Origin of the sequence: Amycolatopsis sp. NPDC051903 (assembly GCF_044452505.1) — a bacterium.
Classification (GTDB): Bacteria; Actinomycetota; Actinomycetes; order Mycobacteriales; family Pseudonocardiaceae; genus Amycolatopsis.
This window is the reverse complement of the sequence record NZ_JBITBT010000053.1, coordinates 1-52825: the sequence shown is the minus strand read 5'-3', so window position 1 is coordinate 52825 and position 52825 is coordinate 1. Positions and strand designations below refer to the sequence as shown.

At 69.0% G+C, this 52825-nt stretch carries 69 protein-coding genes (1 of these 69 cut by a window edge); 28 read left to right on the top strand and 41 right to left on the bottom strand.

Translation table 11 applies throughout. The annotated features are described in order from the left end of the window. On the top strand, positions 1 to 1977 hold the 3' portion of the coding sequence (locus ACIA77_RS48235) for a toprim domain-containing protein (RefSeq protein WP_395892945.1). Its footprint begins 141 nt before the window's first position; the window shows 1977 of its 2118 coding nt (coding positions 142-2118); the start codon falls outside the window, past its left edge; the stop codon is at positions 1975 to 1977. Positions 1978 to 2057: 80 nt separating this feature from the next. Here the strand turns inward: ACIA77_RS48235 and ACIA77_RS48230 are convergent, their stop codons facing one another. The 16 genes from ACIA77_RS48230 to ACIA77_RS48155 form a co-directional block, all read right to left on the bottom strand. Next, entirely contained in the window at positions 2058 to 2528 is a 471-nt protein-coding gene (locus ACIA77_RS48230) for a hypothetical protein (RefSeq protein ID WP_395892944.1), read from the bottom strand. Between the two features lie 160 nt (positions 2529 to 2688). After that, positions 2689 to 3327: a hypothetical protein gene (locus ACIA77_RS48225; protein ID WP_395892943.1), complete on the bottom strand. Its 639-nt coding sequence runs from the start codon at positions 3325 to 3327 to the stop codon at positions 2689 to 2691. A 100-nt stretch (positions 3328 to 3427) separates the two neighbouring features. Continuing rightward, entirely contained in the window at positions 3428 to 3616 is a 189-nt protein-coding gene (locus ACIA77_RS48220; protein WP_395892942.1) for a hypothetical protein, read from the bottom strand. A gap of 229 nt (positions 3617 to 3845) precedes the next feature. Then, positions 3846 to 4298 carry a DUF6248 family natural product biosynthesis protein gene (locus tag ACIA77_RS48215; protein WP_395892941.1) on the bottom strand — a complete coding sequence of 151 codons (453 nt, stop codon included), beginning with the start codon at positions 4296 to 4298 and terminating at the stop codon, positions 3846 to 3848. 130 nt (positions 4299 to 4428) lie between these two features. Next, a complete protein-coding gene (locus ACIA77_RS48210) occupies positions 4429 to 4611 on the bottom strand; it encodes a hypothetical protein (protein ID WP_395892940.1) in 183 nt (60 codons plus the stop codon). Then, positions 4611 to 4805, bottom strand: a complete 195-nt coding sequence (locus tag ACIA77_RS48205) for a hypothetical protein (RefSeq protein ID WP_395892939.1) — start codon at positions 4803 to 4805, stop codon at positions 4611 to 4613. Before ACIA77_RS48205 ends, ACIA77_RS48210 begins: the two co-directional genes overlap by 1 nt. 160 nt (positions 4806 to 4965) lie before the next feature. Next, positions 4966 to 5439 (bottom strand): hypothetical protein, encoded by a 474-nt coding sequence (locus ACIA77_RS48200; protein WP_395892938.1) that lies wholly within the window; start codon positions 5437 to 5439, stop codon positions 4966 to 4968. 109 nt (positions 5440 to 5548) lie between these two features. Then, positions 5549 to 6037 (bottom strand): nucleoside 2-deoxyribosyltransferase domain-containing protein, encoded by a 489-nt coding sequence (locus tag ACIA77_RS48195; RefSeq protein ID WP_395892937.1) that lies wholly within the window; start codon positions 6035 to 6037, stop codon positions 5549 to 5551. After that, entirely contained in the window at positions 6034 to 6438 is a 405-nt protein-coding gene (locus tag ACIA77_RS48190; RefSeq protein WP_395892936.1) for an HIT family protein, read from the bottom strand. The genes ACIA77_RS48195 and ACIA77_RS48190 overlap by 4 nt, the downstream gene beginning before the upstream one ends. A gap of 97 nt (positions 6439 to 6535) precedes the next feature. After that, positions 6536 to 6883, bottom strand: a complete 348-nt coding sequence (locus tag ACIA77_RS48185) for a hypothetical protein (RefSeq protein WP_395892935.1) — start codon at positions 6881 to 6883, stop codon at positions 6536 to 6538. Positions 6884 to 7099: 216 nt separating this feature from the next. Further along, entirely contained in the window at positions 7100 to 7543 is a 444-nt protein-coding gene (locus ACIA77_RS48180) for a hypothetical protein (protein ID WP_395892934.1), read from the bottom strand. 10 nt (positions 7544 to 7553) lie between these two features. Next, on the bottom strand, positions 7554 to 7808 hold the full coding sequence (locus tag ACIA77_RS48175; protein ID WP_395892933.1) for a hypothetical protein: 255 nt from the start codon (positions 7806 to 7808) through the stop codon (positions 7554 to 7556). A 22-nt stretch (positions 7809 to 7830) separates the two neighbouring features. Next, a complete protein-coding gene (locus tag ACIA77_RS48170) occupies positions 7831 to 8232 on the bottom strand; it encodes a hypothetical protein (protein WP_395892932.1) in 402 nt (133 codons plus the stop codon). Positions 8233 to 8408: 176 nt separating this feature from the next. After that, a complete protein-coding gene (locus ACIA77_RS48165) occupies positions 8409 to 8651 on the bottom strand; it encodes a DUF397 domain-containing protein (RefSeq protein WP_395892931.1) in 243 nt (80 codons plus the stop codon). Between the two features lie 85 nt (positions 8652 to 8736). Then, complete coding sequence (locus tag ACIA77_RS48160; RefSeq protein WP_395892930.1) at positions 8737 to 8958, bottom strand: DUF397 domain-containing protein; 222 nt, start codon at positions 8956 to 8958, stop codon at positions 8737 to 8739. Then, positions 8955 to 9836: a DUF5753 domain-containing protein gene (locus tag ACIA77_RS48155; RefSeq protein ID WP_395892929.1), complete on the bottom strand. Its 882-nt coding sequence runs from the start codon at positions 9834 to 9836 to the stop codon at positions 8955 to 8957. Before ACIA77_RS48155 ends, ACIA77_RS48160 begins: the two co-directional genes overlap by 4 nt. A gap of 303 nt (positions 9837 to 10139) precedes the next feature. Here ACIA77_RS48155 and ACIA77_RS48150 point away from each other — a divergent pair, with 303 nt between their 5' ends. From ACIA77_RS48150 to ACIA77_RS48130, 5 genes are all read left to right on the top strand, one after another. Continuing rightward, positions 10140 to 10463, top strand: coding sequence for a hypothetical protein (locus ACIA77_RS48150; protein WP_395892928.1), 324 nt, complete (start codon positions 10140 to 10142; stop codon positions 10461 to 10463). 223 nt (positions 10464 to 10686) lie between these two features. Then, positions 10687 to 11049, top strand: a complete 363-nt coding sequence (locus tag ACIA77_RS48145; protein WP_395892927.1) for a hypothetical protein — start codon at positions 10687 to 10689, stop codon at positions 11047 to 11049. Beyond that, a complete protein-coding gene (locus tag ACIA77_RS48140) occupies positions 11046 to 11231 on the top strand; it encodes a hypothetical protein (protein ID WP_395892926.1) in 186 nt (61 codons plus the stop codon). Before ACIA77_RS48145 ends, ACIA77_RS48140 begins: the two co-directional genes overlap by 4 nt. A 214-nt stretch (positions 11232 to 11445) precedes the next feature. Further along, positions 11446 to 11766 (top strand): hypothetical protein, encoded by a 321-nt coding sequence (locus ACIA77_RS48135; RefSeq protein ID WP_395892925.1) that lies wholly within the window; start codon positions 11446 to 11448, stop codon positions 11764 to 11766. A gap of 14 nt (positions 11767 to 11780) precedes the next feature. After that, positions 11781 to 12461, top strand: coding sequence for a hypothetical protein (locus ACIA77_RS48130; RefSeq protein ID WP_395892924.1), 681 nt, complete (start codon positions 11781 to 11783; stop codon positions 12459 to 12461). 586 nt (positions 12462 to 13047) lie between these two features. Here ACIA77_RS48130 and ACIA77_RS48125 read toward each other — a convergent pair. The 3 genes from ACIA77_RS48125 to ACIA77_RS48115 are packed head-to-tail and all read right to left on the bottom strand — an operon-like array spanning position 13048 to position 14962. Beyond that, on the bottom strand, positions 13048 to 13761 hold the full coding sequence (locus ACIA77_RS48125) for a GNAT family N-acetyltransferase (protein WP_395892923.1): 714 nt from the start codon (positions 13759 to 13761) through the stop codon (positions 13048 to 13050). Positions 13762 to 13771: 10 nt separating this feature from the next. Further along, positions 13772 to 14425, bottom strand: a complete 654-nt coding sequence (locus ACIA77_RS48120; protein ID WP_395892922.1) for a PIN domain-containing protein — start codon at positions 14423 to 14425, stop codon at positions 13772 to 13774. Positions 14426 to 14485: 60 nt separating this feature from the next. After that, positions 14486 to 14962, bottom strand: a complete 477-nt coding sequence (locus ACIA77_RS48115; protein WP_395892921.1) for a helix-turn-helix domain-containing protein — start codon at positions 14960 to 14962, stop codon at positions 14486 to 14488. Between the two features lie 381 nt (positions 14963 to 15343). Between ACIA77_RS48115 and ACIA77_RS48110 the strand changes: the two genes are divergently transcribed. After that, on the top strand, positions 15344 to 16261 hold the full coding sequence (locus ACIA77_RS48110; protein WP_395892920.1) for a hypothetical protein: 918 nt from the start codon (positions 15344 to 15346) through the stop codon (positions 16259 to 16261). Then, the gene (locus tag ACIA77_RS48105) at positions 16258 to 17019 is read left to right on the top strand and encodes a hypothetical protein (RefSeq protein WP_395892919.1); all 762 of its coding nucleotides are present in this window, start codon (positions 16258 to 16260) and stop codon (positions 17017 to 17019) included. The genes ACIA77_RS48110 and ACIA77_RS48105 overlap by 4 nt, the downstream gene beginning before the upstream one ends. Positions 17020 to 17059: 40 nt before the next feature. On the opposite strand, the gene ACIA77_RS48100 is transcribed toward ACIA77_RS48105, so the two are convergent. From ACIA77_RS48100 to ACIA77_RS48090, 3 genes are all read right to left on the bottom strand, one after another. Next, positions 17060 to 17437: a hypothetical protein gene (locus tag ACIA77_RS48100; RefSeq protein ID WP_395892918.1), complete on the bottom strand. Its 378-nt coding sequence runs from the start codon at positions 17435 to 17437 to the stop codon at positions 17060 to 17062. A 406-nt stretch (positions 17438 to 17843) separates the two neighbouring features. After that, the gene (locus ACIA77_RS48095; RefSeq protein ID WP_395892917.1) at positions 17844 to 18242 is read right to left on the bottom strand and encodes a hypothetical protein; all 399 of its coding nucleotides are present in this window, start codon (positions 18240 to 18242) and stop codon (positions 17844 to 17846) included. A 281-nt stretch (positions 18243 to 18523) separates the two neighbouring features. Next, positions 18524 to 19780: a hypothetical protein gene (locus tag ACIA77_RS48090; protein ID WP_395892916.1), complete on the bottom strand. Its 1257-nt coding sequence runs from the start codon at positions 19778 to 19780 to the stop codon at positions 18524 to 18526. A 421-nt stretch (positions 19781 to 20201) separates the two neighbouring features. Between ACIA77_RS48090 and ACIA77_RS48085 the strand changes: the two genes are divergently transcribed. Together ACIA77_RS48085 and ACIA77_RS48080 are read left to right on the top strand one after the other, a co-directional pair. Next, positions 20202 to 21005, top strand: coding sequence for a hypothetical protein (locus ACIA77_RS48085; RefSeq protein WP_395892915.1), 804 nt, complete (start codon positions 20202 to 20204; stop codon positions 21003 to 21005). A gap of 168 nt (positions 21006 to 21173) precedes the next feature. Further along, positions 21174 to 21602: a hypothetical protein gene (locus tag ACIA77_RS48080; protein ID WP_395892914.1), complete on the top strand. Its 429-nt coding sequence runs from the start codon at positions 21174 to 21176 to the stop codon at positions 21600 to 21602. Positions 21603 to 21966: 364 nt separating this feature from the next. Here the strand turns inward: ACIA77_RS48080 and ACIA77_RS48075 are convergent, their stop codons facing one another. The 8 genes from ACIA77_RS48075 to ACIA77_RS48040 all read right to left on the bottom strand — a co-directional run bounded on the left by ACIA77_RS48075 (position 21967) and on the right by ACIA77_RS48040 (position 27876). Further along, positions 21967 to 22251: a hypothetical protein gene (locus ACIA77_RS48075; RefSeq protein ID WP_395892913.1), complete on the bottom strand. Its 285-nt coding sequence runs from the start codon at positions 22249 to 22251 to the stop codon at positions 21967 to 21969. Between the two features lie 60 nt (positions 22252 to 22311). After that, on the bottom strand, positions 22312 to 22482 hold the full coding sequence (locus ACIA77_RS48070) for a hypothetical protein (protein ID WP_395892912.1): 171 nt from the start codon (positions 22480 to 22482) through the stop codon (positions 22312 to 22314). A gap of 49 nt (positions 22483 to 22531) precedes the next feature. Next, the gene (locus ACIA77_RS48065) at positions 22532 to 23029 is read right to left on the bottom strand and encodes a hypothetical protein (protein ID WP_395892911.1); all 498 of its coding nucleotides are present in this window, start codon (positions 23027 to 23029) and stop codon (positions 22532 to 22534) included. 175 nt (positions 23030 to 23204) lie between these two features. After that, complete coding sequence (locus ACIA77_RS48060; RefSeq protein WP_395892910.1) at positions 23205 to 24065, bottom strand: hypothetical protein; 861 nt, start codon at positions 24063 to 24065, stop codon at positions 23205 to 23207. Between the two features lie 127 nt (positions 24066 to 24192). Next, positions 24193 to 26169, bottom strand: coding sequence for a DUF2786 domain-containing protein (locus tag ACIA77_RS48055; protein ID WP_395892909.1), 1977 nt, complete (start codon positions 26167 to 26169; stop codon positions 24193 to 24195). A 303-nt stretch (positions 26170 to 26472) separates the two neighbouring features. Next, the gene (locus ACIA77_RS48050; RefSeq protein WP_395892908.1) at positions 26473 to 26670 is read right to left on the bottom strand and encodes a RepB family protein; all 198 of its coding nucleotides are present in this window, start codon (positions 26668 to 26670) and stop codon (positions 26473 to 26475) included. Between the two features lie 138 nt (positions 26671 to 26808). Further along, positions 26809 to 27093 (bottom strand): hypothetical protein, encoded by a 285-nt coding sequence (locus ACIA77_RS48045; RefSeq protein ID WP_395892907.1) that lies wholly within the window; start codon positions 27091 to 27093, stop codon positions 26809 to 26811. 21 nt (positions 27094 to 27114) lie between these two features. Next, positions 27115 to 27876, bottom strand: a complete 762-nt coding sequence (locus tag ACIA77_RS48040) for a hypothetical protein (protein WP_395892906.1) — start codon at positions 27874 to 27876, stop codon at positions 27115 to 27117. Positions 27877 to 28192: 316 nt separating this feature from the next. Here ACIA77_RS48040 and ACIA77_RS48035 point away from each other — a divergent pair, with 316 nt between their 5' ends. The 6 genes from ACIA77_RS48035 (at position 28193) to ACIA77_RS48010 (ending at position 33117) form a co-directional block, all read left to right on the top strand. Further along, positions 28193 to 29107: a recombinase family protein gene (locus tag ACIA77_RS48035; RefSeq protein WP_395892905.1), complete on the top strand. Its 915-nt coding sequence runs from the start codon at positions 28193 to 28195 to the stop codon at positions 29105 to 29107. Positions 29108 to 29275: 168 nt separating this feature from the next. Next, a complete protein-coding gene (locus ACIA77_RS48030; protein WP_395892904.1) occupies positions 29276 to 29632 on the top strand; it encodes a hypothetical protein in 357 nt (118 codons plus the stop codon). 465 nt (positions 29633 to 30097) lie between these two features. Continuing rightward, a complete protein-coding gene (locus ACIA77_RS48025) occupies positions 30098 to 30958 on the top strand; it encodes a ParA family protein (protein ID WP_395892903.1) in 861 nt (286 codons plus the stop codon). Next, positions 30958 to 31332: a hypothetical protein gene (locus ACIA77_RS48020; protein ID WP_395892902.1), complete on the top strand. Its 375-nt coding sequence runs from the start codon at positions 30958 to 30960 to the stop codon at positions 31330 to 31332. The genes ACIA77_RS48025 and ACIA77_RS48020 overlap by 1 nt, the downstream gene beginning before the upstream one ends. Before the next feature lie 81 nt (positions 31333 to 31413). Next, the gene (locus tag ACIA77_RS48015) at positions 31414 to 31695 is read left to right on the top strand and encodes a hypothetical protein (RefSeq protein ID WP_395892901.1); all 282 of its coding nucleotides are present in this window, start codon (positions 31414 to 31416) and stop codon (positions 31693 to 31695) included. Positions 31696 to 31869: 174 nt separating this feature from the next. After that, positions 31870 to 33117: a hypothetical protein gene (locus ACIA77_RS48010; RefSeq protein WP_395892900.1), complete on the top strand. Its 1248-nt coding sequence runs from the start codon at positions 31870 to 31872 to the stop codon at positions 33115 to 33117. Between the two features lie 88 nt (positions 33118 to 33205). On the opposite strand, the gene ACIA77_RS48005 is transcribed toward ACIA77_RS48010, so the two are convergent. The 4 genes from ACIA77_RS48005 to ACIA77_RS47990 form a co-directional block, all read right to left on the bottom strand. Continuing rightward, positions 33206 to 33394: a hypothetical protein gene (locus ACIA77_RS48005; protein WP_395892899.1), complete on the bottom strand. Its 189-nt coding sequence runs from the start codon at positions 33392 to 33394 to the stop codon at positions 33206 to 33208. 262 nt (positions 33395 to 33656) lie between these two features. Next, the gene (locus ACIA77_RS48000) at positions 33657 to 33890 is read right to left on the bottom strand and encodes a hypothetical protein (protein ID WP_395892898.1); all 234 of its coding nucleotides are present in this window, start codon (positions 33888 to 33890) and stop codon (positions 33657 to 33659) included. Beyond that, positions 33890 to 34393 (bottom strand): hypothetical protein, encoded by a 504-nt coding sequence (locus tag ACIA77_RS47995; RefSeq protein ID WP_395892897.1) that lies wholly within the window; start codon positions 34391 to 34393, stop codon positions 33890 to 33892. The genes ACIA77_RS48000 and ACIA77_RS47995 overlap by 1 nt, the downstream gene beginning before the upstream one ends. A 260-nt stretch (positions 34394 to 34653) precedes the next feature. After that, entirely contained in the window at positions 34654 to 35394 is a 741-nt protein-coding gene (locus tag ACIA77_RS47990; protein WP_395892896.1) for a hypothetical protein, read from the bottom strand. Positions 35395 to 35755: 361 nt separating this feature from the next. On the opposite strand from ACIA77_RS47990, the gene ACIA77_RS47985 reads away from it, so the two are divergent. After that, a complete protein-coding gene (locus tag ACIA77_RS47985) occupies positions 35756 to 36403 on the top strand; it encodes a hypothetical protein (protein WP_395892895.1) in 648 nt (215 codons plus the stop codon). Positions 36404 to 36499: 96 nt separating this feature from the next. After that, complete coding sequence (locus ACIA77_RS47980; RefSeq protein ID WP_395892894.1) at positions 36500 to 37000, top strand: hypothetical protein; 501 nt, start codon at positions 36500 to 36502, stop codon at positions 36998 to 37000. A gap of 53 nt (positions 37001 to 37053) precedes the next feature. Here ACIA77_RS47980 and ACIA77_RS47975 read toward each other — a convergent pair whose 3' ends face one another. Beyond that, complete coding sequence (locus ACIA77_RS47975) at positions 37054 to 38565, bottom strand: peptide deformylase (protein WP_395892893.1); 1512 nt, start codon at positions 38563 to 38565, stop codon at positions 37054 to 37056. 213 nt (positions 38566 to 38778) lie between these two features. Between ACIA77_RS47975 and ACIA77_RS47970 the strand changes: the two genes are divergently transcribed. Both ACIA77_RS47970 and ACIA77_RS47965 read left to right on the top strand, forming a co-directional pair. Beyond that, the gene (locus ACIA77_RS47970; protein WP_395892892.1) at positions 38779 to 40425 is read left to right on the top strand and encodes a hypothetical protein; all 1647 of its coding nucleotides are present in this window, start codon (positions 38779 to 38781) and stop codon (positions 40423 to 40425) included. A gap of 8 nt (positions 40426 to 40433) precedes the next feature. Further along, the gene (locus tag ACIA77_RS47965; RefSeq protein ID WP_395892891.1) at positions 40434 to 40931 is read left to right on the top strand and encodes an NUDIX domain-containing protein; all 498 of its coding nucleotides are present in this window, start codon (positions 40434 to 40436) and stop codon (positions 40929 to 40931) included. Positions 40932 to 41023: 92 nt separating this feature from the next. Here the strand turns inward: ACIA77_RS47965 and ACIA77_RS47960 are convergent, their stop codons facing one another. From ACIA77_RS47960 to ACIA77_RS47940, 5 genes are all read right to left on the bottom strand, one after another. Beyond that, a complete protein-coding gene (locus ACIA77_RS47960) occupies positions 41024 to 41221 on the bottom strand; it encodes a hypothetical protein (protein ID WP_395892890.1) in 198 nt (65 codons plus the stop codon). A gap of 125 nt (positions 41222 to 41346) precedes the next feature. Then, positions 41347 to 41544 (bottom strand): hypothetical protein, encoded by a 198-nt coding sequence (locus tag ACIA77_RS47955; protein WP_395892889.1) that lies wholly within the window; start codon positions 41542 to 41544, stop codon positions 41347 to 41349. Positions 41545 to 41581: 37 nt separating this feature from the next. Then, complete coding sequence (locus ACIA77_RS47950) at positions 41582 to 42592, bottom strand: NlpC/P60 family protein (RefSeq protein WP_395892888.1); 1011 nt, start codon at positions 42590 to 42592, stop codon at positions 41582 to 41584. Positions 42593 to 42603: 11 nt separating this feature from the next. Then, positions 42604 to 43116: a hypothetical protein gene (locus ACIA77_RS47945; RefSeq protein WP_395892887.1), complete on the bottom strand. Its 513-nt coding sequence runs from the start codon at positions 43114 to 43116 to the stop codon at positions 42604 to 42606. Positions 43117 to 43127: 11 nt separating this feature from the next. Further along, complete coding sequence (locus ACIA77_RS47940; RefSeq protein WP_395892886.1) at positions 43128 to 43334, bottom strand: helix-turn-helix domain-containing protein; 207 nt, start codon at positions 43332 to 43334, stop codon at positions 43128 to 43130. 240 nt (positions 43335 to 43574) lie between these two features. Here ACIA77_RS47940 and ACIA77_RS47935 point away from each other — a divergent pair, with 240 nt between their 5' ends. Genes ACIA77_RS47935 through ACIA77_RS47900 form a run of 8 tightly spaced genes read left to right on the top strand, consistent with a single transcriptional unit; the run spans position 43575 to position 52009 of the window. Beyond that, positions 43575 to 44081: a hypothetical protein gene (locus tag ACIA77_RS47935; protein ID WP_395892885.1), complete on the top strand. Its 507-nt coding sequence runs from the start codon at positions 43575 to 43577 to the stop codon at positions 44079 to 44081. Then, the gene (locus ACIA77_RS47930; RefSeq protein WP_395892884.1) at positions 44078 to 44374 is read left to right on the top strand and encodes a hypothetical protein; all 297 of its coding nucleotides are present in this window, start codon (positions 44078 to 44080) and stop codon (positions 44372 to 44374) included. Before ACIA77_RS47935 ends, ACIA77_RS47930 begins: the two co-directional genes overlap by 4 nt. Before the next feature lie 16 nt (positions 44375 to 44390). Continuing rightward, positions 44391 to 45050 (top strand): hypothetical protein, encoded by a 660-nt coding sequence (locus tag ACIA77_RS47925; protein WP_395892883.1) that lies wholly within the window; start codon positions 44391 to 44393, stop codon positions 45048 to 45050. A gap of 14 nt (positions 45051 to 45064) precedes the next feature. After that, positions 45065 to 46363, top strand: a complete 1299-nt coding sequence (locus ACIA77_RS47920; RefSeq protein ID WP_395892882.1) for a hypothetical protein — start codon at positions 45065 to 45067, stop codon at positions 46361 to 46363. 3 nt (positions 46364 to 46366) lie between these two features. Continuing rightward, the gene (locus ACIA77_RS47915; RefSeq protein ID WP_395892881.1) at positions 46367 to 47857 is read left to right on the top strand and encodes an SCO6880 family protein; all 1491 of its coding nucleotides are present in this window, start codon (positions 46367 to 46369) and stop codon (positions 47855 to 47857) included. After that, positions 47854 to 49428 carry a hypothetical protein gene (locus tag ACIA77_RS47910; RefSeq protein WP_395892880.1) on the top strand — a complete coding sequence of 525 codons (1575 nt, stop codon included), beginning with the start codon at positions 47854 to 47856 and terminating at the stop codon, positions 49426 to 49428. Before ACIA77_RS47915 ends, ACIA77_RS47910 begins: the two co-directional genes overlap by 4 nt. A 36-nt stretch (positions 49429 to 49464) precedes the next feature. Beyond that, positions 49465 to 51339 (top strand): type IV secretory system conjugative DNA transfer family protein, encoded by a 1875-nt coding sequence (locus ACIA77_RS47905; RefSeq protein WP_395892879.1) that lies wholly within the window; start codon positions 49465 to 49467, stop codon positions 51337 to 51339. After that, complete coding sequence (locus ACIA77_RS47900; protein WP_395892878.1) at positions 51332 to 52009, top strand: DUF4913 domain-containing protein; 678 nt, start codon at positions 51332 to 51334, stop codon at positions 52007 to 52009. Before ACIA77_RS47905 ends, ACIA77_RS47900 begins: the two co-directional genes overlap by 8 nt. Positions 52010 to 52075: 66 nt before the next feature. On the opposite strand, the gene ACIA77_RS47895 is transcribed toward ACIA77_RS47900, so the two are convergent. Then, a partial coding sequence (locus tag ACIA77_RS47895; protein WP_395892877.1) for a hypothetical protein occupies positions 52076 to 52825 on the bottom strand: 750 nt, incomplete at its 5' end.

Genomic DNA, 52825 nt, shown 5'->3' with positions numbered 1-52825 from the left:
GGACTCCCGGGCTTCAGTGCGGCGAACGCACTGCTCGTCTACGCCCAGCAGCCCGGAGCGACCGATCTGCGAGACTACGACGGCTGGGCCGCGGCCGGGCGCCAGGTGCGACGTGGTGAGCGTGGAGTCAAACTGCTGCACGCTGGCTCCGATGCGTCCTCTCCTCGCGTCGTTTCCCTGTTCGACGTCGCGCAGACCGGACCGGAAGCGCCGACCCCGACATCCGCTCCCGCGATCGCGGAGCGGGTCGCCGCGGATCGCCTCTGGGACCGACTCTCGGCCGTTGCCGAGGCGCGCGGATGGTCAGTGCGGCTGGGTCCTCTGACCGACGGGACCGGGCGGACGGACGCCCTTCGGCGCGAGATCCGCGTCCGGGACTCTCTCGACGACATCGACGCGGTCCGCACGCTTGCACATGAGGTCGCCCACGTCGTGCTCGACCATCACACCGCCGGGTTGGGGCCTTCGCGCACGGAACTGGAGGCCGCGTCGATGGCCTACGTAACGCTGCGCGCCGCCGGTGTGTCGGCCCCCGCGGCGGAGTTCGACATGTCGAGTATCGGCGGTGCGGCCGGCGTTCCGGCGCTGCGGGAGACTGCAGCACGAGTGATCCAGGGGTTGGCGCAGGCACGCCATCCTGCCCCGGCTGTACCGAACGATGCCGCGCTGGCGACGCGGGTCGAGCGCGGCCGCGTCGCGGCCGCGCGAGTGCGGGAGCGGGCCGAACTGGGTGCGGCACGGTCGACGGGTGTGTCGGCGGCTCGAGGCGGTGAGGAGCAGGGCAGCTTGGTCCTGTCGCCGACGGAGCGGGCACGGCTGGTCCAGGCAAACACGGACGCCATGGCCTTCTTCACCGAACAGCTCGCCGGGACACCTCGCGCACACGACTACGTCGTGCAGCGCTTGGGCGTTGCTGAGGTGCCCGGGTTCCAGCTCGGCTACGCCCCGGCCGGCTGGACGAGCATGGTCGATCATCTGCGCGGTTTGGGCCACCCCGACGATGTTCTCCTCGCGGCTGGTCTCGCGCAGCGAAGCAGCCGCGAGACGTTGATCGACCGGTTCCGGGATCGTGTCCTCGTCGCGGTGCGCGATGGCCACGGCGACATCGCCGGATTCATTGGCCGACCGCCGTCGGATCGGGTGCCGGAGGGCGTGCCCAAGTACCTAAACACCCCGGCGACGGACCTGTTCGACAAGTCTCGTCTGCTGTTCGGATTGCCCGAGCAGCGCGAGCGACTTGCGTCCGGTGCCAGGCCTCTGCTGATCGAGGGTGTCTTCGACGTCCTGGCGATTGCCGCGCGCGGCGACGCTCGTGTGGCGCCGGTCGCGGCTCTGGGCACGTCGGTCACCCCGGCGCATCTCGCCGCCCTGGCCGACACCACGGACGAACCGATCGTGGTGCAGCTCGATGGTGATGCAGCCGGACAGGCCGCGACGGAACGGGTTGCGCACCTCGTGCACGCCAACCCTGACTTGCGGGCGGAGATCGCCTCGGCGTTGCCGGATGACCACGACCCGGCTTCGTGGCTCGCGACCGGTGGTGAGCTTGCGCGGGTGGTCGAGGACGCCGAGTCGGTCCCGCGGTGGCTCATGGATCGCGCGATCGCCCGGCTTGAGGCCACAGAGCACTCGGATGAGGTCGAAAAGCAGGTCGCGACGCTGCGGAGCGTTGCCGGGATCCTGGCGCCGTTGTCGCTTTCGGAAGCGGCGTCACTCGCCGCGGACGCGGCGACACGGCTCGGGCTTCCGGCGGACACCGTGGCCGGCGCAGTGTGGGACGCCCGTGAGCGGGCGAAGGAAGCGCCCCGGCACCTGTACGAGCGGGCTGCACGACGGGCGCGCTCGGGCGAACGGGAGACGGCCGAGCGCGCCAAGACCACAGCGGCACCGCGCAGTTCCGCTGATCTCCCCGCCGTGGCACATGACCGGTGGAGCCGGCCGCCGCACGTGAACACTGCACGCCACCTGCATCGCTGACCAGGCCGCGGCCTGTCACCGCGGTAGTGGCCACCGTCGGCTCTGAAGCGGCAACCCGGTGAGGGCTGGGTTGGGCTTGGTCAGGCGTCGGGGACGACCCGTAGGCGCGAATTGGCCGGCCGGATTCCGCGTGCGGCACGGTCGGCGCGGGCGAACTCGTACTGAATCTGCGCGATGCGGCCGACGATGGGCAGCTCGTCTGGGTCGAGGGTCGGGAACGCGGGGAGCCCGCGGCCGTGCAGGTCCTCTTCGTTGTCGCCGGCGTCGCTCGTCGTGGGGTACTGGATCTGGTCGAGGACCTCTTGTGGGTCTATCTGCCATGCCTCGGCGAGCCATTGCGACAGGCACACGCCGATGGCGGTGAGGTTCGCGAGCAGCATGAGTGAGTCGCCGTCGTGGGTCTCGAGGTACTCGTCGTAGGTGGCGAGCAATCGTTCGACCTTGCCGAGCGGGAGCTCTTTCGTCTCCTCTTCCTCGTGCTGGATGACAAGGCGCTGGCGGATCAGGCTGAGCGCAGTGAACCGGTCGGCGATGGCGTCGGTCGCGGGCACGTACCCAAGTGTGCCGGGGCCCTGGCGTCGCCACGATCGGGCGACCGTAGCGGCGGGCGCCCACCCGCACGCGGAGCCTGCCGAGCGCGAAAAATGGGAGGGCCCGTCACCGGATTTCCGATGACGGACCCTCATCAGGCTCGGGGCTGGCGCGCGAGCCTCAGCGGTGTTTCTTGACGCTGTCGAGGGCGTTGGTCGGGGTGGGCCGTGGGGTGTTGGTTGGTTGGTGCCGGAAGGGTTGGCGGCAGGTGGTGCAGACGATGTCGGCGCCGGCGAGTGTGGCGGCGGCCGCGTAGATCTTGCGGGGGCACGCGCACTGCGCGAGCAGTTTCGCGCCGGATTCGGTCGTGCGGCGCGGCGCCGGCTCGGGCTTGGGAAGTGGGTGAGCGTCCAGCACGGCCCGGATCGTCTCGATCTCGTCGCGGTAGGTGTCGGCGGTCTCCGGGGTGAGGGTGAGCTCGGCAAACCCGCGTGCCTGAGTCGAGTCACCCTCGGCGGAGAGGCCGATCTCGGCGGCGAGCTCGCGGAAGGTGCGGTTGTGGTATCGGCCGCCGCGGCTGGTCACGGTGAGCTCGCGTGCGTCGGCGAGTTCGCGTACGGCTTCGCGCAGGATCGACGTCGTGACGGCGGCCGCGGTGGCCGGGAACGGCTCGTTCGGGTACCGGGCGTTGATCGCCGCGGGGGTGGCCGGCAGCTCGGCGTGCCGCTCCCGCGCGGCCTGCCACAGTCGCGCCACCGCCTGGTCCAGCTCGTCGCGCCCGGCGTACCGGCCGCCAGCGGAGCCGCTCCTGCTGCTCATCGTCTTCCCTTCGAAATGCCCGGACAGGCTGCTGACGGTATTCGATCGCCACCTGTGATCGCGTCCGACGGTGGCCGGTAGTCCGTTCCTTCGATACTCGCTACGGGTGCTGGCCGAGCCAGCTGCCGGCCTCTTCGGACTCGCGCTGGGCGAGTTCTGTTTCGAGGTCGGCGATTGCCGCGTCGCGGTCGGCGCGGGCTTCGGCCTCGGTAATGTCGCCGAAGGCGAACATCGGCATGCTGCGGGCGGCGGCGATGGTGGCGCGCAGCTGCTGCGCGGTGCGGGGCATGATCAGGTTCCTCCTGGTTCGATTGGCAGTCGCCTGTGGCGGTGGTCGCCCGCCAGCTCCCGACCTCGCTAGAGTCGGGGCTGGTCGGGCCAGCTAGACCCTGGCCCGACCGCCACTCCTGATCAGCGGCTTTCGGTGGCGCCGCACCCGGACTTGCAGCAGACCCAGACGGTGGGGTCCACATTGGACTTCACGAAGTAGTGGCCGTCGCCGTTCGCGGGGTCGCAGTTCATGCCTGATCACCTCCCTCTGGCTTCCTCGGGCGCCGGCGCTGCTTCCGGCGCCTGTGGCCACAGCTGCACGGGCATGTCCAGCTGCAGGTTCGGTCCGCCAGCCACACCGCCACGAACAGCCGCTTGTTGCCCGACACCGTGAGGTAGGTGTCTGGGCCGGTGATCGGCCGTTCGGCGCGAATTTCGGTACACCACCGGTGCTCGCCTTGCTCGCAGTTGCCGCTCCGGCCCCACTGGCAGCGGCAGCGGAACCAATCCCGGGGGCCGCCGTTCCACTTGCGGTGGTACTCGGTCCAGACGTTCCTGCGGATCCAGCGGGCCGCCTCGTCACTCATGACCGGCAGCGACTGGGCCGCGGAAGTGTCCTCTGTCGGCTCGGTGCCCGCGCCTGCGAGCGTGAACAGCACCTGCTGGCCCTCGACCTCGCCCCAGTTCCCGAGCGTCGCCATCAGCGCCGGCGTCGCCCGTCGACGGCTCACGGCTGGCTCGTGGTCACGCGCTTGCCCTTGCCGTTGCTGACGAGCCACTGAGCGTCGGTCCACCCGACCTCGTCGTCGTCGTTGTTCGCCGCGGCGCGGATCATCGGCCCGCCTCCGACTCCGGCTCGGCGGGCGTGACCAGGCGGTTCGGCATCCCCTCGTTCTTCGCGGAGCGCCCGAGCGTGCCATCGCTCAGCTGGGCCGTAGTCGGGCCGGCCTTGACGGTCTGCTGGAGTCCGCGGCGGATGCTGCCGTTGCTCGGAGTGCCGGTTTTCCTGCTCATCAGCGCACCTCCACCAGGTCGGTGCGGGCGTGCAGAGCCTCGGGGGTTTGGTGGTGCCGGCCGGACGGGTCGTGGTACAGGCCGTCCGCACCGCGGGACCACACCCGCTCCAGGTCGTCGCGAACCCGGGGAGCGCTCGGCGCCGGGCCGAGCCCGGCCAGCCAGGTCCGTAGCGGCTTCACTGTGGTGGACAATGGAACCTCCTCGATTGCGGGGATCCCGGCCGGGACGGTGAAACTGTGGAAGGTGGAAACGCCCCGGCCGGGGCTTGATTTCTCCTGGTCAGAGCCCGTTTCTGGTGAGGCCCTGCCGGGGCCGGGCAGCGGACGCCCGGCCCCAGACCTGAGTGCCGGACTACTGCCCGGCGGCGCGGCGGGCGCCTTCCTCGGCGAGGAACTGCCACGCCAGCTGCTCGGCCAGCTCCGGGCGCTCGGACTTGCGAAGCTTGTCCAGGAACGTCGGCAAGGCCACCGCGAACGTCCGGAGGAACACCTCCGCGAACTGGGCCTCGGTCAGGGACTTGTCCGCGTTCGCGCTGCGCACCAGGGCGAGCACGTGCCCGGAGAGCAGGTCGATCACGTCCGTGGCGGTCGCGTTCTCCGGCAGCAGGATCGGGGCATCCCCGTACACGCGGGCAGCGAGGTCGCGGTTGTAGTGGCGGGCGTGGAGATCGTTGGCCTGCTCGGCCGCCGCGATGGCTTCCTCACGCGTGTTGAGTCCCCACGTGAGCCGGGTGTCGTTCGAGTTGTCGATCACGCCGTGCCACTGGCGCGCGGCGTCGGTGAACACGCTGTAGGGCCGCTCCGGGTCGAAGTCGATGCCGGTCATTCTCGGTTGCCTCCCTCGTTGCTGATACCTCCACCCTACCTAGTTTGACGCGTACGCGTCAAGACATTTTCCCTGGTCAATCGGGTGATCCCGGCTTTCGAACCGCCCGTTATCGTGCGGCGATCGCAAGTGCAGCGGTGATGGTGCCGGGCAGTGTGGTGCAGACCGGGACGTCGTGAAGGTGTGCCACGTAGGCGAGGTAGCGGTTGCGTTCGGGGTTCGGGCAGTCCGGTGGGCAGCCGAGCACGGCCTTGCCGGTTGTGACGTCGAGACCGAACTCGACGTTGGTGGTGAAGCCCGGCATGGTGCGCAGGTCGCGCGGGATCCAGAACAGGATCGCGGTGGCCGTGGCCCTGGCCGCCGTCTCCCACCCGACCTGGTCGTCGTAGTGCTCGGCCCGCACACCGCCGCGGGACTCCGGGGTCAGCACGGTCAGCGGCCCGTCCCCGTTCCACTGCGCCGCGAGTTCGGCGAGCGCGGCCGGCCGCCAGGACGGCACCTTGCCGCCGGCCCTCGGCGTCGGCCCGGCGAGGAACACCGACGGCCCGTCTTCGGGGAGCGGTTCGCGGGCGTGCACGACGGTCAGCGCCGCGCTCATCGGGCGCCGCCGGCGCGCTCGAGTTCCTGCTGCGGGGTCCAGGGCAGCGGCAGGCCGTCGTCGACGGTGCGGGGGACGACGTGGACGTGCAGGTGCGGCACCGATTGTGTGGCGGCGCGGCCCTTGGACGTGATCAGGTTCGCCGCGTCGAGCTCAGCCATCAGCTCAGCCGCGCGCGCCATGGTCTGGGCGGTCACCTGCGGGTCCTCGCCAGCATCGGCCACGTGGACGCGGGGCAGGACCAGCACGTGGCCCTCGTTGACGCCGCCGCGGCGCGGGCGGATGGCGATGGCGTCGTCCCAGGACCGGACAACGGTGGCCGGGGCCTGCCCGGCGGCGATGGCGCAGAACGCGCAGGACGGGGCGGTCTGGGGCGAAACATCAGCGTTCGAGGTCCCCATGGTGGGGTGTGTCCTTCCGGTTCGACAGCGGGGGGAGTGCCCTCAGGGGCACGGTGCCGCCCCGTGGCAGTGCTGGCCCGGGGCGGCAAGGGGCCGGTCAGCGCGTGCTGACCAGCTTTGCGGCTTCCTCGTTCAGGTGCTCGTCGACGGCGCCGGGGATGGTGCTGGCGATGCGGACCACGCACGAGTTTCCGTCGTGCGCGAGCTCGAACCGAAACGTCAGCTCGACCCCGTTCAGCGTGGTGGCGTACAGGTCGTCCTCGGGGTCGTCCGCTGCAATCTCGGCACTCTCGATCGCGTCCCACAGCCAGACCGTCTCGATCAAGGTCAGGCCGTAGGCCTCCTGGAAGTGCCGGGTGAACTCGGTGGTCGGCAGGTAGAGGTATCGCGTCGCCATCGTCGGGCACTCCTTCGCGTCATCGGTGCGGGTCGAAACGGTGCTCATCGGGTTCGTCCCCCTTCCCTCGCTGGTACCTCAACTCTACCCATCTTGACGCGTACGCGTCAAGATGTTTTCCCTGGTCAACCGCACTTGTCGTGTTGTTAGTCCCCTCGGTGGGTTCCGGGAGGTGCCGGCGCCAGTCGGGCGCCCACAGCAAGGGTGCAGGTCCCGAACCGCGTCGGGGTTCGGGGGCCTGCGCCTGCTGAGGTGGGCGTGAGGCTACGACGTCGCATGGTCGGGAGCGGGCTCGTCCTGGCCCTCGTCGGGCTCGGCCCGCTCGATGCCGTGAAAGGAGGCGTGCGCCCGGTCGTAGGCGTTGCGCCACGGCACCCGCCCTCGCTGCTCGTGGCAGCGGCATGCGCACTCGCGCACGCCGTAGACCAGCGGTGCAACCCAGCCGTTGCACCGGTGGGTGCCGTCGTTGCAGCTCGCGGTCTGGTGCGTGCTGGCGGGCTGGTCGTGCTGTGCGTCCTCGGTGCTACGTGCGATCAACGCGTCGGCGTGCTCGGCCGGGGTCGCGTCGGCGGTGAGTTCGTCGGTGAGCAGGCCGTTCAGCCAGCTCTGTGCCGGTTCGCCGTACTCGCCTGCGCGGACGCGGGTGAGGAACTCCTCGTCGTCGTCGATGGCGTGGCGGGCGCGGTCGAGCGCGGTGGTCGTGTTCATCTGGCTGGTTCTACCTTCCGGGATGTGTGCTGGCTGGGGCCTCGATCTGGAACAGGAAACCCTGTACCGCAACGGGTTCTGCGGTGAGCGGTCCGTCGACGGCGAGCAGGTTCGGCCAGTGCTGGATGAGGCCTCCGCCGCGCGGCATCCAGTACAGGCCGTTCGGGGCCGAGCGGACCCACACGGTGCCCGAGGCACCGGTCACCGTGCGGGTCTCGCTGTTGGGCGGCTCCGGGTCGCCGTGTGTCCATTGCCGGGTGCGCATGGCACGGGCGTCCCTTCGCCGGTCAGTACTGGTGGATGTCGCCGGGGCCGTAGTGGATGCGGTCGCAGGTGAGGCCGAGGACGTCTCGACCGGGCACGCCGTAGAGGTCCGCGCCCCACATCTGCACCGCCGGGTCTTCCTCGACCATCGCGCGCGCGACCAGCGGGTTTTCCGCGACCACGAGCGTCTCGCCACCGATCTCCCACGTGCTCGGGCTGGTGCGGCGGCGGTAGCCGATCAGCCACACCCGGCGGGTGGCCGCCCACACGTTGAGCGCCGCGCGGTACGCGGCATCGCCGAGTTCCTCGCGCACCTGCTGCTGAGCTGCGGTGATCCCGATCCGCTGCGCCAGCTCGGTCAGCCTCTCCACGTTCGCCGTGGCGTGACCCTGCCCAGTGTTTCGCGTGTCGGTTGTGGTGCTCATTCTCGGTTTCCTCCCTCGTTGCTGATACCTCCACTCTATCTAGATTGACGCGTACGCGTCAAGACATTTCCGCTGGTCAACCTCCTGATGATCTCTCCAAAGACGAAGGAGTGCGAGCCACTCCGTCAAGGCTTTACCGGAGAGACGGGGCCGCGACGACGGAGGTGGGACTGCTATTAGCTGACTTCGTCGCCCTTGACGACGGCAAGGAACGCGGCCCAGCCAGAGTCGGCGAGGACGAGGACAGGGCTCGCTGAGCCGAGCTTCGAGTCCCTGATGCCGGCCCAGCCCGGCACGCTGACGGCGTCGACCTCGACGCACTCGCCTTGGCCGCCGCTGTAGCTGGACTTGCTCCAGCCGATCGTCGTCCCCGCGAGGGTCGCCCGCGCGACCTCGACGTCCATCACGTGGTCGTCCATCAGGTGATCTCCCTCTGTTGCCGTCAGCGACTGGATCCACACGTCGAGCTTGTCGACCTTGGCGCTGGCGGGACAGTTGATCAACTTAGCCGATCAGGTTGTCGAACTCGCCCTCGTTGACGCTGCGGAAGAAGTTGGCGATCTCGTGCGGGTAGAACGTCAGGACCGGGCTCGCTGAGCCGAGCTTCGAGTCCCGGATACCGATCACGCCGGGCACGCTGTCGTTCACCTCGACGCAACCGCCGTTGTCGCCGCTGTGGCGCGATTTGCGCCAGCGGGTCGGGTCGTAGTCGGGTGCGGTGCTCACGGGTAGATCTCCTTTGCCAGCCTGCGGATGTGCGCGATGCTCGGCTCGGGTTCGAGCGCGAGCTCACGCAGGATGACCAGGTCGGCTTTGAAGCCGTTGACCTGGTCCTCGTTCTCGTAGTAGATGCCGTTCTCGCGGTTTTCGACGTACACCGTGCCCGGGTCGTCGAGGAACTCGTCGGGGTAGGTCAGGATGCTGAACGTGCCCTCGATGCTCGGGTGCGCGCCGACTGCGACCGGAAGAACCCGCAACTGCACGTTCGGCAGCTGCTCGGCCTCGTCGGCCAGGTGCAGCAGCTGCGCCTTGTGCACGTCCGGTGAGCCGATCGGGCGCCGCAGCGCGTCCTCGTCGAGCACGCGATCCAGCTGTAGCGGGCCATCGTCCTCGCGGTGGCGCAGGATCGCTTGCCGGGCCACTCGCAGCGCAGCACGGCGGTTCACCTCGTTCTCGGAGAGATCTGGGCGGGCGCCGCGGATGATCGCCTGTGCGGTCTCCTCGGTTTGCAGCAGGCCGGGTGGGACCTTCGCGTCGTAGCCCTCGACGCCGGCGGCGATGCTCTCCAGCCCCAGGTAGAAGTTGAACCACCCTGGCGCCGCGGAGCTGAACAGCTCGGCGGTCCACCAGTCTTTCCCGCGCTTGGCCTGTGCCAAGAGTTTGGTGAAGAACTCTTTGCGCTCCGGGTGTCCGTACCAGTCCAGCATCAGAGCCATGTCGCCGACGCTGGGCTGGTACAGGCCGGTCTCGAGGTGACCGGGCCACGCAGGCGCCTTCATGAACCGGGCGGCGACCTCCGCGCGCTTGATCCCCGCGGCGTCGCGCATCTTCTTCAGCTCGGCACCGATGCGGCGCTTGAGCGCGCTCGGGCTGGACTCAACCACCGGCGTCACCTCCTCGGCCACGGGACACAACTGAACCCAGGACTCACCCGAAAAGACCACGCCGAACACTAGCGCGCTCGTGCACTAGTGCACTAGATTTCGTCGTGGCTACCTGACTAGTTCGCGCTACCACGGTAGCCCCTGGCGGCACGGCGAGCGGCGTAAGGGGCCAACGCCTCCGCGGACCGTGTCGCCAGGTTTCCTCCCCCATGTTGGCGGTGGCCTCGCGTTGGTCGATCCCCCCTTGCGGGCCCGCGAGGTCACCGCCGCATCCATTCGTCGGCCCTGGAGGGGGCGGCCGCCGTGGCTGAGCTCAAGACCATGCCGATGACCAGCGCGGATGGCGCCTGCGAGCACCTGATTGACGTGACCGCGGGCCTTCCCCAGGCCGCGGAATTCACGACTCTGTGCCGCGCCGAGATTCGGCCGGCGGCCATGACCGTGGCGCCGGGACGACCATGCGCCGCGTGCTGGCAGCACGTCGTGGCGGCACGGGCACGCGCGACGGCACCGCTGTACGTGCTGATCCCGCAGCAGGGCCGGGGCCACGGCGGGCGTCACCGGCGGCCTGCCCGCCCGGGGTGGCTCCACACTCGCCTGACCAGCGCACTCGGCGGTGTCCGGTGACCCACGAGCAGGTCGAACCCGCGTACGCGGCACGCGCTGGCGTGCTCGCCGGCCTCGTCGACCAGCCGCGCCGTGACTTGCTCGAATCCGCGTTCCGCCTTCGGGCTCGGGCGCTCGAGCTTCGCGCGTGCGGGCAGGAGGGGGCAGTCCTGGCGGCGGAGTTCGCCGAGTCCTCTGCGCGCGACGTTCTGACCACCCGCGTTGCTCCGGCTGGTACGCACCGGTGACGGAGCCCGACGTCGACGCCATGATCCGCGCTCTGCTGTGCCAAGGTCGCTGGCGCTTCGTCCCGCAGCTGACCTACCAGGGTTCGATCAACGCGCTGATGCGGGTCGAGGGCTCGACCACCGACCTGATCACTCTCCCGGAAGAGGGCTGGTCGGCGGTGGTGCGGCTCAGGGGCGGGCCCGACAGCCGGGGTTCGTTCCGGCGCACCGGGATCCACACGTGGCGGCACATGGTGCCGCTGGAGGTGGCGCTGCGCTGGGCCCTGCGCGACCAGCACGACGACGCTGCGCTGGTCTTCTGGCTCGATCGCACCCTCCAGCGCGTCGGCGACGGCCCGCATCACGGGAGCCTGTCGTGAGCCATCTCGAACCTCGTGACGACCAGGTGCTCACACCCCAACAGGTGCGCGAGCAGCTCGCGGCCTGGTTCGTGGACGCGCCGCACGAGGACGTCGACAAGGTCATCGAGGGCATGACCAGGCGTCGGCGTGAACTCGAGCAATCCGGCCAGTGGCCTCCCCCGTGGCCACCGGAACCCTGACCATCTGGCGACACCCGCACCACGGCCCCCGGGCCTTCCCCAGCCGGGGGCCGTGGTGTGCCTGAGTCAGGGCTCGCGTTCGCTGGCCTGACCGCGTAGCACGGCCAACTGGGCGACTCGGTCGGTTCGGCGGTGTGGCGTGGCGAAACTGTCGGTCCGGGCTGGGACGATACGTAGCCGATCGAACACCACGGGTTCACAGCGGGAGGGCGCATTGGGAACGACGCTGGCCACCTACGAACAGAAAGTCGCGCATGTGCAGGTCGTGGCACAGCGTGGCGCAGAGGCCCGCAAGATGGTCGAAGACGCCGGGCAGAAGCCGGGGCGGCTGAAGGCGCACGCCGTGTTCAAGGCGATGGCGGCCGAACGGCAATCTGCCGCGGCGCCCTACGCCAAGTGCCTGGCGTTCACCGACACACCCGCCGACCGTTTGAGTCAGGGTGACGCGCTCAGCCCGGCCTGGGCAAAGCACGTCCGCCGAGTGTTCGTCTCGTCGTTCGTCGCCGGAAAACCGAAGCCGCTGCCGCCGAAGTAGTGACCGTGGGCGGGATGTCTGCTGAAGGTGACGGGACCGCGGCTTTGGCGGCTTCGCTGCGGCGGTACTTGGAACCGGTGCGGTTGAGTGGGCTGAGCGCGCCGCAGGCGACGCGACTGTTGACCGAGCAGACGGCGTGCTGGGCTGAGGAGCAAGGCTGGGCTGTCGCACGCGAGGTTCAGGGCCGGATCACGCGGCCATCGAAAAACGGCCCGAGGCGTTCCCGGCTCGATCTGGTCTGTACGCGGCCGGCGGAATTGCCTGCGGTGGCGATCGAGATCGACCAGTTCGGGAAGGTCTGGTCACTGCAGAAGTTGCTGGCTGAGGTCGACGCCGGGTGTGTGGCGTTGTGGCTGCGCTGGCGCGGGCGCACGGAAATCGAGATTCCCGAAACGGTCGGGCTGGTCGACATCCACGACACCGCGTCCTACCAGCCGCGTTCTCGGGCGTCCCGCCACCGGGCCACCCTCGGTTCCCCAGCGGCGCAGCAGCTCCACTGTGCGATGGCAGAGCGAGCGTGGAGCCCGACACAACAACAGGACCTGCAGTTGTTGCCGTCCCCGGACGAGATCGAAGCCGCACGTACCCCTGCCGGAGGCTTCACCCGGGCGCAACTCGCGGCCTGGGGTGTGGCGTGGCCTCCGCCAAAAGGATGGAAGAAGGACCTGATCGATCGCTGGCACGCAGCCCGGTAAGGGGTCGCTTTGCGACACGGTGCCCACGAGCGCACCGCCGTCGTCGCAGATCGCGCGGCGGGCGGTCCGGGACTCGATCCGGCCGAGGTCGAGGTACCTGCAAGAAGCCGCTACAAAAGATCTTGTAACACGCACCGTCTGAGGTCAGACACTGGAACCAGCGGTCCTAGCCAACCCGGACCGCGCGCAAGGCCCGCCGGCAGGACCTCTCTCCCCCTCGTCTTGCCGGCGGACCCTTACCGTCGGCCAAGAAGCGCTACTGGAGGCCCTGAGGACATGGTTGACCAGTACAGCGCAAGCCCGGCGAATCGAACGCCCAATGGCTGACGCGGCTTGAGGCCTACTTGGTTGTTCACCTCGACCGGGTCACCGGCGTGGCCTCAGGCGCTGACGAGGAAGAAAAGCGAATCCGGGCTGCTATTGCCGCCCTGAAACGCGGTGAGGCGCCCCGGAGGTGACGCGAGGCGGCCGGAGATATCGGCTGCTTGACTCGTGAGTAGGTAGCCGGGCGGTCGGGTGTGGGCCGACGTTGGGAGCATGGGCGCGTCCCACCGCCACCCGAGTGCCCCTGTGTGCCTTCCCCGGCCTACACGGTGAGCCGTGCAGCCGCAGCGAGCATGTGCCGGCAGTACAGCGGTTCGCCCACGGTCGGCAGCGGCAGCCACTTCGCGAAGCCGCGCGCCAGCGGGGTGTCCTCGATCAGCGTGGTCGTCCACGCGTACCCGGCGCCGTGCTGTGCCCCGCGCAGCGCCCGTACTCGCCGATCCCCCCGCACCCAGTGCGGTCCGTCGGTGGACCAGTCCAGCCGGGAGAAGGCGGCCAGCGCGAGCACACGACCGTAGCCGCGGCCGCGGTGCTCGGCGTCGACCTGGACGTGTTCCAGCACCCCGGTCCGGTCCTGCGGGCACACGGCGAACGTAGCTGTGCCGATCGCGTGGCCGTCCAGGCGCAGCTCGATCCGGCCGGGTCCGGCATCCTCGGCTGGCGGCACGGCCACCAGCTCCAGCCCCACCCCTTTGGCCTCCCCCGCCTCGACTTGTTCGTAAGCGGGGTCGATGAGGGCCCACTGGTGGTCGTCGACGTGGCCCTCGTCCCGGCAGCGCAGGCAGATGAGCGAGTGCAGGTGCAGCGCCACGATCCACGAGAACGTGCCCGAGCCGGGCACGGGGTGCCGGCGCGGGCAGTGGTTCGGCGCATGGACCGTGAGCGACCCGTTCGGGTTCAGCTCATGCCGCAGCGCCGGCCTCACGGGAAGCTCCGAGCTGCCGAACTCGCCTTTCGGTCGCTGCGCCTCGAACATACGGGCGAGTCTATGACTCCTTCAGCGACTCTCCGATCAGGCCAAAGGAGACCTCTCCCGTGACGCCAAATCCCATGGCCCGGCGCAGGCCAGCGCTCGGGTCGACGACCTCCAGCCGGGGCTTCATTTCCGCCGCGAACCTCGGCACGTCAGCGGCGAGTCTGTCGAGGTAGCCGGGGAAAGACTCGGGCGGCCGGCCACGGCTCAGGATCGCCTTCGCGACCGCGTTCTCCATCGCCGGGCCGTGCACCTCGAGGAGCTTCAGCAGGAAGTCGTCCGGGTGGATGGCCACGATGCCGTGGTGGTCCATCACGCGCTTGGGGAAGTGCTTCAGGTTCGAGGTCACCAGGACATCGGCGTGACCATGCACCGCAGCGGCCAGCACATGCCGGTCGCCCGGGTGGTTGCCCATCTCCGGTTCCAGGGGCTCGAAGCCGTCGATCATGGCCGCCGGAAACGCCCGACGCATCTGGTCTACTCGCTTCGTGATCCTCTCCGGCGTCACGTTCCGCCGACGCCGCGGGACATCCCGGACGACAGCCGCGAGCACTCGTTCGGACCACAGCGGCTCGTACAGGTCACTGTGAGCTACCCACAGGAGCACGTTGCTCAGCCGAGACCCGAAAATTACGTTCGAGTCGAGGAACGCCGTCGTGGTGGTCACGACCAATAGTGTGACGGGTCCCTGTGACACCCCGAAGCACCTTTCGGGAGTGTCGCAGGGTCACTCCTCGTTGAGCGTCAAGCCGTCCGTCTCGTCGTCCAGGCCGTCGTCGGCGGATTCCATGGCCATCTCCACGAGCAGGGCCTCGCGCTGTCGACGCACCCGCGCGTCGTAGGCCAGGAGGTCCGTCAACTCGACCCGGCGGTGTCGGCCGACTGTGTGGAACGGGATCTCGTCGCGTTCCAGAAGACGGACCAAGGTCGGGCGGGCGATGCCGAGCAGGTCAGCGGCCTGCTGCGTGGTCAGCTCCGCGTTCGCGGACTGCAACGTGACGCCCATGCCCTTGGCCATCGTGAGGGCGGCTCGGCGCAGGACGTCGTACAGCGGGGCCGGCAGCTCGACCTTGGCGCCGTCCGGGCTGATGAGCAGCGCCGGGTGCAGGGCGTCGTGTTCGGCCAGGACCTCCGCGACGTGCTCGAACTCGGCGCGGTGGCTGACGTCCGGCGGCTGGACCGTCCGGTCTTTCAGTGCAGACATCTCACTCCTCCTTCGCTGGGTCGGGTCGTCGCTGACGGGTTGCGCCGGTCGAGGGCTTCCCGATTGCGCCGGTCGAAGTTCGTCCTGGATTCCGTCGTGGCGTCGTTCGTCGCGTCGCTCGCGCTGTCGTTCCTGTCGTCAGACGTCGTCATCTTTTGACATCTTTTGCCACTTTGCCATCTGACGTCAGGTTAAACGAACTATTCGAACTCTTCCAGTCTCTTCAGGTATCTTCCTGCGCACACCTTCGTGGACGTCGCTTCTATGTCGTCGCTGATGTGCGCACCAATCCGGGCGCCAAACGCACGGTGCGTCCGTGAGCGGCGAACTCAGGCGGCTCTACGGCTGCGCTGCAGGTCAGCGGGGGTCGACGATGGACTCGTGCCCGTGCCGGATTTGCCGCTGCGGCTCGCTGTCGCCGAGCCGGCCGCGGTGCTGCCCACCGGTCCGTACGAGTACTCCCCCAAGCTGGACGGGTGGCGTGCGGCGGTGCACGTGCCCGGCGGCGTGCTCCAGTCCCGCACCGGCGGCGACCTCACCGCCCGGTTCCCGGGGGTCGTCGAGTCGGCGGCCGCGCTGGGTGGCCGGGTGGTGCTCGACGGCGAGCTGTGCGCCTACCGCGCGGGCCGGCTGGACTTCGCGGCGCTCGGCTTCGGCCCGGCCCGGCGCCACGTCGAGGGCGTCACCGTCGTGTTCATGGCGTTCGACCTGCTCGGCCTCCGGGGCCGGGACCTGCGGCCGTGGCCGCTGGCCCGTCGACGGGCACGGCTGGCCGAGGTGATCGGCGCGGGCAACGCCGGCGTGCAGCTGATGCCCTCGACCCTCGACGTCGAGCAGGCCCGCGGCTGGATCAGCGCCGATCAGGCCGCTGTCGGCGTCGAGGGGGCCCTCGCGAAGATGCTCAACAGCCGGTACCCGGTGCGGGGCGGCCGGGCCGGTTGGTTCAAGGTCCGCCACTACGACGACGTCGACGCCCTGGTGCTCGGCGTGACCGGATCCCCCACCCGCCCGACGGCGCTCGTGCTCGGCCAGGCCGACCGCCGCGGCCGGGTGCGCGCGGTGGGGCTGTCGACGACGCTGTCCCGCCCGGCGCTCGTGTCGCTGGCCGGGCGGCTCCGCCTCGCCGGCGGCGGCCCACAGCGCGCGTCCGGGGTGATCGCCGGTCTGCCCGGCACGGACGATTTCGTGTTCTGGCCGGTCGAGCCCGGTGTGGTCGTCGAGGCGCGCGCGGACCGTGCTTTTGAACTCGGCCGCTACCGTCACAGGCTGGCAGTCGTGCGTGCTAAGCCTGATCCGTGAACGAGCCACAGGAGACGCGGCGCGGCCGCGCGTGGAGCATCGCCCCCGACGTCGCCGAGCAGATCGGGCCGGAGCAGCTGCGCCGCATGAACGACCCGGAGTGGGACTCCCTGCTCATGTGCTCCTTCTGCGGGGAGGAAGTCCCGTCGGACGTGCCCGCGGCCGCGATCGTGCTGGAGATCTCCGGCTCGTCGGTGGCGGCCGCCCTGTGGGCGCACGAGACATGCCACCCCTCGCAGATCCTGCGCCTGACCAGCGACGAAGCGCGGGTCCGGTTCCCCGCGCTGCACGAGCCCGGCGGAAGCGACGTCGAGGTCGCCGGCTCGGTCGCGGTCATCGACGACGAGGGCACCGAACTCCTGCACCCGATGCTGACGATCTCCTACACCACCGAGGTCCGCGACCGCGGGCATGCCGAGAGCACCGACCTGGTGACCACGGCCCTGCTGCGGCAAGGCTGGAACCTGATCACCACGCTCGAGGAGGGGTTCGCCGACGGGCCGCGCGGGTGGAGCGTGTACGCCACGCCGCGCCCGGGCGGGCTGACCGAGGTGTGCCTGATGGGCCCGTCCGGGCCGGAGACCGCGGCCACCATCGAGCTGCCCGAGTTGTGGTTCACCGCGGCCGCCGAACGCGGGCACGTCGGCGTGCTGCAAGGCCCCCGCCTCGGCTGGGAGGCCGGCACCGGAGCGCTCGAACGCGCGATCCGCGACGGGCGCCTCACCGGCGGTGTCGTGCCGGTCGTGGTGACCGGCTAGAACTGGGTGCCGTTCACCGTGCTGGTGTCGGCTCGCCGCGCTAGCGGGCTGGAGCGAGCTCGGGGTAAGTGCGCTGGTAGTCGGCGAGGTACTCGTGCAGGTGGGTCCGGCCGTGTTCGGTGAGCACGACCATCGGTGTAGTGGTTCCGGCCCGGTAGTTTCGGGCGTTGGCGTAGATCTCGACCTGTTCGATCAGCGGTCCCGTGGGGTGCTGGGCGAGCCGGTCGATGGTCTTCTCGGAGCGAGTCAGGTCTCTGACCTGCCAGCGCAGCAGCCCGTTCGGGATGTCCCCGACCCAGTCGGGGACATCCTCGCCCCGGCGCTGGAATTCTTCGGTGGCGACTTCGCGCAGGTAGCAGCGGCCGGTGTCTTCGATGTCGGACAGGGCGAGCAGCAACCGCAGGTCGGTGTCGCGCACCAGGTGCTTCGGGCGAGCCTGCCGGTGGTCGGCCAGTCCGGTGTGTGCGCCCTCGGCCGGGGTGCGGCAGCGGGCAGCTCGGGCGCGAGGTCAGGGAAGAGTTCCGCGTAGCAGGCGCGGTGGATCTCGAATTGCCGGCGCCCCAATGCGGAGGCACGGACGCGATGTTGCCGCAGCATCCTCCGATATTGATCTGGCCAGTCCGCGGCGAAGGTGTCGATGAAAGATCCGTCGCGGCGCTGCTGCAAGCGCAGCAGCGTGTTCCCCGCCGGCGGCGTGGACATCCGCTTCGCGGACATCCGCTTGATGTCGGCCTCCGCGGTCTGGTCGAACTCGAAGATCGTCGACAGGTACAGCCGCTGCCGAGCGTTGAGTCCAGCCCACGCCTGCTGCGCCTTTCCGCTGGTCATGAGAGGTGCTCTGCGGGGTTGGGCAGGTCAAGGGACAGCTGCTCGGCGGGGGCGTCGACGTAGGCCCACTCGATGCGTGTCACCGGGTCGCTGGGCTGGATGCCCTGCGCGTCAACGAAAAACCGGCGTATGAACTCCTCCGGGGGCATGCCGGGGAAGCCCTCGCGCGCCACGTCCTCGGCGGTGATTTGTTCCAGCGGCTCGCGTCGGACGCTGACCACCTCCACGTCGGTGATCCGGATCAGTGGCTCACCACGTTTGCGGCCCATCACCTTGCGGCACAAGGTGATCCGTTCGCCGACCCGGAGGTTCTGCAAGCCCTTGCGGCGGGTGACGGTCTTGGTGTGGCAGCGCACGGCGTCCTCGGTGAATGCCACCGACATCAGGCGTGGCATGACGGATTCTCCTTCCTAGCCCCTTGGCCCGTCCGGCTGTCCTCAGCGGGAGCGGTTGGTTCCGCTCTACGGCCCTTCCCACCCACAGGACTGGCACTTGAACTCGTAATCGCGCAGGTCTGGGTCGTTCTTGCTCGGTCCGTGGTCAATGACCGTGCACTTGCCGCCGCACACTGGGCACATTCGGTTCTCCTCCTGGTCGGTTCGTCAGTTTCCGCAGGTCACGCACACCCACGTGCGGGTGGCTTTGTCGAACTGCTTGTAACAACCGGACGTAGTCGTCACCGGTCCTGCTTGCCAGATCCGCTACGGCCGGTGCGAGGTTCGTCCTCGCCGCGGGCCCGGCTCAGCTCGGTCCGCAGCTCGGCAAGCCGTGCCTCGTAGCCGGTTTTCGCCTCGTCGGCGGCCGTTCGGGCCGCGTCGCGCTCCGCGAGCGTGGCGGCCAGCTGGGCCCGGTCGGCGCTGGCCTGCCCCTGCACCTGTTCGAGGGTGCTGCGGACCTGGCGCAGTTCGGTCCGAACCTCGTCTGTTCGGGCGTCGGCGGCCTGTAGTGCCTGGTCATAGGTGCGGGCAGTGTCGGCGGCTGCGGACTTCGTTGTCTCGAGCTCGGCGCGTAGCGCGGCTCGTTCCGTCGTGGTCGTGTCCAGTTCCGCCTTGGCCTCGAGCAGCTCGGTCTTCACTTCGTCCAGGCGCTCACGGGCCCGCTGCTCGGCCTGTTCGTGCGCTCGGTTCGCGGCGGTGAGCGAGGCCTGCGCGGCCTCCAGTTTCGCGGTCAGCGCGGCCAGCTCGGCGGTCTGTTCGCCGATCCGCGTGCGTGCTGCGTCCCGTTCGGCCGTGACGGTCTGGCCGGTTTGGACTTCGCGTGCCAGCTCGGCTTCCAGTCGCTGCACCTGGCCGGCGGCTTCGCTGGCTCGCTGGGCTGCTTCGTCGGCGCGTTCGCGCTGGTCATTGAGCTGCCCACGCAGCTGCCCCACCTCCTCGGTCAGGGAGTCCCGCGCGGTGGTCAGCTCGTGCACCTCCTCCTGGAGACGCTGGGCGTCGGCCTGGGCCTCGGCTCGGGCGGTCTCGGCGGCCGAGCGTGCCTGCGCTTCGGTGTCCCTGGCGGCTTCGGCTTCTTCCTGCGCGTCCAGGGCCAGCTCGGCGGCTTCCTCGGCGGCCTTGCGGCCGGCGGCCTCGTCTTTGGCGGTCTGCTCGGCGGCGCGGGCGCGGCTGTTGGCGACGTCGCGCTCGGCGGCGATCGCGTCGACCTCGGCGCGGGCCTTGCGCTGGATGGCGGCGATCTCGTCGACGGTTTGCTGCTGGTCAGCGACCACGCGGGCGGCCTGCTCCAGCCGCTCCATCAGGCCCGGTATGGCGGCGACACGTCCCCGGACGTCGTCCAGCAGCTCGCCGTAGGTGCGGCGGGCCTCGGTGAAGGGTGCGGCGGCCGGGCCGGTCGCGGCGTCGTCCTGCGCTGCTGTGCTCGCTGACGGCGCCGGCGGGCCGCTGCCGGGCTCAGGGACCTGGATGCGGCCTTTCTTCGCGAGGCTCTTGTTCACGCGGGTGTGCCGCAACCCGTCGACCCACTGGTCGCACGTCGTCTTCTTCCGCCCCGGCCCCTCGGTCTGCGGGACCTCGTTCGGGCAGCCGCGGAACCAGCACTGTCCGTGGGCCGGCTCAGGCCAGGTCGCCGGGTCGTTGCTCACGCTCTCCGTCATGCCTCCAGTGTCCCACAAATCGTATCGTATTGTCAATTCGTAAAACGTTTATCGTATTAACGTTTATACGTTACGAAACAAAAAGATGTGCCGGTGATCATCCGCCGCACCTTCAGCGGGTATTTGCGCTGGTCACATCCCGGCCGGGATGGCGGCCGCCGTCCGCGTTCGGTGTGACCCAGGGACCCGGACTCTCTCGTCGATCGTGGCGGGATGATGGACGAGTCCCTGTCCGGATTCAGTTCGGAGGGCGGTGACCGCGATGGGCCGACTGGACTGGGCCGAGGTGATCGAACAGGCCCGTGTGGTGGTGGCCTCGTACGCCGAGCGCGTCACGCTGCGGCAGTGCTTCTACCGTCTGGTGGCGGCCGGGGCTGTGCCGAACACGGTGGCCGCCTACAAGCGGCTCTCGGCCCTCACGGCGGCGGCGCGGCGCGCCGACACGTTCCCTGATCTGGCTGACCACGGCCGCGAGATCGCCCGGCCGCTGGCCTTCGTAGACGCCGACGACGCACTGGGCTGGCTGCGCCGGGCGTATCGGCGGGACCGCACCGCCGGGCAGTCCACCGCCATCTACCTGGGCGTGGAGAAGGACGCGCTCGTGTCGCAGCTGGCCGCCTGGTACGCCGATCTGGGGCTGCCGGTGATCGCGCTGCGCGGCTACGGCTCGCAGACCATCGCCGACCTTGTTCGGCGCGACGCGCAACAGGGCGGCCGGCCTGCCGTGCTGCTCTACGCCGGGGACTACGACCCGTCCGGGGAGGACATCGAGCGGGACTTCCTGGCGCGTACCCGCTGCTGGACGCACGCCGAGCGGGTGGCACTGACCCCCGCCCAGGTCACCGAGTTCGGCCTCCCGCCGCTGCCGGGCAAGGCCACCGACTCCCGTGCCGCAGCCTTCGCCGCAGCCCATGGCCACCTGATTCAGGTCGAGGTCGACGCGTTGGACCCCACCGACCTGCACGCCCTCTTCGATGACGCCATCGCCCGCTGGTGGAACCCGCAGGCCTACGACGAGGTGCTCGCGGCGGAAGCCCGCGATCGCCACCGGCTGGACAGCTCGTAGATCACCTGACCAGCAGGTTTCCGGCTTAGCGAGGTTTTACGTTCGGATGTTCCTCGGGCGCCTATCCCGGCAGGCGCAAAGAGACGAGCCAGCGCTCAGTCGATGCATCGGAATTCTTCTAGTGAAAAGTATTGCGATAACTGAAACGTGTGACGTACTGTGCAAAGCATGGCGAAGAAAGACATCATTGATGAGCTGGTGGACATCCGGCACCCGATGCCGCGCATGGACGAGGTGGTCGAGGGAGAAGAGGAATTCTTCTCCGACTGGTGCAGCGAGGTCGACCGGGAGCGGACTGCCTACGAGCGGGATCTGCGGGATCACGAAGAGCACGAGGAGGGCGACTGGGATCCGTTGCTGTCCGAGATCTTCGCCGCGCGGCGGGAGATGCGGGCCGCAGAAGAGCGGATGCGGACGCTGGTCGCCTACGGGCGGGAGTTCATCAAGCCCCACCCGTATCAGCTCAAGCAGTTGGCCGAGGCGACCGGAATGTCGATCTCGGGCACCCGCAGCTGCTACACCGTCGACGAGGTCGCCGCCGTGGCTCGCCGCATCGGCCGGCAGCCCCGCTTCCGCACCGACGACACCGGGGAGTGAGCATTGTGAGCTGCCACGACGCCACCACCGCGGCCGCGATCGCCGCGGGATGTGCCTGCACCCCGGCTTGGCCCGAGCTGGCTGTCACCCGTGACGACGGAACCGCCGAGACCGTGCTGGCGTCGGCCACCCCGGGGCCGCTGGCGCGGCTGTATTACGCGCACTGCACCCGCTGCGGCGTGCAGTATCCCGGCCCGTTCCGGCTCCCGCCCCGGGCCACATGCCACACCGGGCGAAGCGGCGCTGCACGCGCGTGGCAGAACCGCTGCCCCGCACAGGACAACGGACGAGAGCAGAAAGACTCCCTCGCCACCTTGATCCGGCGGGCACTGGCTGAGGGCAACCGATGACCGGCCGAGGCCGGTCACGGCCGGCGGTTGAACTTCTCGAAGTAGGCCGGTTCGCCGTCGGGGGCGACTGTCAGGCTGAACACGTCGAACACCGTGTTGCCCTCGGCGTCGCGCCCGTGGGCCCAGCCGGGGCCAGTGGACCAGGTGAGCGGGCCGGGATTGTCGGGGTGCTGAGCGCGGAACCCGTCGAGATCCGCGATCGCCTTCTCGGTGGACTCGTACGCCGTCGCGAGGATGCCGGGCTGGGCCGAGGTGGTGCGGTCGTGCACCACGTACACGGCTCGCTTACTGCTGGTCATGAACGCCATACTGCCAGTCGCAACCTGCTCACCGCGTCGGGCGGGGAGGCTGACGCCGAGTTAGCCGCAGGCGTTACCGGGCCCGGTTTCCAACTGCCGCACGGCCTCGTCCCACGCCACGGTTGGCTCTCCCGAAGCCAACACGTCGCGAGTGCGGTTCGACCAGTAGGCGTCTTCATCGTTCTCGAAGTGCTCGGCCTCGCCGTCGGCACCGACGTGTCCTGCAGGCATGTCCTCAATGTACGGCGGCATGGTGCGGTGTGCGTCGAGGGCCGCAGCGTCAGGATTTCCGCGCGGCGCGGCGCTTCTCCCGGTCGTCACGGTCCCATTGGTCGCGGATGTGCTTCAGCTTCGGCATCCGCTCCTGCGCACCCCATGCTGCGCGGGCCGCGACGGATTCCACCAGGCCCTCATGCTCGATGACCGGCTCTTTCAGGTCGGACACGACGCTGGAAATGCTCGCTGCCTGCACGACGGGCGCCCACTGCGCCAGCAGCTGCATGGCCGCCGGCAGGGTGTCGACCTTGAGGAACGGTGAGCCGTTCTGCGCGCCCCACACCGACAGGAGGTACTCGGGGTGCCCTGCGCGGGTCCGACGCTGGTAGAGGCTGATTTCGACACCGACGGTCTCGCCCGAACCCAAGCACAGGAACGGCTCCCAGCCCTGGGCGTTCAATCCTTCCTCGACGTCAAAGCTGTCGTCGTCATTCGCGAACACCAGGTAGGGCTCCCACGTCCCGTCGGTGCTGAGCTGCAGGTCCTGATCGTCGACGGCCATTGCGGGTGGTTCCTCCAGCGTGAGGGTTCCTCACCCACCGGTTCGTGGGCCGTGGCCACGATAGAACGGCGCTCCGGCGTGCCCGAACGGGCGAATCAGCACCGCGCGACCAACCGCCGGTCGCGCCGGCCGTACGCCGGTTCATTGCCCCTGTGCCCGAGACTGAAGGGTTCCGTTACCAGCGGCCCCGGCGCCGCCGCGGTGGCGAGGAGGGCGGAGGCAGCGGATCGGTGGCCTTGGGATACCGGAGCGTGTCGAGGATGGCCGGGTCGGCGCGCCATTCGCGACGGATCTCGAGAAAGGCAGCCCGTAGAGCGACGCGGTCCGAGATACCCCTGCCAGGGGAGGGTGGAGCCGGCACGCGGTAGGTCCAGCCTTTCGAGGTCTGGCATCGCTCCGGGTCCATCGTCCACATGCGGCGGCCGGTCGCGGCGAGCAATTCGGCGACGGTGGACGTCCCAGTCGCGTCGAGCGCGGCAAGCACCACCCGGGCGGCTGCTTCGGCGTCTTCTACCGGATCATGGCCGCTGGACACGGTCCGGTACCCGCCGAACAGCCCTGCAGCCGGGAACAAGCGCCGCGCCAGTTCGACAAGGGTGTGGCACTGCGGACAGTGGCCGGCACCAGCCGGCCACACCGACCGGGCGATGCTGAGCGTGCAGCAGTACCGCAACGTCGGCCACGGAAGGCCGTGGGCATCGAACCCGGCACGCAGGAATCTCATGTCCAGGCCAGCGCCGTGAGCGAAAACCGGGCGATCGGCGATGAGACCGGTGACCGTAGCCCAGGCATCAGCCAGGTACGGCGAGGATTCGTAGATCTCCCGGGTTAGGCGCGGACCACGCTTGACCAGCTCGGATCGGTGTCCCCAGGGCACCGACCACCACGGGTGGCCGACCACCTTAAACCAGAAAGACCGTCTGACGGAGATCTCCCCGTCCTCGACAACAACCACGCCGAGCTGCAATGGCAGCCGCTCACGCCGGCCCACGAACTCCAGATCGAGGGCCACGAACGAAGCACCGTCGGTGATCACGGCCTGAACCGAAGAATTGGCATTACACAGCTGACTGACCAGCGGGTTCCGTGCGTAGCGCTGGTTTTCGAATCACAGTTCCGATGTCCCTCAAGAACGCCATCTTCCACGTGATCACCGTACGTGCTCAGCGGGACCGTCGACGTCGGCAGCTGCTGGGACTGCTGCGCCGGTATCCCGCCGCGACGGCACGGGCTCGCTCGTAACGCTGCTGCGGGGTGAGCGCATCGCTGGCGGCGAGCACCTGCGGGTCGGCCGGCTGCGCCCCGGTGGCGCCGGTCGCGGCCGCCAGCTCAGCGCGGGCTTCCTCGATGCGCGCGCCGTGCCCGGTCATGATCTGCTCGTGCCGCGCCGCGGCCGCGCGGCGGCGGTTCGTCTCGGCCTCCTCGAAGTACCTGCGTGCCTGGTCACGGGCCTGCTCGCTCGCGGCCGCGGCATCTGGTCTGGGCGTCGGCCCGGCATTGAGCCGCTGGTCGCGGCGGAGCTCGGTGGCGACCCGGCGGCCGAACTGCGCGACGGTGTCCGGGGTCAGCTGGCCGTCGGCGGTGAGCCCGGCGTGCTGCAGCAGCCGGACGCCAGCGCGGCCGTGCCGGTGCGCGACGGCCCGGCGGATCGCGACCTGGCGACCACGGTCCTGGTAGTAGCCGCGCAGGATCCGCCCGTCGGCGTCCCGCCAGGCATCCAACCGGCTGGTGATCCAGTTCGTCACCGCGGCGTAGTACCGCCACGACCGGCGCTGACCAGCCGCGACGTTGCGCAGGACGGCGTCCGGGCCACGCCGGTGCGGGGTCAGGCTGGACGTGCCGAACGCCGAGGGCAGGTGGTCCATCGCGTGGACGACGTCCAGGTTCGACCACCCCTCGGTGTATAACGGCCTACACGCGGCGCGGACGGCGAATCGGCTCAACTGGGCGAAAATCGGCAGCCTACGCCGCAGCCAGTCGGCCGCACACAGCATCTGGAAGTCCGTGGTCGGGACCGTAGAAGCCCAGCTCAGGGCCCGCTTCTGGTCTGAGCGCGCCCGGAGGGCGCTCTTTTGGTCATTTCCACCCCAGGGATCGCCGAGCGGAGCTCCGCAGTCATCCACAGCGGCGGCCTCGCGCGCGAAAGAACCCCCTTTGGTGACTTTCCCTCTGGGAAAGTCACCAGTAGGCCACCCCTTTTCATCCCCAACAGAAGCAGGTTCGGCCTGGTCAGCGACGGTTTCCGCATCGCTGATCCGGTCCAGGTACGTCAGGTAGAGCTGGCGCAGCTCGGGATCCTGTGAGAGCGCCAGGCGGTGCAGCTGCTCGGCGACGGCCAACGCCTCGACGCGCCGCTGGTGGGTGGCCTCGATCTCCGGGTCGGTCAGCTCGGCCTCGTCGAGGCCGTACTCGGCGGCCAGCGTCTGGGCCTTGGCCTCCAGCGCGACCCGTTCAGGCTCGTAGGAGGTGCTCAGCGCCTTCAGCAGCAGACTGCGGACCTTGCCCACGGTCCGCGCGCGCCGGCGCGCAGCGTCCGCTTCGGCGGCCCGCGCGGCGGCTTCGGCGGACTCGGCTGCGATGGCCTGGGCGGCCCAGGCGATCCCCTCGTCCGGCGACAGCGGGATCCGCAGCGCGTAGACCGCGCGGCGGTTGCCCTCGAGGAACGTCTCCGTCCCGTCTGGGAGAACCATGCTGCGCAGCGCCATCGGCCTGGTCAGCGGCGTTGAGCCGGTCTCGACGACGACAATCCAGCCGCGCAGCTTCAGTTCCTGCAGCCAGCGCCCGATCGTCGTCTCCGACAGCCCGGTCCGCCGGCACAGCTCGTCCCAGCCCGGCCATGTCTCCAGCGTCTCCCAGTTCGCCGCCAGGGCAAGCACGCGGGCGATCGCGAGCAGATGGGCCTGGCCGTCGACGCGGATGGCCTGGACCCACTCGGCCCGCTTCAGCGCGGCGAGGTAGCCGCGCTGTCCCTTCGGGTAGCGCAGCGGTGCGGTGAACTTCGGCGCCGCGGCGATCTCCCCCGCCGCTGGCTTCCCGCCATGCGCGGCCCAACACGGCCCGCAGACGATCGCGAAAAGCCTGGTCAGGCGGCGATGACCAGGAGAAACATGACAGGTAACACACGGTCCGTCGAAAGACACACCAGGCGGCTGCTGGCGTGTTCGGGACCCAGGACATATCCTGGGCACGCGAAAGACCCCTTTCGTAGGTGGGCATGCGAAGGCCCCTTTGTCCTGGGATGGACTGAAACCCGGTTAGGAACCGGGAGCTGATCTGCCAGCCGGGGTGGTGCCCGGCGACGGTTGACCAGTGCAAACGGCGATCTGTGTGGAGCAGTTCGCCCGCAACGTTCGGCGAGGCGGTTCCGTGGGTAAGCGGAATCGCCTCGCTGCGTTTAGGTGACCATCACGGCCCCCGGAAGTGGTTTACAGCGCGGCACGACGTCACGCGCTCTCGGCGAGTTCAGGCTGGGTGGGGTTGGCAAGCTCCCTGGTCACCCACTGCTCGAACAAGTCGACCGGCCGTACCTTCCGCGCTTTGCAGTACGCGATCAGGTCCTGTTTCAGGTCCGACTTCACCGGGATCTTGATCTCAGCGTCTCGGCCTGTCCGGGGTCGGCCTCGCCCTCGTCCGTTTGCCATGCGCACGTTCTATCGTCTGGAAGCGGTTCTTCTCGGCCGACACGCCGCCGCTGATCGGCTTTTTCCGGCCCTGATATTTGTCCCGCGGGAGTTCCTCTCCGCAGGGGGCCTGTCGGGATACTGGTAGCGCCTGGGCGGTCAGCGCTGGTGAGGGTCTGGTTTCTCCTTGAAGTACGTGGAATCGCTGGTGCGTTCGCCCTTCAGCCATGCCGTGGTCTCGGCCATTGAGTCGGCGAGCTCGGACGGGTTGATCACTGCGTGGACGAGGTCGCTGAACTCCTTGCGGGCCTGTCGATCGACGGCGGACAGGCCGCGCTTTTCCTTGCGTGCCCAGTACTGCTGCTCGGCTTCCAGCCGCGGCAGGAGCTCGTCGCGGGTGAATTTGGTCAGGTCGTCGCGGGTGAGCCGCTGGAACCGTGCCATCTGACTGGCCTTCCCCTCTTCTCAGTCGTCGTAGATGTTGGCGCCGGCCAGCTGGTGGCGACCGGGGTGCCCTTCAGCCAGGGTGCAGGTCAGGTAGTCGCCGGGCTCGGCGTCCTCGGACATCGAGTCGGCGGTGAACCGGCACCGAGATGCGTCGACGTCGACCGGGCGCGCGGTGGTGTCATTCACGCCGGTAACCGCCGTGGTGGGGTCCGACAGCCGCGCCAGCAGATCGCCAGGATTCCCGGCCGGGGTGAAGGCGCCGGGAATCTCGCCCAGCTCGGCCCGCCATGCGTCCAGGTGCGACGCGAAGAAGGCGGTGTCGGGGACCAGGCCCCAGCCGTACTCGAACCCCTCGGGCTTTTCCGGCTTCGCGTCCGGGTCCTCGGCCAGTGCGGCCAGGTGCGCGGCGAGCTGCTTGTGGAAGGCGGTGACGTCGCCGGCGAACCGCTCGTGCGCGGCCTGCTTGCTTGTGCCCAGGGCACGGCCGATCTGCGTCCAGCTCAGGCCCCTCTCGTGGCTGGCGATCACCGCGGCACGGAGCAGGTCCTCAGCGCGGGCGCGGGCCCAGGACGCGGCTTCGATCAACACCGTCGGCGGCACACCGTCCGGCCGGTGCGCCTCGGGCACGATCGCCCGGTACGCGGCTTCCAGCGTGGACCAGGCAGCTTCGGCCATCGCGACGCGGGCATGGTCGGCGGCAGTGTAGGAGTCGAACGGCCGTGTGGACTCGGCAGCCACCGACTCGCCCGAGCCCAGCGGCATCGCGTCGTTCTCGCTCATTCAACATCCTCCGGCTCTCGTATGGGCGTCAAGGTTACCTTGACGCCGCTCCACTCGGAAGCCAGGCCGTCAGGGTTAGCTTGACGATCTCGGGCTCTCACGCCCGTGACAGCCGCCTGGCAACGTCTATTGCTGTCGTCAAATGGTCCTTTGACGACACCCCGGTCTGGTCGGCCGTTTCATGGGAAAACCGGCGGCCGAATCCAATGCGATCCGATCCGAATTGACGACAGGGTTTGCCGACAGGTAGAACCTTCTCCGGCCGCGCCGGCGGCCGGAGAAGAGGGGGCTCATGGCGGAGTTGGTCTACACGCGGGTGTCCACCGACGAGCAGAGCACCCAGCGCCAGACCCACCTGCTCGCCGAAGCCGGCCTGGTCAACGGTGTGGACGGGGCGCGGCTGTTCGCTGACCCGGCGACCTCCTCGAAGATCCCCGCGCTCGAGCGGGCCGGCTTCCGGGAGCTGGCCGGCTACGCGCGGCCCGGCGACCGGCTGACCGTGTCGGAGCTGTACCGGCTCTGCCGCGACCTCGCCGACATCCTCGCGGTCCGGGAATGGTGCCGCACCCACGACGTGAAGCTGCGCGTGCTGTCCGGTGCCCTGTCGGGCATCGTCGACCTGGCCGCGACCGACGCAACCACAACCATGCTGGTCAACGTGCTGGTCTCGGTCGGGCAGTTTCAGCGTGACTTGCAGAACGAACTCACCCGCGACGGTCTGGCCGCCGCCTGGGCGAAGGGCGCCAAGTCCGGCCGGCGCCCTCAGATCGCTGAGCTGGGCGTCGCAGAGGAGGTGCGGCAGGCCTTCCGCGACGGTGCGAGCATCGCGGCGCTGGGCCGCGAGCATGGCGTGAGCCGGGTGGCGATCCGCACCGCGGTGGCCGACTTGCTGCCCGGCCCGGCCGGGCCGTCGGGGCCCGCCGGCGTCGACACGCCACAGCCGGTACGCATCGAGGTGCCGGGCAAGATCGCCATGCACCTGACCAGGCGCAACGAGCTGGACGACGCCGCACTGCAGGCCCTGCGGACAGGTCGTGAAGTGCGCCGTGGCCAGGGCTACAGCCTGCACGTCACCGCCCTGCCCGACGTCCACCACGCGCTCTTCCTCGCTGCGGCGACGCTGAGCGCCGACAGCGCATCTCCGGCGGAGCGCAAGGCCTTCCGGATCTACTCGGATCGCTTGGTCAGCGCCGGGGTGCCTGCGGTCACCAGCGTTGACCAGCGCACATGACGTTTCCGGGCCGGGTTTCCTTCGTGCTGAGGCTCCCAGTTAGGTTGCCTGGAGCCGCAGATGTGGTCCCAGGGATCGTGGCCACGCGAAGGGCCGTCACGAGCCTGTCATGTGCGCGTCTGAACCACAGGCGAGCACGCAGGCGGCGCACGTGAGGGGATGAGCGGGATGACGCAGCAGGCGAGAGGGTCGGCGTCGCTGCAGGTTCTTTACCGGTTGCATACGCAGGTGAAGGCTCTGGTCGTGGTGCTCGCCGTCGCCGACGACACGGTCCACCAGGCCGGCGTGCTGTTGGAACAGGTGGCCGCCACCGCCGCTATGGCGGAGCCGTTGCTGTCCGGGATCGACCCTGCTGTGCTCCTTGAGCTGCGCAGCGCGTTCACCCATGCTCGTGCGGGCAGGGTCGATGAACTGCGCAGCGACTTGCTGATCGCGAGCGGCCGGCTTGCCGTTCTGTTGCATGCAGACCGGCCGCGCCGCGCGGCCGCCGCCCACGAACCCACCGTGCGCTGGTCACTGGACTAAGGTCGCGACCGTCGCCGAGGTGGTCTTGATGCCCCGAGCCGGCGGGATACGGCGAAGATGCCCTGGTCAGAGGTAGTGGGCGTGGACATCCCCTCAGCTCGATACCGGTGTGGTCGTCCAAGGGCTTCGGGCTGCCTCCGAAGTCCTGGTCGAAGTCGCTACGAAATTTCCAACCTGACTCAGGTGTGATCTTGCCGAACAGTCATCGAGCCGACAGGCCCTCTACCTGCGGCAGCCAGATTGACGTGTAGGCGTCTACACGTCTCGACACTTCAACGTGGGCACTGAAAGCCGTCGCTCCGGTCTGACGCTCAGGCAGAAACACGGCTCGGCAGTTTGGCAGTTGCGCGTCTGTGCGTCATGATGTCGACGCGTCTTGACGCTCTGGCTGGTCAACGCGGTGACGCACCGCCGGTCTGGCGCCTGAGCGTAGTAGCGAACTGACGTACCGGAAGGGACGCGTCGATGAACCTTCGCGCGACGAATCGCCGAGTTGCCCGCGTCGTTGCCGCGGTGATGCAGAAGGGCGGCGTCGGCAAGACGACGTCGATCATCAACCTGGCCAGGGCCGCGATGCTGAAGGGCTTGCGTGTCCTGGTCTGCGACATGGATCCGCAGGGCAACACGACCGACGCGCTCGCGAAGGGCGAGCTGGCTGAGGACGAGGTCTCGATCGCCGACGCGCTGAATCCCTCGGAGAAGGACCGGGTTCCGATCACGGACGTCATCGTCAAGACGATCTGGGACGGCGTCGACCTCGCGCCGGTCACGTCGACGGAGGCGCTGGCGACCGTGGAGGAGCTCATTGCCGCGGCGAAGCACGGGCGGGAGTACCGGCTTCGGGAAGCACTTCAGCCGGTGCTGGGGGAGTACGACCTGATCCTGATCGACAACGCGCCGAGTCTCGGATTGCTCCTGGTCAATGCCCTTGCGGCGTCGGAAACCGACGAGCTCGCGCTTGTGGTGATGGAGGCTGACCGCTGGAGCACCCAGGGCCTGGTCAGGCTGCGCAGGACAGTCGAGGGCGTGCAGAAGTACTACAGCCGCGACCTTCGCTGGGCAGGAATCCTGATCTCGAAGTGGCGCGGCACCACCGATGAGCGGGAAAAGCTCGCCGACATCGCCGAACACTTCCCGGACGCCCCGGTGTGGGCATCGCAGGACGATGACTACCGGGATGCAGTCCCGCTCTGGAACAAGATCAAGACAGAGATCAACGCGGGCACGGGCATGGACGAGAGCTCCGACGTGCGGTTGCGCGTGACGGTCGCGGCGATCTACGACCGAGCGATCGACCGGCTGATGGCAGGCAGGGAGGCAGCGTGATGGCGGACCGGAAGAAGTCACCGCTGGGTGGCCGCGGGCCGGCCGGTGGAGGTGCGGCGCCCGAGCCGCCGGCTGAAGAGACGCCTGCACCGACGCAACTGGAGGCACCGACGCCGCCACCTCCGCCAACCGAGCTGCGGCGGCCGGCGCCGGTGACGCGGAACCCGCGACGGCTGCGCGTCGTCGGCAAGGTGACCGACGACGACCTGGTGAGCTTCAACTGCAAGATGTCGCGTGGCCTGCGACGGGCTGTTCGGCACTTCGCCGCGGACGCGGAGGTGGACATCCAGGACGTTGTCGCGGCGGCATTGGAGGAGTACCTGCAGGACCGCGGGATCGCCGTTCCCGGCGTTGACCAGCGACAGCCAGGTTGACGTATACGCGTCACGACGTGTCGACGTGGTTGCGGCGACCTCTTTCAGCATCTAACTTGAGTCAGGTTGGATGGAGGTTGCATGACCACGACGGCAGCAGGCGGCGACGTCGCCGACCGCGACGAGCAGGCGCAGATCGCCGCGCTGGCGACGCCGGCGCCGGGGGAACAATCCTGGGAGGCGATCGCGCGGATGCGCCGGCTGAGCAAGCTGATCGACGGGATCGTGCGGAGGGAAACTCCGCGGGCCATCGTCGAGTCGCGGGCGGCGGGCGTGACGACAGAACAGCTGGTCAACGCGTGGGACGTGACGTCGACGTGGATCTACAAGCTCGTGCCCGCCAGGGCACGGAAGTCCGAGTAAACGAAAAGTGCCCCGGGTCGGTGCAGGCACACCGGACCCGGAGCGGGTGGACAGAAGAAGGGGTTCAACATGTCCGTGACTGATGATAGGCCCTTGGCTACCAGCGGAAACCCGCAGACGGGCGGCCGCCGTTGGTTCGGCGCGCGACGGGCGCCTCAGCAGCCGGAACGGCCGGTGGTGTCGCTGGCCGAGCGTGTCGCGGCGGCCGAGCAGCGAGTGCAGACGCTCGGCACGAGCAACGCGCTGTTCGAGGCGCTGGGCGACGACGAGATCGACGCGAAGATCGCCGCCGCGAAGCGTCAGCGTGCGCTCGAGCTGGACCAGGAGGTCCGCGAGGGCGAAGCGGCGATCGAGGCACGTGAGACCGAAGCGCGCCGGCGGCGGTCGCTGGCAGAGAAGGCCGCGGCTGAGGAGGATCGCCGGCGGAACGAAGAGGCCGAGATCCTGCGCTGGAAGCAGCGTGCCGGGGACACCGCCGAGCAGCTGACGAGCAAGTCGGCGCAGCTGGCGGAAACGGCGAAACTGCTGGTCACGGGCAAGCGCGCGATCATCGGTGGGATTGTGGCGCTGCTGGTCTGGAGCGGGGTCAACGTTCAGCAGCAGCTGGTACCCGCCAACGACTTCGGCGACCCGCTGTTCTGGATCAGCTACGCCCTCGACGCAGCTCTGGGCGTGACCCTGGTGCTGCTCATGTTGACCTCGGCGACGACGGCGCGGGCCGGGATGAGCAAGCGGGGTGAGCTGGTCAAGGGCTGGAAGTGGTCGCGGTATCTGCAGGAGGCGACCATCCTCGGCGCGTCGCTCGCGTTGAACACCGGATCGCACCTGGCCCACGGGGAACTGCTGCTGGCGGCGAAGTCGGCAATCGCGCCGGTCATGGTGGGGATGCTGGTCTGGGCGTACAACCACATCACCACCCAGCTGTCGGAGACGCTGCTGAAGCTCGCCGATGACCTGGAGACGCACGAGACGATGATCCGGGACCTGGAGGCTGCCCGCGGCGAGATCGAGGCGCAGCGGCTGCGTGAGGAGGCGCAGCGGCTGCGTGAGGAGGCGCTGCAGGGCCAGCTCAGTGACCTGGCTGCGGCGCTGGAATCGGCCGACGCGGACGCTCGTGAGCTGCGGGCCGAGCGGGACAGCAGGGAAGAGGTAGTGCTCGACGAGCGGACGCTTCCACTGCTGCCGCACGCGCTGCGCGGGTTCGAGGGCATGTCCGCGGGGCTGCTCACGCCGTCGATCGTCGAGGACGGCGGCGGGGTGCCGGCAGGCAGCCAGCTCGCGTCCAAGCTGGGGCTGAACAAGCCGCTTGCGCTTGACGTGCGTGACCTCATGAAAAAGATCGCCACGGGCAACGCGAAGTTCGTCGTCGCCAAGTCGGACGAGACGGTTCCGGTCGTGCCAATGCTGAGCCGCGCTCAGTAGCCGAAAACACCAGCGAGGCCCCCACGTCGAGCGACGTGGGGGCCTCGTCATGTCCGAGCTTGACCAGTGGTTTTCGGTCTGGACGGGGTCAGATGTCCTTGGCCGCGGAGAACGCGCAGACGGCGATGAAGATCGCGACGATTCCCGCTGCGATCCACCAGGTGCCCCAGCCGATCACGATGGCCAAGACGCCGATCGCGAGGAGTGCCACGCCAAAGCCGACCGCGCCGCTTTCGCTGTCGCGGCGGGAATGCTCTTGCGCCGTGGCGGCGGCCAACCGCCGGCGGCGTTCGAGGGTGTCTTCGTGGTCGAGCAGTTGGGTGGTCCGCTCGGTGATGCGGGCTTGCAGCCGCCGGTAGGTGTCGGAGTTCTTGGGTAGGGAAGCCAGTAGTTTCGTGTCCTGGTCGATCGTCTCGCGCAGCGTCTTCAGGTCCGGAACGTAGGGCTCGGTGATGGCTTTCCTCCACAGACAGGGGATGAGGCCGGCCCGTGTTCAACGACGGCCGTGCGAGTGATGTTCCCGCGCTGGTGAAGGCGGTTTATTTCCGCTGGTCATCCGGGGTGTGGGACAGATTTTCTATGGCTCCGCGGGGTGATCCGAGCGCTCGTTCGGCAACGGTGGCGGTGATGTCCTCGCTGGGGATGTCGGCCGGCTTGAGTGCGGTGAACTGGTCTCGGGCGTCGTCGCGGGAGGCGTGCAGGGAGACGTGGCGGCCGTCGGGCAGACCGTCGACGATCAGCACCCAGATGCTGGCGGCGGCGCGGTCGCGCATCATCCGGCAGCGCAGGTCCAGTGGTCCATCTGGCGTGCAGCCCAGCCGCTCGACCACAGCCAGGCTGTCGACCGCGAGCCCGAGCCGCACAAGCCGGCCGCGATGTCGATCTCGGAGGCTAAGAGGACTTCGACCAGCTCACCCAGCGGACGGTGCTGTTCCCAGCCCTCGCGCAGGATCTGATCGCGTTCGAGGTTCCACCTGCGGCCGGTGTTGCGGTCCAGGTTCGCTTCGGCGTCGAAATCCGGGTCGGTCGCGAGCTGCTCACGGACAACCACGTCGGCGTCGCGGCGCCGGACCACCGCCTGCAGCTCGGGCAGCAGCATCTGCTTGCACCGGGCCTGAAGTGCGCTTTCCCGCCGCTGCAACATGGCTGCCAGCGTGTCGAGTGGGACACCGTTGTGCAGGCCGTCGATCAGGCAATGCGTGTCCTCGGCCGACCACATCGTCCCGGCCCGGCGCGGCGCCACTTCAACGTCGCTGTCTTGGCTGTCGGTAGTCACATGGTTACGGTACCGAGCGGGACCGACACAATTCGCCACATCGCAGCACGGCGCGCGGCGGCCACCCAGGACGGCTCGCCTGGCACTGAGCGGCTAGGTCTCTGCCCGTTCTCTGGTCTTTGACCAGGCGAGACGTGGTAACGAGAACGGCAAACCGCCCAGCCGTACAGTGCGTTATACACTGCCTCACACCGGAGCGGCTCAGGAAGACGTTGCGATCCTCGTTACGGGCCCTCGGTGATCGTCGTCGAGCAGCGGGATCAGGCTGGTGCGGTCCCCGTCGTCCGCAGGGTCCGCAGCTGCGCCAGGGACAACTCCCGTGTCCGGTCCGACACGGGCGAGGACGTCCAGTTGTTCAGATGACGATTCGCGGTCACCTGGCTCGTGTCCGGGGTGACGTCGTGACCGTCGGAGGCCACGATCTTCTCGATCATCGCGGCGAACTTCCCGGGCCCACCGCCGCCGTAGCCGACGCTGTAGCCCTCGCCGGTCTTCTCGGGCAGGAAGTGCAGCTCACCGCGGTCGTTGCGCAGCCACATGACGCCGGCGTCCTGATCGATGATCAACCGCTCCAGCACCTGGCCCTCGGGCAGCGACAACGGGGAGAATGTCCAGTACGTCCAGTTCTCGATGTTCCCACTGACCGTGCGGTAGTGCTGTTTCACCACCGGCATCCAAGTGAGCGGATCGTAGAAGGTCTTCAGGCACAGGCAGCCGTCGCCGGCGACCGCCGACGGCGACTCGGGGTCGTCGAAGACGCAGGGATTCCACAGTCGCGGGGCCTCGTTGTTGGAGACCAGGGTCATGTGAAGCGGGGTCGGCTCGGTGTCCTGCAACCGGCCAATCCATTCCTGCGCGTACAGGCTGGACTCGCGCAGTTGCTGGGTGGCGTTGAGCGCAGATCCCCACAGCGTCGGTGTTTCGCTGTAGAGCACGAAATTGAACCATCCCCGCTGCGGGTCATAGGTCAGGTTCAATTCTCGCTCAGGCTGGTAGGTCATCAGTCGGGAATCCCTTCCGTGATCGGCTCCGCCAGCGTCCCATCCGCCCCCGACAAGAGCCTTCGGCAGCACCCGGGATAAAGGGGGACTCCAGCCAATTGGCGCAACCGCGATCAGCGAGGCCACCGCGGGCTTGCCCGCCGCCGGTGTCCGGCGCGGTCGACTCGAACCTGAATGCACACCTCGTCGCGTTCCTGCACTGGCTCGTCGGCAACACCGACGAACTACCCCCGAAGCCCGGTCGTCGTGTCACCAATGTCATCGGACAGCGCAGCTGGGCCCGCCGCGCCGACTCGCAGTAACGCAAATCGGGGCTGCGGCGACCTTGACCGTGTCGATGCAGGTCGGAGGGTGTGCGGTGATGGTTTTGAGGGTGCGGTCCACGCGGAGGACGCGGTTGCTGCTCGCGGCGATTCCCGTGGTCGGGATCAGCGTGGGTGGTGCCGAGGAGGTGCTGTTGCTGGTCCGGGAGTTCAACTGGTTCGGTGCGGTGCTCCTCGTCGCGTGCGTGGTGGCCGTGACCATGGGGTGGACCATCTTCCGGATACAGCTGCGCACCGAGCGGCGCATGACGGCCGGCATGGTCGAGAAGTACCGGCTGCTACGGCAATTCCTCGCCGAGCATGGCGAGGACCGTCTGCTGATCGCCCGCGAGGCGAACGTGGTGATCCTGCCCGCGACCGAGTGGCCGATGGGGTTCGCGCGGTTCGACCGGGATGAGCTGGCCGACGCGGTCGAGCGCCGGGACCCGGCCGCCATCGTGGTGGGCGAGCGGTTCCACCTCGATGACCAGCAGCCGATGGTGACGCATCGGGTCTTGGCGCTCGCCCCGTTCAGCACCGACAGCTCGGCCGTCCCCGCGCTCACGCAGCACACCACCTCGACGCGCACGCCACGTGCGTGGTGGCGCAGCTGGCAGCTGCTTCGCTCGATCAGCCGGACCGGGATCGACGTCCCGTCCGAGCACGAGCTCGACGAACTGATCGACCAGATCCGGTCCGCGGCCTAGGCCCGTGACAGGGGCTAGCAGCCGGAGCATGCGCCCTGAGCGGCGGCCCAGTGTCCTCCCCGGCGGCCGGTGTGGGCCCGGGCTACGGTGGTGGGCGTGCCCTCATCCGAGCAGCCGCTATCCGGTGATCACTTGCATGCGTGGATGTCCGCGCTGAACCTGCGGCTCTACGACCACGGACCGGGCCCGCGAGAGATGGTTGTCGGCGGCCGCGGCGAGGAACGGGTGCTCGACCGGCGGGAACGGCTGGTCGACTCCTACGCCCGGGACCTGCTCGTACACGTCGGGGGAGACCCGGACCGCCTGCTTGCCGTCGCGACCGAAGCGCGACGCAAGCACGGCGAGCGAGTCGCCCATGGTGGTTCGCAGCGCAAGATCGAGGCCGAGCTGATCGCGATCGAGCTGGCTGAGCATGCCGCGCGGATCGTCCGCGACGCCGGCGCCGACACCGATCCGAAAGCCCGCGAGCGGCTGGTTGCCGCGACCGAGCACCAGAACCTGCGCGACACCGGCGAGCTGTTCCTGGGCGACGCCAAGGTCCTCGTCGGCGATCCAACGGACCTCGCCGTACGGCTGGACGAAATCGATCGCGGCTGACCCCGTGGCGCCCGAGCTGCGCCAAGCACTCGCCGGCATCACCGCGCGGGCCATCAGTATTTCCATGTGGTTCCGGTACCGCGGTACTGCTCGACGGGGATCGGCTCGACCCCGATCCGCATCTGGTCGACGTAGAGGGTGCCATGCAGGTGGTCGACCTCGTGGGCGATCAGGCGGGCGACGCCGCGCTCAAACACGGTGATCTTCGTGTGGCCGTCGATGGTGGTGTGCTCGACGTGGATCACGTGTGAGCGCGGGACCTGGCCGCGGACGTCGAAGAAGGAAAGGCAGCCCTCGTACTGCTCGTCGATCTCGCCGGCGGACTCGATGATGGTGGGGTTGAACAGGGTGATTGCCTCGCCGTCCGGAGTCCGGACGATCGCCGCGGCCCGGTCGATCCCGATCTGCGGTGCGGCGATCCCCATGCCCTTGCCGAACGTGTGGGCCTGGGCGACGCGCTCGGCGGCCGAGTTCAGCGCGGTCACTACGCGGCGGGCGTCCTCGGCCTCGGCCGGCAGATCGAAGCGGCGAGCAACGCGGCGCAGCGCGGGATCGGTGGCCTGCACGATGCCGAGGGAGGCCATCACCTCGCTCGGCGCGGGCGGCGGCCCGTCGACGGCGGTGGCGCGGCCCCGGAAGTCCCATTCGAGCCGGTAGCGCGCATGCAGCGGCGGGTCCTCGCACGACCAGGAGAAGATGTGCCGGTCACCGGTGTCGTCGCGGGCGATGGCGGTGGCGAATGGCATGGCCTGCGCGGTCATCGAGGTGTGCAGTCCCCATACCGCGGCCGATAGGTCAGCTGGGAAGTCGAGGCACACCGACAACGTCCGGGTCGGCAGCCGCACGGCGCGCTGGAACCAGTTGCCCCAATGCACTTCGCTCACGGTGTACTCATACTCGATCCAGCAGGATTCCCCGGGGTACAAGGGAAAATGCCCGTGCTCACCGGCGAAGAGCAGCCAGACCTCTTTGAAGGCGTCGCGGTCGTGGTGGGCGGTCCAGTCCATCGGGTTGGCTCGGCCTTGGCCGTGCCAGGCGTGCAGGTCGATCTCGTCCCAGGCGAGCGGATTCTCGGAGTAGAGCTGGTTCGACCGTTCCGGGTCGCCGGGGAACCGGTCGACTGAGATGCGGATCAGGTAACGGGTGATTGGCTCGGAGCCCTGGTTGACCAGGTGGCGGCGCTGAGTGAGCCGGTAGACCCCGTCGTCGTAGCGCAAAGTCGCGTCGTCGTGATCGACCACCAGGCTCCCGATCCCGGCCGCTGTCGGGTCGGCCGCCGGCGGTGCTGAGGGCCGGCTTTTGGCCGGACGACGGGCTTCGAAGTCGCGGAACGCGGTGCGCAGTGCCCCGCCGGCACGCAGCGCAGCCTCGGCGTGCCCGGCGAAAGCCTCTGAGGGGCGTTCAGCGCCGGAGAGCACCTTGGACACGTAGGAGCGGTCGTAGCCCATCGCTTTGGCCAGCGCAGCGCGGGAGAACCCCCGCACATCGCGCCAGCGCTCGAGCTCGACGGCGAACACGTTCACCTCGGCCTCCGGCCCTCCGGTGCTGGTCGTGCCCGTCGTCATCGCCGCCTCCACCGTTTGGGGACCGTGAGTGTGCGTGAATGCACCGTGAGTTGGCCCTCAGCCTAGTTGCCCACCCCCGAGCCGCGGTGTTCTCGATCTCCCGGCGCCAGATGCGGCGCCATCCGATCAACCTCAGGGAGACGAGGAAACACCGTGTACCGCTCGACATTCCCCACCAGTCCGCGGCTGGAGGCCTACCTGCGGTCCGGCCGGATGATCTCCGAGCACGAGACCGCGCAGGACATGGTGACCCGCATCGTCGCCACAATCGAGGGCGCGGACGCCCGTTTCGATCCGGCCGGCGCGGCCGCGTTCGGTGAACGGCTCGGCTGGGCCCTGGACAACGAATGGATCGTGTTCTCCACCCCGATCATGACCAACGCCGGACGGCACAGCGATCGGCCGCTGGCCGCGTGCGCGGTGCCGCCGGTGGACCTGCGCGGCGACCTCGCCCAGGTCAAAACCGTGGTGGACGGCTACCACCGGGCCGGGATGGGCACCGGGTTCAACCTCGACGAACTCGACGACCCGGTCCGGGTGCTGCGCTACCTCAACGACATCGCCGTCGCCGGCGCCGCGTCCGGCAGTGAGGAACGACCGGTCGGGAACATGGCCGTCCTGTCCATGGATCACCCGGCCGCCGAGGAGTTCATCGCCTGCAAGCTCGGCGCGGATGCCCGCGGCGAGGCCTGGAAGTTCAACATCTCGCTGCACGTCACCGACGCACAGATGCGCGCCGCGCTGGGCTCCCCGGGTCGGGAGCGGGACCTGCTCATCGCCGCGGCGGAAGCCGCGCACGCCTGTGCCGATCCAGGATTGCTGTTCGCCGACCGGCTGAACGAGTCCAACCCTACGCCTGAGGTCGGTGAGTACGTCTCGACCGCGCCGTGTGCGGAGGTCGGCCTGGTCGCCGGGGAAACCTGCCAGTTCGGGTACCTCAACCTCGGTCGTTTCTACACCGGCGATGCCACCGTCCCGGTTGACCTCGGGGCTTTGGCCGATTCGACCCGCACGCTGGTTCGGGCGCTGGACGACGCGATCGAGGCGAGCTTGGCTCATTACCCGTCGCCAGTGTCGGCGCAGGTCATGGGTACCAAACGGAAGATCGGTGTCGGTGTGTGCGGCCTGGCCGACCTGCTGCTCGCGGCCGGGCTGCCCTACGACAGCGTTGAGGGCCGGCGGCTGGCGCAGGAGGTGTTGGCGCTGGTCAACTACACCTCCAAGCGCGCCTCCGTCGACCTCGCCCGCACCCGCGGCGGCTGCCCGGCCGTGTTCGGTGGCCGCTCCCGTTACGCCGACCCCGCGTTTTTGCGTCGTTTCGCCGCCCTCGAGGTGGACAGCGTGACCCGCGGCGACTGGGCTGCCCTCGCCGACGAGATCGCCACGACGGGGCTGCTGCGCAACTCCTCCACGATCGCTGTGCCGCCGACTGGGCGGTCCGCGCCGGTCGTGCGTGCGTCGACGGGGATCGAGCCGCTGTTTCGGCTCTCCGACGACGTCGTCGGCCGCCGGCGTGCCGATGTCGTGGCTGTGCTCAAGGCCGCGGGCCGGACTGATGTGCTTGGCTTCGTCGCCGTCCACGGCCGGCTGCCGGTCGATTCGACGCTGCCCGAGCGGTTGCGCGCGGTGCTCGCGACCGCAACCCAGATCAACCCGGCCGGACATCTGGCGATGGCGGCCGCGGTGCAGACCTGCGTGGACGAGGCCGTTTCCAAGACGGTGAACCTGCCCGCCTCGGCGCGTTCGATCGACGTGTACGACACGTACGCCACCGCGTTCGAGCTGGGCTGCAAGGGCATTACCGTGTACGTCGACGGATCACGCTCCGTCCAGCCGCAAGCCCTCGCCACCGCCAGCTGAGGAGACCCATGGCCGCCCCACAGTACGTGTTCGACACCAAGCACGACCGCTATCCCCTCGCCGTGCACGTCTTCCTCGTCCAGGAAGTCGATCGCGGAGGCGACCTGATGGAAGAGAAAGTGCTGCTGATGCGACGAGCCGGGTCCGGCTACGCGGACGGGCAGCTGGGGCTTCCGGCCGGCCACGTCGATCTGGGAGAGACCCCGACCGCGTGTGCGGTGCGCGAAGTCGCCGAGGAACTCGGCATCCAGCTGGATCCGGACGGCCTGCGGCCGGGCGGGACGATGTTCCGCAACTCGCAGGAACCGCGGGTGGACATTTTCTTCACCGCCCGGTCGTGGGAAGGCACACCGCAGATCCGCGAGCCGCACAAGTGCACCGAGCTGTTCTGGGCCGACCCGGAGGAGCTGCCCGCCGACGCCCTCGAGTTCATCGGGCAGGCGTGGAACGACGCGCAGAACGGGCAGGTCCTGCGCGAGTTCGGCTTCACTCCGATTCCCGCGTAGCGGCCACGAATGGGTTTGGTCTGGTCAGAGGACTCGGGTGGCATCGAGGCCGGCGGCGCCGAGCCGGCCTGAGGAGTTTCGCTGTTCTTTGATCACCGAGAAACCAGCATTACGACCAGACCCGCGGCGCCGGGGAGGAAGGATATCCAGATGACCAACCAGGGCCATCGCGGACCACGCGCGCCAAAGCCGGTGCATACGGGCGTGGTCTTCATGACGGCCACCATGCCGACCAAGAGGCCGACGGCACAGGCGGTCTGCAGTACGAGGTTGACCGTGTAGGCGGTCACAGGACAGCCTTCCTCAGGTTGGTGGTGACAGGTAGAGAATCTTCACTCGATACTGGTGGCCGAAATTGCATTCCGCGGTCCCTCCCAGAAGGTCGGTTTCCCTGGTCAGACGAATCGGCTCGACGTCACGAAGTAGGCACCGCTACTACCAAAGCAATGACGATGAAAACTCCGCCGAGCAGACCGCCAAAGCCCCAGGGAACCCATCGTGGCCGGCGAGGATGACTGCTGTTGCGGCCGGCGAAGGCCATGGTCACCGTCGCGGCGCCGGTCGTGACGGCGCCGAGCAGACCGAACGTGACGCTAAGCGCGTAGCTCGTCATGTAGTGCGCCCTCCTGTAGGTGGTGCGTTTCGGCTGGTCAGAGGACTCGGGTGGCGCCGAGGAAGTCGCCGGTGAGCCGGACCCCGGTGATGTGCACGGTCTGGCCGGACTGGGGCGCTTCGATCATCTGGCCGTTGCCGATGTAGATCGCGATGTGGTGGATGGTGCCGGGGGAGCTGCCCCAGAACATGAGGTCGCCAGGGACCAGCTGGTCTTTCGGCACGGGCCGGCTGATGGTGGCGGCGTACTGGGCGGCGGAGGTGCGCGGAAGCGTGATCTTGCCACCGGTGCCTTGGTAGAAGGCGTAGCGGGCCAGGCTGGAGCAGTCGAATCCGATGACGCCGACGTCGGGGGGCATGCCTCCGGAGGGGCCATTGAGGGTGCCGCCGCCCCAGGCGTAGGGGGTGCCGACCCATTTGCTCGCGGCGGCGAGCACCGCGGCGGCATCGCCACTTGCCGCCCCACCGATCTGGTTGCCGTTCTTGGAGTATTTGCCGATGAGGCTGCGGATGCGGGCGACGTAGTTCTGGGTTTCGGGGAAGGGCGGGATGCCGTTGGCGATCTTCACGGACCCGAACCCAGCGTTGTAGGAGGCCAGGGCGTTGTCGAGGACGTCGCCGTTGATGTTGGCGGCCTTGACCTGCGCGACCAGCTGGCACATGTAGCGGGACTGGCTGGCCACGGCGTCGGCGGGGTTGAATGGGTCGGCTTTGCCGTCACCGTCGCCGTCGGTGCCGTAGGTGGCCCACGTGCCGGGCATGAACTGGGTGAGGCCTTGGGCCCCGACGGGGCTGACGGCGTTCGGGTTCCAGCCGCTCTCGGCCTCGATCTGCGCGGCCAGCACCGGTGGGGTGACCTCGGGACAGGTCGTGCCGTACCTGTTGAGCAGGTCCGGTGCCCAGGGCGGCAGGCCGTCGGGGTTGAGCTCGACGGGCGCGCCGACGTTGATCTGCTGGGCGGCCGAGTCGGTGACGGTCCCCAGGATCGCGCCGAAGACCAGGATGATCACCGCGAAGCTCGAGCCGGCCAGGATGACGGCCTTGCGCATGGCGTTCCCCCTCAGGCCAGGTTGACCGTGGTGACCCGCCACGCGCCGTTGACCTGCTGCAGCCCGCAGTAGATGACGAACGTGGTCATCGGCTGGTGCTGGCCGTTCGGCAGGGTCGCGGTCGGGGTGATCGTCGCGGCGGCGGACGCCTGGCCGTTCTGCGCGGGCGGGAGGTCGTCACCGACCGGCGTGGCCGTGGCGTTGATGCGGGCGTGCGCGGCCTTGAGCGCGTCCCATTGCTGGTCCTGCCCGGACCCGGCCCACTGCTGCTGCAGGGCCGGCGTGCCGTACTGCTGCGCGGCGCGGCGCCGTGCGTCGGCGGGGCCGTAGTCGACACTGGTGTCTCCCGCAACCGAGGCGATGCCAAGATCGCTGCAGACGTCCTGCGGACTAGCGTTGACCAGCGAGTTTGTCGAAGTCGACCTTGGAGTGTCGGGCCCTGAGGTTACGCTGAGAGAGTGATCCGGTGCAGACGGAGAGGAGGCACCGCACCCGGATACGAGGGCGACGCTGCCAAGCGCCACGAGCGCGGCAGTTAGTCGGAGGGGTGTTCGCCTTTCAGGAGCTTGAGCATTTCGGACTCGAGAAACAGCCATTGCCCGGTGACCTTCGTCCCGGGGAGCTTGCCGGCCCGCGCCAAGCGGGTCACATGCACCGGACTGATCCTCAGTAGCTCGGCCACCTGGCTGGTGTCCAGGGTGCGTGGCAGCTCGCTGCCCGACTCGTCCTTGTTCGCGCTCACCGCAGTGAACATAGCTCACCTCAAGCCCTCCCCGTGCGCAGGCCAACTACCTGCATCGGTGACGTCATGCGACGGATAGTACCAGGAAATCCTAAAAAGTCTTGAGATGACTTTAGAAGTGCTAAATTGTGCTATGCTGCGATGTGTGAGCCCGAGCATGCCGACTGACGTCGGCTCCGGGCGTGGGACTTGGAAGGGAGGCGGGCTGTGACACAGCCTCAGCAATCGCGGCCGGTGTGGGTGACCGGCGTGGTCGGCGGAGTGGGCGCACGAACGCTCACCCGTCTACTGGCCGGCGCGATACCGGCGCAGACGATTCACCTGACCCCGCAGCAGAGGTACTGCGACGTGTTGGTGACCTCCGTGCACGCCTCGGCCAACGACAAGCAGCTGCCTCGCGCGCTGAGCTTCATCGTCGGCCGGCCGCTGCTCGTAGTCATGCACACCGTCCCGGGGCCAATCCCCTCGTTGTCGAGGGCGAAGATCCGCTCGGCGACCGCACACGTGCACGACGTCGTGCACGTCCCGTTCTTCGCGGACTGGGTGAAGCTCCCCGAACAGCCGGGACGAGGGGAACTGCCGAAGAAGATGGCCGCGGTTCGCGCGGAAGTCCTGGCCGCGTTGCGTTCCTCGTGGGCGGCCGCCGAGGAAGTCGCGCGCATTCAGCGGCCGGCACCCACTCAGCCTCCGTCCGGGCCATTCGGACGGTTCGTCAACCTCACCACCCCTGAAGGGCAGTACTCATGAGTCACCTGCACTACCTGGTCGACACGTTCCTGGCCATCGACCCGCCGGACTCTGATCCGATCACGCCGAAGGGCAAGTTCGGCGAGGTCGGGACCTTCCTCATCGGCGTGCTCAAGTGGGGCGGCCTGGTCGTGGCGGTCGCGGCGATGGTCGTCGCCGGGATCATGATGGCCGGCGGCCGCCGGCACTCGAACCGAATCGCCGTCGACGGCGCGATGTCGGTCCCCTGGATCGTGGTCGGCGTCGCTTTGATCATGGGCGCCAGCAGCCTTGTCGGCTGGGTCATCAGCTAGGAGAGGGTGTTTACGCATGCGTGCACGGTGGTGGATCCCGGCGGTCGTGATGTTGCTCGTCGTCGTGGGAGTCGTCGCGTTCCTCGTCGGCCAGAGCAACCCTGACCAGGCACAACCTGCCCCCGTGGTGCCCCCTGTGGCGTCCTCGGCGCCGGCAACCCAACCCGCCAACGACTGCGGCCTGCGCTGGGACCATGCCCCCGATGGCACGCCTGTGCCCACCTCGCCCTGCTACGGGCCGCACCAGCAGGGCTACGGCCTCGCGTCGGGCTTCACGCAAAACGCGATGGGCGCCGTAATTGCGTCCGTCAACCTCGGCGCCCGACTGGCATCGGCTGCAGGTGAAGCTGTTTACACGCCGACGCTCCAGCGGCAAACCGTCGGCGATTACCAGGAAACCCTCAGCCAGCTGCAGACGCAGTCTTCTGACGCCACTCCTGGCGACGCCATTCCGCAGGAATGGTTTTGGCGGATCTCGGCGGGTAGTCCCGAGTCTGGGCTGGTCACGGTGGATCTGGCTGCGCGCACGAAGCAGGCTTCGGAGCTGGGCGGGTTCGGCGCACTGACCTACACACTGCAGTGGAATCAGGGTGATTGGAAGGTCACCCTTCCTCTGCCGAAAGCCCGGATCATTCAGTCGACGGCGGGCTACCAATCTCTGGGGGAGGTTCAGTAATGCCTGATTGTGGCTTGATCGACGTCAGCTGCCATGTTGGCGAGGCGGTCCAGAGCGGTTTCGCGAAAATTGTTAGCTCGATTTGCGAAGGTGCGGTCAGCCTGATCGCCAAGGCTTTGACGTGGTGGACCCAGGCAGACCAGTCTTCGCTGCTGACCTCGCCGGGGATCGGCCAGGTCCGGACGTTGTTCATGCCGGTGGTCGCGCTGATCCTGATGCTCTCGATCATCTGGCAGGGCATCCAGGTCATGGTGCAGCGGAAAGCGAACCCGATGATCAATATCGGGGTGGGACTGTGGGCGTATGCCGGGTGGACCACGCTGGGAGCCACAGTGGCGGTCTCGATCTACCAGGCCGGGGTTGAGTTGGCGCACACGGTGCTGGGGAACTCGATCGACGAGTTCTCGAAGAAGCTTGGCCAGGTCCTCAGCGACCAGGTGACCACCGGGAACGCGAACTCGACCGCGGGGACGTTGGGCATCGCCTTCTTCATGGGGCTGGTGTTCCTGGGCCTGGCCACCGCTCAGTGGATCTTCGGCATTGCGCGGTTGGCTGGGGTGGCGGTGCTGTTGGCGCTGATCCCGGTGGCCGCGTCGGGGCAGCTGACCGACAGCACGCGCCCGTGGATGAAGAAGATCGCATCGTGGTCGCTGGCGCTGTTGCTCTACCAGCCTGTGGCCGCTGCGATCTACGTCGTCGGGTTCGGGTTCGTGTCCAAGGCGCAGGACATCACGGCTCTGTTGGGCGGGGCCTGCACGATGGCGCTGTCCATTGTGGCGCTCCCGGCGATGATGAAGTTCTTCGACTGGGGTGGGCAGCGGTTCACCACGGCCGGTGGCGGTGGCGGCGGGATGGGCGCGATGGCCGCGGCCGGGACGGCCGGCATGGGGATGATGCAGTTCATGTCCGCCAACGGCCCGGGCTCGGGTGGCGGTGGCAGCTCCTCGAGCTCGATGCGGATCGCCCCGGCGAACAACGGCACCGACCCGCTGCGGCCGGGTGCGAGCAACACCTCGCCGGACGGCCCGGGATCGAACCAGCAGGACACCGGCGCGAGCCAGCCGAAGCCGCAGATGGCGATGGCCGGCGCCCCGCAGGGCGGGCAAGGCGGCGGAACCGGGCCGCAGCAGGCGGCTCAGCCGGTCGGATCCTCGGGCGGGCCCGCCGCGGCCGCCGGTGGTGGCGGTGCGGCAGGGCCGATCGCGGCGGCCGCGTCCGGTGCGGTGCAGACCACGAAGTCCGCGGTGAACACCACCGCGCAGCAGATGACGCAGGGACCCGGCGATCCGGGCTCGGGCCAGCAGGGGAGTTAGGCAATGTCGGATCGGTTGTACGGCGGCTGGCGCCCCGCCCGCGGCTACGGGTTGGGCAAGCTCAACGAGCGGCAGACCCTCGCTGTGCTGGGCGCCTTCGCGGCCTTGCTCGTGACTTTCATCCTCGCCTCCTCGCGTGTGCTGCCGTTCGCGGCGCTGGGTGTGGTGGCGCTGGCGGTGGCGTTGTTCCTGGTCACCGCCCTCGTTCCGGCTCCCCGCTACGGGGTGTCGCTCGGAGGTGTCGTCGTGGTGCTGTTCCAGTCGTGGCGGGCTCGCTCGCGGGGCTATGACCAGTGGGAATCCGGTGTCCTCACCGACTCGCCCCGCCGGCATGAGCTGCCGGGCGTGCTGGCGCCGGTGATGCCGATTTCGGCGGAGGACGGTCTGGGCCGCCCGTTCGGTGTCCTCGTCGACCGCCGGACCGGGCGCCTGACCATCGCGCTGCGCGTCGCGCCGGTCGGCACGGTGCTCTCGGACGCGGGCCGCACCGACCTGTGGGTGGGGCAGTTCGCCGAGTGGCTGGCCAGCTTGGGCTACCAGCCGACGGTGATGTGGGTCGCGATCACGGTCGAGACCACCCCGGCGCACGGCACCGAGATGGTCGACTACGTCGAGCAGAACATCGACCCGTCCTCGCCGCACACCGCTCAGCGGATCCTGCGCGAGATCGCCGCGGCCCACCGCGGCACGACCGCCGACGTCTACACCCGCGTGTCGATCACCTTCGACCCGTACCAGGCCACCCAGCCGCCGGCCGACACCGCCGAAGCGGTCGCCGAGGTCGCGCGGGTGCTGGTCGGGATCGAGCAGCAGCTGGGCCTCACCGGGGTGTCGGTGCTGGGCCGCCTGCAGGTGTGGGAGTGGACCCACCTGCTGCGCTCGGCCTTCGACCCGGATTCGCGTGCGGAGCTCTCCCGGCTCTCGGAGCGCCAAGAGCTGCTGGCGTGGGCGGATGCGGGGCCGGTGAAGATGCACGAAGCCAACGACTACTTGCAGCACGATTCGGGCTGGTCGGTCAGCTACGGCCTGTCGGCGCTGCCGCAGCAGAACGTCGCCTCCTCGGTGCTGGCGCCGCTGATGGTGCCTGGTCGCTACCACCGCCGCGTAACCATCACCTACCAGGCGATTCCCGCTGACCGCGCCGGTGAGGTCGTGCAGAAGGAAGCCGATGGGTCCGGGTTCCGCAAGGAACTGCGCCGCCGCCGGCAGATGAACGAGAGCGAAGCCGACCGCGCCGACGAGCAGCGCGCCCGCCAGGCCGCGGTCGAGCAGGCCCACGGCGCTGGTGTGGGCCTGTGGGGCTGCTATGTGACCACCACGGTCACCGATCCGCGTCGGCTGCCGGAGGCGGTCTCCGACGTCGAGAGCCGCGCGCGGGGCTCGAAGCTGCGGCTGCGGCGCTGCTGGGGTTGGCAGGCCGCCGGTTTCGCCGCGACGCTCGGGGCGGGTGTGTACCCGCCGGAGCTGTCGCGGCGGGGACGGGGCACGCGGTGAAGCTCCTGAGCAGGCGTCGCCCGTCGCGCTCGGCCGAGGAAGCCATGGCCGAGCACGAGCAGCAGTACGCGCGGTCGATGGGTGAGCTGCTCGACGCCAAGCGCACGCAGGGCGTGGACCCGATCGCCGAGCTGAAGAAGATGCCGGTCCCGCCGGTGCGGGGCTGGGCCGAGCCGGGCGGCGGCCGCGCCCAGCATGTTGGCACCGGCGCGAGCTGGCAGGGCACCACTACCCAGCTCGCGGGCCTGTATCCGTTCGTCGGTGGCCAGGGCGTCGACGTGCGCGGTGTCCCGATCGGCTACGACATGACCACGCACGAGCCGGTCGGGTTCCACCCGGCGCACTGGCTGATCGACGGGCTGATCTCCAACACCGGCATCTGGGTGCAGGCCCAGCCCGGGGTCGGGAAGTCCACCTTCGCCAAGCGGCTCGCACTGGGCCTGGTCGGCATGGGTTGGCAGTTCTTCAACCCGGCCGACCTCAAGGGCGAGTACACCCGGCTGGTCCACGCGCTGCACGGAGTGGTGCTGGAAGTCCGCCGCGGCCGCCACCGGATCAACCCGCTCGACCCGGGCCCGCTGCAGGCCGTGATCCGCTCGATGGCTGCGGGCCCGGAGCGGCAGGCGATGATCGACACGATCCACGCGCGCCAGATCGCGGTGCTGGAGGGGCTGCTCACGATCGTGATGCGCCGCCCGCCTGAGCCCACCGAATCGCTGCTGCTGACCTGCACCCTGCGGGAACTGTCCGACGCTGCCGAGGGCGGCGAGGTGGTCATCCCGCAGGTCCTGCACGGCCTGCGCAACCCCTCCGTCGCCACGCTGGAACGGCTGATGGTGTCCTCGTGGGAACGTTACGCGGACCTGTTCCGGAACATGATCGCCGCGCTGGAGAACCTCGCCGACGGTGCGCTGCGGGGTCTGTTCGACGGGCCCTCGTCCTACCGGCCCGACCCGGACTGCCCGGCGATCTCGCTGGACATCTCCGCGCTCGACGACGAAGCCGACGAGGTCGTCGCCGCGGCCATGCTGTGCGCCTGGTCGTGGGGCGGTGGCCTGGTCGAAACCCAGAAGATGCGCGCCGAGGCCGGCGGGCAGCGCCGCAACATCCTGTGGAACCAGGACGAAATGTGGCGTGCCCTGCGCACCGGGCACGGCCTGGTGGAAAAGAGCGACGCCATGACCCGGCTCAACCGGCAGAAGGGCGTCGCGAGCGTGTACCTCACGCACTCGATGTCCGACCTCGAGGCGTTGCCCACTGAGCAGGATCGGAAGAAGGCCAAGGGCATCGCCAGCCGCTGCCAGGTCCACATCTATGGCGGGATGCCGCTGGCCGAGGCCGAGATGTTGCCCACGAACCTGTCCGAGGCCGAGATCCACGAGCTGACCACGTGGCAGTCCTCGGGCACCTATCACCGCGGGCAGCAGCACCCCGGCCGCGGCCGGCTGCTGGTCAAGGCCGGTGAACGGACCGGTCTGCCGGTCACGATGACCCTGCACCCGGAAGAGCTCAAGCTCTACGACACCGACACCGCGTGGGCGGAAACCAACTGGTCGAAGCGAGGGGAGTGAGCAGTGGTCGAGGATCGCCGAGCCAGTCGGCCGGCCATGACGCAGTTCGGCCCGATCTGGCTGGTCGCCGGGCTCGTGGTGTTCGTGGCCTTCGCCTGGTGCGCCGCGTGGCTCGCGGCCCAGGCCGCGGCCGCGGGAACCGGATTCCACGTCCCCGGCTTCGGCGGGTCGTTGCTGGCGATGAAGCACGCCGGCTTGGCCGGGTTCATCGGCCCACAGGGCACCACGTGGCTGTTCTGGCTGGTGTTCGTGCTGCTGATGCTCGCCCTGGCGGTCGCGGTCGGCCTGATCGCGAACGCGGTCAACGCGCGCCGCAACCGGGATGGCCGCGACCGGATGGCCTCGGCACAGAACATTCCCGCGCTCAACGAGGACGCCGCCCGCGCGGCCGGCGTGCGGCTGCGCCCGAGCCTGGACCCGACGACGGAACGCTCGATCGACGTGCGCGAGGTCGCCCAGTACCTCGGTGACGTCGGCGGCACCGACGTCTACCGCAGCCTCGAGGACGTGCTGCTGGCGATCTTCGGGCCGCGGTCGAACAAGACCTCGGCGGTGATCGTGCCCGCCATCCTCTCCGCCGTCGGCCACTGCGTTGCCACGTCGAACAAACCCGACGTCTACGCCCTGACCCATCGCCAGCGCGCCGCGGTCGGGGAGGTGTTCGCGATGGACGTCGCCAAGGTCGCCTACGCCCCGCAGGACTGGTGGTACAACCCATTCGCGGTTGTGCGCGGACTCGATGAGGCCCGGATTGTCTCGGCCGCGATCATGCGTGAGGTCGGCGATCCGAACCGGATGAGCGACGAGACGAAGTTCTGGTGGCTTTCGGGCCGGGACCTGCTGGCCCGGCTCATCCTCGCCGCGGCGGGTTCGGGCCGCACGATGCGCGATGTGCGCTCGTGGGCCGCGGCGGCCAGCGACGAACCGATCGATCTGCTCGACGAGATGGACCCCAACCAGTACCCGGACGCGGCCAACGCTGCCGAACAGCTGCGCGCGACGTACCAGCGTCTGGCGCCGGAAACCCGCCAGAGCATTGAGGGCAACGTCCGCGGCGCGCTCTCGTCGTTCGAGTCCGAGCAGATGATCCGCTGGGTCACCCCGCCCGAGACCTGGGTAGGCGTGAAGCCGGCCGGGCCGATCCGGGAGCTGCGGGTGTGGGACATGGTCAGCCCGCCGGGCCGCAAGGACCGGGGCCAGCGCGGTCCGATCACGCTGTACCTGCTGTCCAAGGAGTCCGAGAGCACCGGTCGGCCGATCATGACGCTGCTGGTCGACCAGCTGCTCTCGGCCGCCCAGCAGGCCGCCACCGCCCAGGGCGGGCGCCTTGATCCGCCGATGACCCTCGCCCTGGACGAGGCGGCGAACGTGCTGCGGATCGATCTGCCCGCGCTCTACACCTACGCCGGCTCGATCGGTCTGCTGTTGCTGGCCGTGCTGCAGTCGCGTGAGCAGGGCCGCGAGGCCTTCGGCCGCGCCGGGTTCGAGTCGGTGTTCAACGCCGCGAACCAGGTGCTGGTGGGTGCCGGCATCCGTGACCCGGATTTCGCCGAGCACTTGTCTCGGCTGGTCGGACCGCACCTGGTGGGCCGCACGTCCATCACGTCTTCGCGCGGAGGCGGTTCGGAAAGCTACAGCGAGCACTGGGAACAGATCATGCGCCCTGACGAGATCGCGGCCATGCCCAAAACCCACGCGCTGCTCCTCACCCAGGAAGCCCGTCCGGCGTGGCTGCGGCTGCACCCCTGGTACAGCGAACCCGAAGCCGCGGAGATCACCGCGAACTCCGCTCACGCGACGCAGGAAATCACCAGGGCTGCGCTGGAACACCTGGGTCCGGACAACCCCCTGGTCACGGCCTTGCAGGGTGGCCAGGGCGCGGCTTCGCAGCAGGGAGCTGGCCGTGGCTGAGGACAACGCGCGGATCGCCGAGCTGGAGCGCCAGATCGAGGCCCTGACCCGCCAGGTTGCCGAGGCCAGCGCCACGGCCTCGCGGGCGGACTCGGCCGCCGCCATGGCGACCCGAGCGCTCGACGCGCTCGAATCCGACATGGAAAGCTTCGCCAGCCTCGGCCCCGGCGACGTCGAACCCGACGACAACCTCGACCTAGATGAGGGCGGCGAGGGCGACGCCGAAGGTGAGCGGAAGAAGAAGCCGCCCCGGAAACCGATGAGCAGCACCGAGCTCTACGAGTGGGTTGAGCGGTTCGTGCTGATCCAGCAGCCACGGCTCGCTGAAGGCCCGATGGCGGAGTCGAACGGGGTCCGCTGGTGTGCCCAGTGGTGGGAGCACCCGGCCGCCGTCGCGCGGCTTCGCGCCATGGGCGAAGCGTGGCGCGAAGTGCGGGACGCGCTCGCCAAGGCCGGCCGCGGCGTGATCGAAGCGACGTACTGGCGCGACTACTTCGACCCGATGTGGCGCGAGCTCACCTCGCAGGACGGCCCGTTCCACAAGTGCGACCAGAAGCGCCACTCCGTCGGCGTGAAGTTTCTCGAGCAGTGCCCGTTCCCGGACTACTGGGTCGAACCCACCGTGCCGCTGGGCCCCGAGCTGGCCGGCACGCCTGAGCAGACCAGCTGACCTCACCCTGCACACGCAACGAGGGCCGCACCGAATTGCCGGTGCGGCCCTCCTCTTGTCTCTTCGTCAGCGCCGTTGGACAGGACCACGATTGCTGGTTCGGCGGGCCTGCTGCTGACGCCACTGGGTGGCCTGCACCGCGCGCTGGCGTGCGGTGTCGGCGTCGCCGAGCGCCTCATCCGACAGCGTCAGGTCGGCCTCCTGTGCGACCACGGTGGGCTCCACCGTGGCCTCGCTCTCGAACTCGGCCGCCTGGCCGTCTGCGTCGGCGGCCTTCTTCATCTCGTACGGGTCGACGAAGTTCAGCTTGGTGAACCGGGCGCGGAGACGTTCGTCGACAGCGTCCCCGTACTGCCCGTACAGGCCCCGGGCGGCGACCTGGTCCCACGGGCTGTCGACGTCGAGCTGGTCGACGAACCGCACCACGTCGTCGACCCCGCGAACCTCACTGCGGCTGCGCGGAACCCATCCGGGCTCACCCGGTGCCGGCACCACGGTCCGGGGCGTCTCGCTCGGCGCCGGCCCGGTCTGGGGCGTCTCGGCCAGCTCGTCGCGCATCGCCCGCAGCGCGGCGTCGACCCGATCGTCCTGCCCGTCCCACCCTTCCGTGATGTCGGCGGCCCACTCACGAAGTCCCGCCCGGTCACGGATCAGCGTCACCTCCGGGTGAACGGAAACCTCGTCCGGCACGTTCTGGATGAGCGCCGGCTGCAACATGCCGAAGTCCTCGAGTGCCGCTCCAGCCCTCGTAGCACGGTCGCCGAAGACCGATTCGAGTGTGCGCGCCATCTGGTCCGGCGTCAGCCCACCGGTCGT

Excerpts from the sequence above, each read along its gene's own strand:
- ACIA77_RS48225 (WP_395892943.1), bottom strand. The coding sequence starts at position 3,327 with ATGAGCAGCAGGAGCGGCTCCGCTGGCGGCCGGTACGCCGGGCGCGAC.
- ACIA77_RS48220 (WP_395892942.1), bottom strand. The coding sequence starts at position 3,616 with ATGCCCCGCACCGCGCAGCAGCTGCGCGCCACCATCGCCGCCGCCCGC.
- ACIA77_RS48215 (WP_395892941.1), bottom strand. The coding sequence starts at position 4,298 with ATGGCGACGCTCGGGAACTGGGGCGAGGTCGAGGGCCAGCAGGTGCTG.
- ACIA77_RS48210 (WP_395892940.1), bottom strand. The coding sequence starts at position 4,611 with ATGAGCAGGAAAACCGGCACTCCGAGCAACGGCAGCATCCGCCGCGGA.
- ACIA77_RS48200 (WP_395892938.1), bottom strand. The coding sequence starts at position 5,439 with ATGACCGGCATCGACTTCGACCCGGAGCGGCCCTACAGCGTGTTCACC.
- ACIA77_RS48195 (WP_395892937.1), bottom strand. The coding sequence starts at position 6,037 with ATGAGCGCGGCGCTGACCGTCGTGCACGCCCGCGAACCGCTCCCCGAA.
- ACIA77_RS48190 (WP_395892936.1), bottom strand. The coding sequence starts at position 6,438 with ATGGGGACCTCGAACGCTGATGTTTCGCCCCAGACCGCCCCGTCCTGC.
- ACIA77_RS48185 (WP_395892935.1), bottom strand. The coding sequence starts at position 6,883 with ATGAGCACCGTTTCGACCCGCACCGATGACGCGAAGGAGTGCCCGACG.
- ACIA77_RS48180 (WP_395892934.1), bottom strand. The coding sequence starts at position 7,543 with ATGAACACGACCACCGCGCTCGACCGCGCCCGCCACGCCATCGACGAC.
- ACIA77_RS48175 (WP_395892933.1), bottom strand. The coding sequence starts at position 7,808 with ATGCGCACCCGGCAATGGACACACGGCGACCCGGAGCCGCCCAACAGC.
- ACIA77_RS48170 (WP_395892932.1), bottom strand. The coding sequence starts at position 8,232 with ATGAGCACCACAACCGACACGCGAAACACTGGGCAGGGTCACGCCACG.
- ACIA77_RS48165 (WP_395892931.1), bottom strand. The coding sequence starts at position 8,651 with ATGGACGACCACGTGATGGACGTCGAGGTCGCGCGGGCGACCCTCGCG.
- ACIA77_RS48130 (WP_395892924.1), top strand. The coding sequence starts at position 11,781 with ATGTCTGCTGAAGGTGACGGGACCGCGGCTTTGGCGGCTTCGCTGCGG.
- ACIA77_RS48125 (WP_395892923.1), bottom strand. The coding sequence starts at position 13,761 with ATGTTCGAGGCGCAGCGACCGAAAGGCGAGTTCGGCAGCTCGGAGCTT.
- ACIA77_RS48115 (WP_395892921.1), bottom strand. The coding sequence starts at position 14,962 with ATGTCTGCACTGAAAGACCGGACGGTCCAGCCGCCGGACGTCAGCCAC.
- ACIA77_RS48095 (WP_395892917.1), bottom strand. The coding sequence starts at position 18,242 with ATGCCACGCCTGATGTCGGTGGCATTCACCGAGGACGCCGTGCGCTGC.
- ACIA77_RS48085 (WP_395892915.1), top strand. The coding sequence starts at position 20,202 with ATGGGCCGACTGGACTGGGCCGAGGTGATCGAACAGGCCCGTGTGGTG.
- ACIA77_RS48080 (WP_395892914.1), top strand. The coding sequence starts at position 21,174 with ATGGCGAAGAAAGACATCATTGATGAGCTGGTGGACATCCGGCACCCG.
- ACIA77_RS48075 (WP_395892913.1), bottom strand. The coding sequence starts at position 22,251 with ATGACCAGCAGTAAGCGAGCCGTGTACGTGGTGCACGACCGCACCACC.
- ACIA77_RS48070 (WP_395892912.1), bottom strand. The coding sequence starts at position 22,482 with ATGCCTGCAGGACACGTCGGTGCCGACGGCGAGGCCGAGCACTTCGAG.
- ACIA77_RS48065 (WP_395892911.1), bottom strand. The coding sequence starts at position 23,029 with ATGGCCGTCGACGATCAGGACCTGCAGCTCAGCACCGACGGGACGTGG.
- ACIA77_RS48050 (WP_395892908.1), bottom strand. The coding sequence starts at position 26,670 with ATGGCAAACGGACGAGGGCGAGGCCGACCCCGGACAGGCCGAGACGCT.
- ACIA77_RS48045 (WP_395892907.1), bottom strand. The coding sequence starts at position 27,093 with ATGGCACGGTTCCAGCGGCTCACCCGCGACGACCTGACCAAATTCACC.
- ACIA77_RS48040 (WP_395892906.1), bottom strand. The coding sequence starts at position 27,876 with ATGAGCGAGAACGACGCGATGCCGCTGGGCTCGGGCGAGTCGGTGGCT.
- ACIA77_RS48030 (WP_395892904.1), top strand. The coding sequence starts at position 29,276 with ATGACGCAGCAGGCGAGAGGGTCGGCGTCGCTGCAGGTTCTTTACCGG.
- ACIA77_RS48025 (WP_395892903.1), top strand. The coding sequence starts at position 30,098 with ATGAACCTTCGCGCGACGAATCGCCGAGTTGCCCGCGTCGTTGCCGCG.
- ACIA77_RS48020 (WP_395892902.1), top strand. The coding sequence starts at position 30,958 with ATGGCGGACCGGAAGAAGTCACCGCTGGGTGGCCGCGGGCCGGCCGGT.
- ACIA77_RS48015 (WP_395892901.1), top strand. The coding sequence starts at position 31,414 with ATGACCACGACGGCAGCAGGCGGCGACGTCGCCGACCGCGACGAGCAG.
- ACIA77_RS48000 (WP_395892898.1), bottom strand. The coding sequence starts at position 33,890 with ATGCGCGACCGCGCCGCCGCCAGCATCTGGGTGCTGATCGTCGACGGT.
- ACIA77_RS47990 (WP_395892896.1), bottom strand. The coding sequence starts at position 35,394 with ATGACCTACCAGCCTGAGCGAGAATTGAACCTGACCTATGACCCGCAG.
- ACIA77_RS47985 (WP_395892895.1), top strand. The coding sequence starts at position 35,756 with ATGGTTTTGAGGGTGCGGTCCACGCGGAGGACGCGGTTGCTGCTCGCG.
- ACIA77_RS47975 (WP_395892893.1), bottom strand. The coding sequence starts at position 38,565 with ATGACGACGGGCACGACCAGCACCGGAGGGCCGGAGGCCGAGGTGAAC.
- ACIA77_RS47970 (WP_395892892.1), top strand. The coding sequence starts at position 38,779 with ATGATCTCCGAGCACGAGACCGCGCAGGACATGGTGACCCGCATCGTC.
- ACIA77_RS47965 (WP_395892891.1), top strand. The coding sequence starts at position 40,434 with ATGGCCGCCCCACAGTACGTGTTCGACACCAAGCACGACCGCTATCCC.
- ACIA77_RS47955 (WP_395892889.1), bottom strand. The coding sequence starts at position 41,544 with ATGACGAGCTACGCGCTTAGCGTCACGTTCGGTCTGCTCGGCGCCGTC.
- ACIA77_RS47950 (WP_395892888.1), bottom strand. The coding sequence starts at position 42,592 with ATGCGCAAGGCCGTCATCCTGGCCGGCTCGAGCTTCGCGGTGATCATC.
- ACIA77_RS47930 (WP_395892884.1), top strand. The coding sequence starts at position 44,078 with ATGAGTCACCTGCACTACCTGGTCGACACGTTCCTGGCCATCGACCCG.
- ACIA77_RS47925 (WP_395892883.1), top strand. The coding sequence starts at position 44,391 with ATGCGTGCACGGTGGTGGATCCCGGCGGTCGTGATGTTGCTCGTCGTC.
- ACIA77_RS47915 (WP_395892881.1), top strand. The coding sequence starts at position 46,367 with ATGTCGGATCGGTTGTACGGCGGCTGGCGCCCCGCCCGCGGCTACGGG.
- ACIA77_RS47905 (WP_395892879.1), top strand. The coding sequence starts at position 49,465 with ATGACGCAGTTCGGCCCGATCTGGCTGGTCGCCGGGCTCGTGGTGTTC.